58 protein-coding genes (1 of these 58 running past the window's edge) are annotated in these 56,492 nt (G+C 57.1%); 47 read left to right on the top strand and 11 right to left on the bottom strand.

Translation table 11 applies throughout. The features are described from left to right. On the bottom strand, positions 1 to 231 hold the 5' portion of the coding sequence (locus ED236_RS03930; protein ID WP_123236672.1) for an FxsA family protein. Its footprint begins 192 nt before the window's first position; only the first 231 of its 423 coding nucleotides appear in the window; its start codon is at positions 229 to 231; the stop codon falls past the left edge of the window. Here ED236_RS03930 and cutA point away from each other — a divergent pair. The 8 genes from cutA (at position 230) to ED236_RS03890 (ending at position 7,094) form a co-directional block, all read left to right on the top strand. Continuing rightward, positions 230 to 601, top strand: coding sequence for a divalent-cation tolerance protein CutA (gene cutA / locus ED236_RS03925; RefSeq protein WP_240032030.1), 372 nt, complete (start codon positions 230 to 232; stop codon positions 599 to 601). The two genes, ED236_RS03930 and cutA, sit on opposite strands and share 2 nt — an antisense overlap. A gap of 44 nt (positions 602 to 645) precedes the next feature. After that, the gene (gene dsbD, locus ED236_RS03920; RefSeq protein ID WP_123237095.1) at positions 646 to 2,445 is read left to right on the top strand and encodes a protein-disulfide reductase DsbD; all 1,800 of its coding nucleotides are present in this window, start codon (positions 646 to 648) and stop codon (positions 2,443 to 2,445) included. Then, positions 2,445 to 2,978 (top strand): TlpA family protein disulfide reductase, encoded by a 534-nt coding sequence (locus ED236_RS03915; RefSeq protein ID WP_123236671.1) that lies wholly within the window; start codon positions 2,445 to 2,447, stop codon positions 2,976 to 2,978. The genes dsbD and ED236_RS03915 overlap by 1 nt, the downstream gene beginning before the upstream one ends. Before the next feature lie 127 nt (positions 2,979 to 3,105). After that, positions 3,106 to 3,564 carry a type II 3-dehydroquinate dehydratase gene (aroQ, locus tag ED236_RS03910; RefSeq protein WP_123236670.1) on the top strand — a complete coding sequence of 153 codons (459 nt, stop codon included), beginning with the start codon at positions 3,106 to 3,108 and terminating at the stop codon, positions 3,562 to 3,564. A gap of 51 nt (positions 3,565 to 3,615) precedes the next feature. Next, positions 3,616 to 4,083, top strand: a complete 468-nt coding sequence (gene accB, locus ED236_RS03905) for an acetyl-CoA carboxylase biotin carboxyl carrier protein (protein WP_123236669.1) — start codon at positions 3,616 to 3,618, stop codon at positions 4,081 to 4,083. A gap of 8 nt (positions 4,084 to 4,091) precedes the next feature. Further along, positions 4,092 to 5,441 (top strand): acetyl-CoA carboxylase biotin carboxylase subunit, encoded by a 1,350-nt coding sequence (gene accC / locus ED236_RS03900; RefSeq protein WP_123236668.1) that lies wholly within the window; start codon positions 4,092 to 4,094, stop codon positions 5,439 to 5,441. Positions 5,442 to 5,451: 10 nt separating this feature from the next. Then, a complete protein-coding gene (gene prmA, locus ED236_RS03895) occupies positions 5,452 to 6,339 on the top strand; it encodes a 50S ribosomal protein L11 methyltransferase (RefSeq protein WP_123236667.1) in 888 nt (295 codons plus the stop codon). Next, complete coding sequence (locus ED236_RS03890; protein WP_123236666.1) at positions 6,336 to 7,094, top strand: zinc-ribbon and DUF3426 domain-containing protein; 759 nt, start codon at positions 6,336 to 6,338, stop codon at positions 7,092 to 7,094. Before prmA ends, ED236_RS03890 begins: the two co-directional genes overlap by 4 nt. Before the next feature lie 413 nt (positions 7,095 to 7,507). On the opposite strand, the gene gyrB is transcribed toward ED236_RS03890, so the two are convergent. From gyrB to dnaA, 3 genes are all read right to left on the bottom strand, one after another. Then, on the bottom strand, positions 7,508 to 9,904 hold the full coding sequence (gyrB, locus tag ED236_RS03885; RefSeq protein WP_123236665.1) for a DNA topoisomerase (ATP-hydrolyzing) subunit B: 2,397 nt from the start codon (positions 9,902 to 9,904) through the stop codon (positions 7,508 to 7,510). Positions 9,905 to 9,960: 56 nt separating this feature from the next. Next, positions 9,961 to 11,064, bottom strand: coding sequence for a DNA polymerase III subunit beta (dnaN, locus tag ED236_RS03880; RefSeq protein WP_123236664.1), 1,104 nt, complete (start codon positions 11,062 to 11,064; stop codon positions 9,961 to 9,963). Between the two features lie 220 nt (positions 11,065 to 11,284). Further along, a complete protein-coding gene (gene dnaA / locus ED236_RS03875) occupies positions 11,285 to 12,664 on the bottom strand; it encodes a chromosomal replication initiator protein DnaA (RefSeq protein ID WP_123236663.1) in 1,380 nt (459 codons plus the stop codon). 357 nt (positions 12,665 to 13,021) lie between these two features. Here dnaA and rpmH point away from each other — a divergent pair, with 357 nt between their 5' ends. The 24 genes from rpmH (at position 13,022) to ettA (ending at position 36,174) form a co-directional block, all read left to right on the top strand. Continuing rightward, positions 13,022 to 13,156 (top strand): 50S ribosomal protein L34, encoded by a 135-nt coding sequence (gene rpmH / locus ED236_RS03870; RefSeq protein ID WP_045751845.1) that lies wholly within the window; start codon positions 13,022 to 13,024, stop codon positions 13,154 to 13,156. A gap of 29 nt (positions 13,157 to 13,185) precedes the next feature. After that, complete coding sequence (rnpA, locus tag ED236_RS03865) at positions 13,186 to 13,551, top strand: ribonuclease P protein component (RefSeq protein ID WP_123236662.1); 366 nt, start codon at positions 13,186 to 13,188, stop codon at positions 13,549 to 13,551. Between the two features lie 8 nt (positions 13,552 to 13,559). Then, positions 13,560 to 13,769, top strand: a complete 210-nt coding sequence (gene yidD, locus ED236_RS03860) for a membrane protein insertion efficiency factor YidD (protein ID WP_123236661.1) — start codon at positions 13,560 to 13,562, stop codon at positions 13,767 to 13,769. 50 nt (positions 13,770 to 13,819) lie between these two features. Beyond that, on the top strand, positions 13,820 to 15,463 hold the full coding sequence (gene yidC / locus ED236_RS03855) for a membrane protein insertase YidC (protein WP_123236660.1): 1,644 nt from the start codon (positions 13,820 to 13,822) through the stop codon (positions 15,461 to 15,463). Further along, a complete protein-coding gene (gene mnmE, locus ED236_RS03850) occupies positions 15,450 to 16,799 on the top strand; it encodes a tRNA uridine-5-carboxymethylaminomethyl(34) synthesis GTPase MnmE (RefSeq protein WP_123236659.1) in 1,350 nt (449 codons plus the stop codon). The genes yidC and mnmE overlap by 14 nt, the downstream gene beginning before the upstream one ends. A gap of 89 nt (positions 16,800 to 16,888) precedes the next feature. Next, the gene (mnmG, locus tag ED236_RS03845) at positions 16,889 to 18,790 is read left to right on the top strand and encodes a tRNA uridine-5-carboxymethylaminomethyl(34) synthesis enzyme MnmG (RefSeq protein ID WP_123236658.1); all 1,902 of its coding nucleotides are present in this window, start codon (positions 16,889 to 16,891) and stop codon (positions 18,788 to 18,790) included. Further along, positions 18,787 to 19,443 carry a 16S rRNA (guanine(527)-N(7))-methyltransferase RsmG gene (rsmG, locus tag ED236_RS03840; protein WP_123236657.1) on the top strand — a complete coding sequence of 219 codons (657 nt, stop codon included), beginning with the start codon at positions 18,787 to 18,789 and terminating at the stop codon, positions 19,441 to 19,443. Before mnmG ends, rsmG begins: the two co-directional genes overlap by 4 nt. A gap of 10 nt (positions 19,444 to 19,453) precedes the next feature. Beyond that, the gene (locus ED236_RS03835; RefSeq protein ID WP_123236656.1) at positions 19,454 to 20,263 is read left to right on the top strand and encodes a ParA family protein; all 810 of its coding nucleotides are present in this window, start codon (positions 19,454 to 19,456) and stop codon (positions 20,261 to 20,263) included. Next, the gene (locus ED236_RS03830; protein ID WP_123236655.1) at positions 20,263 to 21,117 is read left to right on the top strand and encodes a ParB/RepB/Spo0J family partition protein; all 855 of its coding nucleotides are present in this window, start codon (positions 20,263 to 20,265) and stop codon (positions 21,115 to 21,117) included. The genes ED236_RS03835 and ED236_RS03830 overlap by 1 nt, the downstream gene beginning before the upstream one ends. 17 nt (positions 21,118 to 21,134) lie before the next feature. Beyond that, positions 21,135 to 21,575 carry an ATP synthase subunit I gene (locus tag ED236_RS03825; RefSeq protein ID WP_338053147.1) on the top strand — a complete coding sequence of 147 codons (441 nt, stop codon included), beginning with the start codon at positions 21,135 to 21,137 and terminating at the stop codon, positions 21,573 to 21,575. 28 nt (positions 21,576 to 21,603) lie between these two features. After that, entirely contained in the window at positions 21,604 to 22,467 is an 864-nt protein-coding gene (atpB, locus tag ED236_RS03820; protein WP_123236653.1) for a F0F1 ATP synthase subunit A, read from the top strand. Between the two features lie 47 nt (positions 22,468 to 22,514). Next, positions 22,515 to 22,754, top strand: a complete 240-nt coding sequence (gene atpE / locus ED236_RS03815) for a F0F1 ATP synthase subunit C (RefSeq protein WP_123236652.1) — start codon at positions 22,515 to 22,517, stop codon at positions 22,752 to 22,754. Between the two features lie 36 nt (positions 22,755 to 22,790). Then, positions 22,791 to 23,261: a F0F1 ATP synthase subunit B gene (locus tag ED236_RS03810; RefSeq protein ID WP_123236651.1), complete on the top strand. Its 471-nt coding sequence runs from the start codon at positions 22,791 to 22,793 to the stop codon at positions 23,259 to 23,261. 12 nt (positions 23,262 to 23,273) lie between these two features. Next, positions 23,274 to 23,810 (top strand): F0F1 ATP synthase subunit delta, encoded by a 537-nt coding sequence (locus tag ED236_RS03805; protein WP_123236650.1) that lies wholly within the window; start codon positions 23,274 to 23,276, stop codon positions 23,808 to 23,810. Between the two features lie 25 nt (positions 23,811 to 23,835). After that, a complete protein-coding gene (atpA, locus tag ED236_RS03800; RefSeq protein ID WP_123236649.1) occupies positions 23,836 to 25,377 on the top strand; it encodes a F0F1 ATP synthase subunit alpha in 1,542 nt (513 codons plus the stop codon). Between the two features lie 25 nt (positions 25,378 to 25,402). After that, positions 25,403 to 26,266, top strand: a complete 864-nt coding sequence (gene atpG / locus ED236_RS03795) for a F0F1 ATP synthase subunit gamma (protein ID WP_123236648.1) — start codon at positions 25,403 to 25,405, stop codon at positions 26,264 to 26,266. A gap of 28 nt (positions 26,267 to 26,294) precedes the next feature. Continuing rightward, positions 26,295 to 27,713, top strand: a complete 1,419-nt coding sequence (atpD, locus tag ED236_RS03790; protein ID WP_123236647.1) for a F0F1 ATP synthase subunit beta — start codon at positions 26,295 to 26,297, stop codon at positions 27,711 to 27,713. Between the two features lie 43 nt (positions 27,714 to 27,756). Then, complete coding sequence (locus tag ED236_RS03785; protein ID WP_123236646.1) at positions 27,757 to 28,182, top strand: F0F1 ATP synthase subunit epsilon; 426 nt, start codon at positions 27,757 to 27,759, stop codon at positions 28,180 to 28,182. Positions 28,183 to 28,340: 158 nt separating this feature from the next. Then, complete coding sequence (gene glmU / locus ED236_RS03780; RefSeq protein ID WP_123236645.1) at positions 28,341 to 29,708, top strand: bifunctional UDP-N-acetylglucosamine diphosphorylase/glucosamine-1-phosphate N-acetyltransferase GlmU; 1,368 nt, start codon at positions 28,341 to 28,343, stop codon at positions 29,706 to 29,708. A 20-nt stretch (positions 29,709 to 29,728) separates the two neighbouring features. After that, positions 29,729 to 31,567, top strand: a complete 1,839-nt coding sequence (glmS, locus tag ED236_RS03775) for a glutamine--fructose-6-phosphate transaminase (isomerizing) (RefSeq protein WP_123236644.1) — start codon at positions 29,729 to 29,731, stop codon at positions 31,565 to 31,567. Positions 31,568 to 31,627: 60 nt separating this feature from the next. Further along, positions 31,628 to 31,996, top strand: a complete 369-nt coding sequence (locus ED236_RS03770; RefSeq protein WP_123236643.1) for a DoxX family protein — start codon at positions 31,628 to 31,630, stop codon at positions 31,994 to 31,996. A 65-nt stretch (positions 31,997 to 32,061) separates the two neighbouring features. Next, positions 32,062 to 33,621 carry a sulfatase-like hydrolase/transferase gene (locus ED236_RS03765; RefSeq protein WP_240032028.1) on the top strand — a complete coding sequence of 520 codons (1,560 nt, stop codon included), beginning with the start codon at positions 32,062 to 32,064 and terminating at the stop codon, positions 33,619 to 33,621. Between the two features lie 68 nt (positions 33,622 to 33,689). Next, entirely contained in the window at positions 33,690 to 34,271 is a 582-nt protein-coding gene (locus ED236_RS03760) for a hypothetical protein (RefSeq protein ID WP_123236641.1), read from the top strand. Positions 34,272 to 34,509: 238 nt separating this feature from the next. Further along, positions 34,510 to 36,174: an energy-dependent translational throttle protein EttA gene (gene ettA / locus ED236_RS03755; protein ID WP_123236640.1), complete on the top strand. Its 1,665-nt coding sequence runs from the start codon at positions 34,510 to 34,512 to the stop codon at positions 36,172 to 36,174. Between the two features lie 80 nt (positions 36,175 to 36,254). Here ettA and hemW read toward each other — a convergent pair whose 3' ends face one another. Genes hemW through rph form a run of 4 tightly spaced genes read right to left on the bottom strand, consistent with a single transcriptional unit; the run spans position 36,255 to position 39,035 of the window. Beyond that, on the bottom strand, positions 36,255 to 37,469 hold the full coding sequence (gene hemW / locus ED236_RS03750; RefSeq protein ID WP_123236639.1) for a radical SAM family heme chaperone HemW: 1,215 nt from the start codon (positions 37,467 to 37,469) through the stop codon (positions 36,255 to 36,257). Between the two features lie 39 nt (positions 37,470 to 37,508). Then, positions 37,509 to 37,724 carry a hypothetical protein gene (locus ED236_RS03745; RefSeq protein WP_123236638.1) on the bottom strand — a complete coding sequence of 72 codons (216 nt, stop codon included), beginning with the start codon at positions 37,722 to 37,724 and terminating at the stop codon, positions 37,509 to 37,511. Beyond that, a complete protein-coding gene (gene rdgB / locus ED236_RS03740) occupies positions 37,721 to 38,326 on the bottom strand; it encodes an RdgB/HAM1 family non-canonical purine NTP pyrophosphatase (protein ID WP_123236637.1) in 606 nt (201 codons plus the stop codon). The genes ED236_RS03745 and rdgB overlap by 4 nt, the downstream gene beginning before the upstream one ends. After that, positions 38,319 to 39,035 (bottom strand): ribonuclease PH, encoded by a 717-nt coding sequence (gene rph / locus ED236_RS03735; RefSeq protein ID WP_123236636.1) that lies wholly within the window; start codon positions 39,033 to 39,035, stop codon positions 38,319 to 38,321. The genes rdgB and rph overlap by 8 nt, the downstream gene beginning before the upstream one ends. A gap of 157 nt (positions 39,036 to 39,192) precedes the next feature. Between rph and ED236_RS03730 the strand changes: the two genes are divergently transcribed. From ED236_RS03730 to erpA, 14 genes are all read left to right on the top strand, one after another. Beyond that, entirely contained in the window at positions 39,193 to 40,059 is an 867-nt protein-coding gene (locus ED236_RS03730) for a YicC/YloC family endoribonuclease (RefSeq protein ID WP_123236635.1), read from the top strand. 26 nt (positions 40,060 to 40,085) lie between these two features. Then, complete coding sequence (gene gmk, locus ED236_RS03725) at positions 40,086 to 40,694, top strand: guanylate kinase (RefSeq protein ID WP_123236634.1); 609 nt, start codon at positions 40,086 to 40,088, stop codon at positions 40,692 to 40,694. A gap of 32 nt (positions 40,695 to 40,726) precedes the next feature. Next, positions 40,727 to 40,939, top strand: a complete 213-nt coding sequence (gene rpoZ / locus ED236_RS03720) for a DNA-directed RNA polymerase subunit omega (RefSeq protein WP_123236633.1) — start codon at positions 40,727 to 40,729, stop codon at positions 40,937 to 40,939. 15 nt (positions 40,940 to 40,954) lie between these two features. Continuing rightward, positions 40,955 to 43,171: a RelA/SpoT family protein gene (locus tag ED236_RS03715; protein ID WP_123236632.1), complete on the top strand. Its 2,217-nt coding sequence runs from the start codon at positions 40,955 to 40,957 to the stop codon at positions 43,169 to 43,171. 21 nt (positions 43,172 to 43,192) lie between these two features. Further along, positions 43,193 to 43,576 carry a RidA family protein gene (locus tag ED236_RS03710; protein WP_123236631.1) on the top strand — a complete coding sequence of 128 codons (384 nt, stop codon included), beginning with the start codon at positions 43,193 to 43,195 and terminating at the stop codon, positions 43,574 to 43,576. 5 nt (positions 43,577 to 43,581) lie between these two features. Further along, positions 43,582 to 45,615, top strand: coding sequence for an ATP-dependent DNA helicase RecG (gene recG / locus ED236_RS03705; RefSeq protein WP_123236630.1), 2,034 nt, complete (start codon positions 43,582 to 43,584; stop codon positions 45,613 to 45,615). Between the two features lie 22 nt (positions 45,616 to 45,637). Then, the gene (locus ED236_RS03700) at positions 45,638 to 46,183 is read left to right on the top strand and encodes a chorismate--pyruvate lyase family protein (RefSeq protein WP_240032026.1); all 546 of its coding nucleotides are present in this window, start codon (positions 45,638 to 45,640) and stop codon (positions 46,181 to 46,183) included. Continuing rightward, complete coding sequence (ubiA, locus tag ED236_RS03695) at positions 46,183 to 47,043, top strand: 4-hydroxybenzoate octaprenyltransferase (RefSeq protein ID WP_123236628.1); 861 nt, start codon at positions 46,183 to 46,185, stop codon at positions 47,041 to 47,043. The genes ED236_RS03700 and ubiA overlap by 1 nt, the downstream gene beginning before the upstream one ends. Positions 47,044 to 47,162: 119 nt before the next feature. Then, positions 47,163 to 47,603, top strand: coding sequence for a 50S ribosomal protein L13 (gene rplM / locus ED236_RS03690; protein WP_123236627.1), 441 nt, complete (start codon positions 47,163 to 47,165; stop codon positions 47,601 to 47,603). 10 nt (positions 47,604 to 47,613) lie between these two features. Beyond that, on the top strand, positions 47,614 to 48,006 hold the full coding sequence (gene rpsI, locus ED236_RS03685; protein WP_123236626.1) for a 30S ribosomal protein S9: 393 nt from the start codon (positions 47,614 to 47,616) through the stop codon (positions 48,004 to 48,006). A 92-nt stretch (positions 48,007 to 48,098) separates the two neighbouring features. Beyond that, on the top strand, positions 48,099 to 49,133 hold the full coding sequence (argC, locus tag ED236_RS03680; RefSeq protein ID WP_123237094.1) for an N-acetyl-gamma-glutamyl-phosphate reductase: 1,035 nt from the start codon (positions 48,099 to 48,101) through the stop codon (positions 49,131 to 49,133). Between the two features lie 12 nt (positions 49,134 to 49,145). Further along, complete coding sequence (locus ED236_RS03675) at positions 49,146 to 49,826, top strand: DUF6776 family protein (RefSeq protein ID WP_148042244.1); 681 nt, start codon at positions 49,146 to 49,148, stop codon at positions 49,824 to 49,826. Positions 49,827 to 49,884: 58 nt separating this feature from the next. Beyond that, the gene (locus tag ED236_RS03670) at positions 49,885 to 50,283 is read left to right on the top strand and encodes a bactofilin family protein (protein WP_123236624.1); all 399 of its coding nucleotides are present in this window, start codon (positions 49,885 to 49,887) and stop codon (positions 50,281 to 50,283) included. A 67-nt stretch (positions 50,284 to 50,350) separates the two neighbouring features. Next, entirely contained in the window at positions 50,351 to 50,701 is a 351-nt protein-coding gene (erpA, locus tag ED236_RS03665; protein WP_123236623.1) for an iron-sulfur cluster insertion protein ErpA, read from the top strand. 136 nt (positions 50,702 to 50,837) lie between these two features. Here the strand turns inward: erpA and gltA are convergent, their stop codons facing one another. Genes gltA through ED236_RS03650 form a run of 3 tightly spaced genes read right to left on the bottom strand, consistent with a single transcriptional unit; the run spans position 50,838 to position 54,618 of the window. After that, entirely contained in the window at positions 50,838 to 52,133 is a 1,296-nt protein-coding gene (gene gltA / locus ED236_RS03660; RefSeq protein ID WP_123236622.1) for a citrate synthase, read from the bottom strand. 33 nt (positions 52,134 to 52,166) lie between these two features. Then, the gene (locus tag ED236_RS03655; protein ID WP_275669199.1) at positions 52,167 to 53,300 is read right to left on the bottom strand and encodes an anhydro-N-acetylmuramic acid kinase; all 1,134 of its coding nucleotides are present in this window, start codon (positions 53,298 to 53,300) and stop codon (positions 52,167 to 52,169) included. Next, entirely contained in the window at positions 53,284 to 54,618 is a 1,335-nt protein-coding gene (locus ED236_RS03650; RefSeq protein WP_123236621.1) for a M23 family metallopeptidase, read from the bottom strand. The genes ED236_RS03655 and ED236_RS03650 overlap by 17 nt, the downstream gene beginning before the upstream one ends. A 121-nt stretch (positions 54,619 to 54,739) precedes the next feature. On the opposite strand from ED236_RS03650, the gene tyrS reads away from it, so the two are divergent. Then, complete coding sequence (tyrS, locus tag ED236_RS03645) at positions 54,740 to 55,936, top strand: tyrosine--tRNA ligase (protein ID WP_123236620.1); 1,197 nt, start codon at positions 54,740 to 54,742, stop codon at positions 55,934 to 55,936. The last annotated feature ends 556 nt before the right edge of the window (positions 55,937 to 56,492 follow it).

Below are 56,492 nucleotides of genomic sequence, written 5' to 3'. Positions count from 1 at the left end.
CTTGGCGCTGCCAAGAACCGCAGCGAGCGGATTGCCTGTCATCGGCATGCCCTGGGTGAAACCGCGTTGCAGATTGGCTTTTTCATCGCGCAGTAAGCGCCAGCCAAGTACACCGACTAACAACAAATAGATCAGAAATGTCCAGCCATATTCATCGGCCAGCGTGATCAGCAGCCATATCTCGAGTACCGGGAATACGAGTAGAATCGCCAGCAGGGAAACCAGACGCATGCAACCTCCATTTTCTTCAGATGAAATGCCAGATATGGCGCCAGATGTGATGCCAAGTCTGATGATAGCGCTCACTACGCTACCCTCGCGCGATGCGGCAGCAGCACTGGCGCGCCACCTAGTCGATGCGCGTCTTGCCGCGTGTGTGAACATATTGCCGGCCTGCCACTCCATTTACCGCTGGCAGGGCAAGGTGGAAGCCGCGGACGAGGTCTTGCTGATCATCAAAACCAGCAAAACCCGGCAATTGGCGCTGGAACAGCTGATATGCAATATGCACCCGTACGAACTTCCAGAACTGCTCTATGTCCCTATAGCTGGTGGTTTGAACGCCTATATTCAATGGATACAGCAGGAAACTTTATCTTGAACAGTGCTAGCTTGAACCGCGGGTGTAAGCAAGGTTGCTTGCTGATGGTGATTTTTTTCACCACACTCTTCACGCCGCTGGCCATGCCCACTGCATCAGCAGGCGCCAGTCTGTTTGTGAGTGCTGCGGACGAAGATGAGTTCCTGCCCCCCGATCAGGCCTTCAAACTCAGCCTCAAAGCCGTGGACAGCCAGACCCTGCAAGCCAGCTTCAGCGTTGCGCCCGGCCATTATCTTTATCGGGAACGCATCAAGTTCGAGGTGGCGGCACCGGCCAGCATCAGCAGCGTCGCACTACCGCCGGGTGAATCAAAACAGGACCCGACCTTTGGGCAGACCGAAGTCTATCATCATGACCTGATCGCGACCGTGCGCCTCGGCAACGTCAGCCAATGGCCGCTGCAGGTCACCGCCACCTATCAAGGTTGCAGTGAAAAGGGCTTGTGTTACGCTCCCATCACTAAAGTGATCGAAGTGGCTGCAAGCGGCAGCGCGGTTTCCGCAACGTCCAGTGGCGCTAACAACCTTGCTGGCACACCCGCAGGCAGTGATAGCCAGATCGCCAACTTGCTGCGCGGTGGTGAGTTCTGGCTGATCGTGGCGGGGTTCTTCGGTTTCGGCCTGCTGCTTTCGTTCACCCCTTGCGTGCTGCCCATGATCCCCATCCTGTCCGGTATCATCGTTGGCAGTCAACAGCCACTGAAGCGCCTGACAGGCTTCAAGCTTTCGCTGGCCTATGTGCTGGGCATGGCCTTGAGCTACACGCTGGTCGGGATCGCGGCGGGCCTGTCCGGGCAGCTACTCAGCAACTTCCTGCAGAACATCTGGTTCATCGGCGCCAGTGCACTCATTTTCGTGTTGCTGGCCCTGGCCATGTTCGGCTTTTACGAGCTGCAACTACCGCAGGCTTTGCAACAGCGCATGTTGCAAACCAGCAACCGCCTGCCTGGTGGCCGCCTGCTCGGCGTGTTCGCCATGGGGGTGCTGTCTGCCTTGATCGTGGGTCCCTGTGTAGCGGCACCACTGGCCGGCGCCTTGCTGTATATCAGCCAGACTCAGGATGTGTGGCTGGGGGGCGCAGCACTGTTCGCGATGTCCCTGGGTATGGGTGTGCCCTTGCTGCTGATCGGCACCTCGGCTGGGGTGCTGCTGCCCAAGGCGGGTGCCTGGATGCAGGCAGTACGCCATTTCTTCGGTGTGCTGTTGCTGGCGGTCGCTTTGTGGCTGATCGGTCCCTTTCTGCCCATGCCTTTGCAACTGGGTTTATGGGCTGCACTGCTGATCGTGGTCGCCATCTACCTGCGTGCGCTGGAAAGCCTGCCTGCAAGCGGCAGTCCCTGGCAAGCGTTGTGGAAAGGCATAGGCGTGCTGCTGCTGTTACTGGGTGCTGCCATGCTGGTCGGTGCACTGACCGGGGGGCGCTCTCCCTTGCAGCCTTTGTCCGGCCTCAGCCTGGCCGGCAAGAACAGCAGCCAAGCCGCACATGCCAGCCTGCCGTTCCAGCGTATCCGCACTGTGCAGGAACTGCAGCAGCGCCTCGCCGATACCCAGCAACCGGTGATGCTGGATTTCTATGCCGACTGGTGTGTGGCCTGCAAGGAGCTGGAACTGTATACCTTCAGTGACAGCCGCGTGCAGCAAGCCTTGCAGGGCGTGCTGCTGCTGCAAGTGGATATGACCGCCAACAACGCGGATGATCAGGCCTTGCTCAAACACTATGGGCTGTTCGGTCCACCCGCCATACTGTTTTTCGACCGCGATGGGCGGGCGTTGCCTGCACTCACCACCATAGGCTTCGAAACTGCTGACCGCTTCCTGAACATCGTCCAACAGTTGCCACGCTGATGTTACGTACCCGCAATATCGTCCTGCTCATCCTGGTGCTGATCGCTGTCAATGTAGGTTTGCGCATCTACAACCAGACCGGCTCGCTTGTTCCAGCACTGGATGCTAAGACCTCCACTCAAGCGCTGTTCGCCGCCAGTTTTCACGATAGCGCAGGCGATCTACAGAGCCTGGCGCAGTACCGTGGCAAGCTGCTGGTGGTCAACTTCTGGGCCAGCTGGTGCCCACCCTGCCTGGAAGAGATGCCGGAACTCTCGAGCTTACAAACACAGTACCTGGACCGTAATCTGGTCGTGCTGGGTATCTCCACCGACGATGTGGACAAGATGCGCAACTTCGCCGCCCACAACCAGGTGAGCTACCCCTTGCTTGCAGGGGATTTCGGCGCCATGCAATTGGCCGAAAGCCTGGGTAATAGCAAGGGTGCCTTGCCTTATACGGTGATCATCAAGCCAGACGGCAGCATCCATGGTCACTACTTTGGTCGTGTGTCGCATGCGCTGCTGGAACAGGCGTTGTTACCTCTGATGTAGCTTTCCTGTTGACGGCATGGCGAAGACAATTTCGCTAAATTCCGCCAATTCACTGGACAATAACCCCCCAATTACGGCAAACTTGCAGCCATGAATTTCTGCAAATCGTCGCAGCTCGGGCTTGTTTATGGTCACTGATTCCAGAAAATCCATTCTGGTTTTGCATGGCCCCAACCTCAATTTGCTGGGTTTACGCGAACCCGCGCATTATGGCCGTGACACGCTGGACAGCATCAATGCCAAATTGACCGCGCAAGCGGCACAGGCCGGCATCACGCTGGAAGCGTTCCAGAGCAACAGCGAAGCGGAACTGGTCGGCAAAGTGCAACAACTTGCCGGCAAACGTGTTGATTTCATCATTATCAATCCCGCTGCTTACACGCACACCTCGATCGCATTACGAGATGCGCTGGCGGCGGTCGCTATTCCATTCATCGAAGTACACCTTTCCAACATTCATGCACGTGAGCAATTTCGTCATCATTCCTATTTCAGCGATCTTGCTGTCGGGGTGATCTGTGGATTGGGGGCACGTGGCTACTTGTTGGCGCTGGATTACGCAATCAACACAAACGTTGAGACGTGATCCGATATCCATTCCCATCATTCAAATAAAAAGAGTTAATCGAGGTTCACCATGGATTTACGCAAACTGAAGAAGCTCATCGATCTGGTCGAAGAGTCCGGGATCTCCGAGCTGGAACTCACCGAGGGCGAGGAAAAGGTACGTATCAGCCGCCATATGCCCTTCAATCCTCATGCCATGCAATACGCACCTCAGTACGTGCAGGCGGCTCCCGCTACACCCAGCGCGGCACCTGCCGCATCCACCGGACCTGCAGAGGCTACTGCTGCCCCCGCTGCGATCGAAGGTCATGTGGTCAAATCGCCTATGGTCGGTACTTTCTACCGCTCACCTTCGCCTGATTCCAAATCGTTTGTGGACATCGGCAGTAGCGTCGCTGTTGGCGACACCATCTGCATCATCGAAGCGATGAAGTTGCTGAATGAGATCGAAGCAGACCATGCTGGCGTCATCAAGGCCATTCTTGTAGAAAATGGCCAGCCCGTCGAATACGGCGAGCCGCTGTTCATCATCGGCTAGGGGTCATCATGTTTGAAAAAGTCCTGATTGCGAATCGCGGCGAGATCGCGCTGCGTGTGCAACGTGCCTGCCGTGAATTGGGTATCAAGACCGTCGCGGTGCATTCCGAGGCGGATCGTGAAGCCAAGTACGTCAAGCTGGCCGACGAGTCTGTCTGTATCGGCCCGGCGCCTTCCAGCCAGAGTTATCTGAACGTACCGGCCGTGATCAGCGCGGCAGAGGTCACCGATGCTCAAGCCATCCATCCTGGTTATGGCTTTCTTTCCGAGAATGCCGATTTCGCCGAGCGCGTAGAGCAAAGCGGCTTCGTATTCATCGGCCCGCGTGCCGAGACCATACGCCTGATGGGTGACAAGGTCAGCGCGAAGGACGCCATGAAAAAAGCCGGTGTGCCATGTGTACCTGGTTCGGATGGTGCGCTGCCGGATGATCCGGCAGAGATCATCCGCATCGCGCGTGATATCGGTTACCCGGTCATCATCAAGGCAGCAGGTGGTGGTGGCGGGCGTGGTATGCGCGTGGTACACACTGAAGCCGCTTTGATCGCTTCGGTCAATATGACCAAGGGTGAAGCCCAGGCTGCATTCGGTAACCCTGTGGTTTATATGGAGAAATTCCTGGAACAACCACGCCATATCGAAATCCAGGTGCTGTCCGATCAACATGGTAACGCCGTCTATCTGGGTGAGCGCGACTGCTCCATGCAGCGCCGCCATCAGAAAGTACTGGAAGAGGCTCCGGCGCCCGGCTTGAATGCACGCTTGCGCGACAAGGTTGGTGCACGTTGTGCCGATGCCTGTCGCCGTATCAATTACCGTGGGGCAGGTACGTTCGAGTTCCTGTTCGAAAACGGCGAGTTCTATTTCATCGAGATGAACACGCGCGTACAAGTCGAACACCCGGTGACTGAAATGATCACCGGTATCGACATCGTGCAACAGCAGATCCTCATCGCTGCGGGCGAGAAGCTGGCGTTCCGCCAGAAGGATATCGAACTGCGCGGTCATGCCATCGAATGCCGCATCAATGCAGAAGATCCGTATACCTTTGTGCCATCGCCCGGCCGTATCACCACCTTCCACATGCCAGGCGGGCCTGGTATCCGCGTTGATACCCATGCTTATCAGAACTACCTGGTACCTCCGCACTATGACTCCATGATAGGCAAACTGATCGCCTACGGTGACACGCGCGAGCAAGCCATCGCGCGCATGCGCATCGCCTTGTCGGAGATGGTCATTGAAGGCATCAAGACCAATGTGGACCTGCATCGCGACCTGATGGTTGACGCTGCATTCCATCAAGGCAGCACCAGCATCCACTATCTGGAGCACAAGCTCGGCATCAGCTCCAAATGATGGGCCTGCGATGAGCTGGCTGCTACTCAAGATCGAGGCCCCTGCCGAACAAGCAGAGGCCTTGAGTGATGCCTTGATGGAGCTGGACGCCTTGTCGAGCAGCATAGAGGATGCCAATGCCGAAACACCCGATGAGCAGCCTATCTTCGGAGAACCAGGTGACCCGCCTCCCGGAATCTGGCAACACAGCATCGTCACTGCGCTATTGACCGAAGACACCGATATCCGCCTGCTGGTCAGTAAGCTTGAACAGCAATGCGGCCTGTCTGACCTGCGTTACAGTACCGAAATGCTGGCAGAACAGGACTGGGTACGCGCTACCCAATCCCAGTTTGAACCCATCCGTATCCGTGACGATTTATGGATCGTGCCGACCTGGCACGATGCGCCCAACCCGCATGCGCTCAACATCGTGCTGGACCCCGGGCTGGCGTTCGGTACCGGTAGCCATCCCACCACACATCTATGTCTGGCATGGCTGGCAGATCAGCTGCAAGCTGGCAGCAGTGTGCTTGATTATGGCTGCGGTTCCGGCATTCTGGCCATCGCTGCGCGCAAACTGGGAGCCGGGCAGGTGCATGGCGTGGACATCGATCCGCAAGCCATTTTGTCCAGTCAACAGAATGCAGTTCAAAATGGCGTAGTCGCTGACTTTTATCTGCCGGATGACCAGACCCCACCCCAAGTGGATGTGGTTTTGGCCAACATCTTGTCCAGTGCACTGACTTTACTGGCGCCAGCCTTGGCAGGCTACTGCAAGCCTGGTGGCAAGATCGCTCTTTCCGGCATCTTGCGCGAGCAGGAAGCCGCCATCACTGCCATCTATGAGCCCTGGTTCGATATGCAAGCAGCGCATTATATGGACGCCTGGGTGCTGTTACACGGCATCAGAAAATGAGTTGGATCACCTCCTGTCCGGCTTGCATGCAATGGTTTCACGTGGAACCTTCGCAGTTGCAAGTCAGGCAGGGCAGGGTGCGCTGCGGGCATTGCCATCAGGTTTTCGATGCCAGCCTGCGCCTCTATCCTCAACCAGAACCTGCGTTTGACAGCATGCAAGCGGTATCGGATGTCAGCTCTGATGTCAATTTAAGCGCTGATCTTAATTTAAGCGCAGCAGCTTCTCAAAGATCGCCGACCCTGACATCCTTGCACGCTCATCTGCCACCGTATTTTTATTGCTTCTGTGCGTTGCTGTTGTTGTGCTTGTTTTTTGGCCAACTGGCTTACTTCCTGCGCGCGCCTATTGCAGCGCATTGGCCAGAGAGCAAACCACTGCTGGTGAGCATGTGCTCTATGATCGGCTGTAACGTACCTCACGTCAGTGATATACGTCAGCTTGCCATCCTAGACTCTGAATTGCAGCAGGACAGCCAGCGTGACGGAGTCGTGTATCTGCATGCCACCATCGCGAATCGGGCCAATCACGTACAACCATATCCCATGCTGGAACTCACGCTGACTGATGAGCAAGACCGGGTACTGAGCAAGACCAGCTTCACGCCAACCCAATACCTGTCATCAGCCAGTATGGAAACTTCCGTGATGATTGAAAAGGGCATGTCCGCAGCTAGCCAGTTCAGAATCGAATTGCCCTTGCTCATCAATGCGCAACTCGCCTCTGGATACCGCGCTTTGCTTTTCTATCCCTGATCGCTTCAATATTTCAGATACAAGCCCAGAATCAAAACTGCTATTTTGATCCCTGAGCTCGGCAATATCGACTTCCACGCTGCGCCTGTAAGAGGAGTTCTCGCCCAAACCCTACCCTTACCATCAACAAGGGAAAATCGTTTGTTACAGAGCTACTACGTGCGTAATACGTGCTTACATGTGCTGTGCATCTGAGCAACTCCCTTGCTCATGCTGTTTTTTGGCATTGATGCAGATTCAGCCGTGCGCGCCAAAAAACAAAGGCATGTTGCTGCTTGCAGTTGTGAAGTGTATCGATAATCAAAAAGGCCCTTTCGGGCCTTTTTGATTATCGATGCAACGCTGATGTTTAAGTTCTGATATCGCTCAAAACCATATATCAACATCTGGATCAAGCTCCAGATATTGAGCGCCTAGATATCCAGGTTATTGACGCCTAGCGCATTGTTTTCGATGAATGCACGGCGTGGCTCGACCTGATCCCCCATCAATGTTGTGAAGATCTCATCTGCCGCAATGGCATCGTCAATCTGCACCTTGAGCAAACGGCGCACTTTGGGGTCCATGGTGGTTTCCCAAAGCTGGGAAGGGTTCATCTCGCCCAGACCTTTGTAACGCTGGATACCCAGATTATGTTTGGCTTCTTCAAGCAGCCAGTCTAACGCCTGCTTGAAGGTAGTGACTGCTTGCTGCTTCTCGCCTCGCTTGACCTGGGCGCCCTGACTAAGCAGGTCCTGTAGCATCACCGAAACCCGGCTGATCTGGCGGTAATCACCGCTGGCCAGGAAGTCTGCATCGATGACGCAGGATTCCAGATTACCGTGCACGTATTTGTTCACTTCCAAACGGTAAGTACTAGCTTCCTGATCGAACGCGACCAGCACCTCTGAACCTGTCGCTCCCAGGATAGGACGCAGACGTGTTGCTGCCGTTTCGGCACTGGCCTGGTCGGCCAGACTGATCTCGCCCAGATCCTGTATGGCGCGTAGCACGCTCTCGTCATACAAAGAGGAGATGCGGCGTATCACCGCTTCGGTCAGTACCATTTGTTTAGCGATCTCTGCCAGTGGTTGACCCGTGATGATGTTGCCGCCTTCGCCGGTCAGCAGCTCGGCGCCATTCAGTGCGGATTGCAGCAGGTATTCATCCAGCTCGTGCTGATCTTTCAGATAACGTTCATCACGGCCCTGTTTGACTTTGTACAAGGGTGGTTGGGCAATGTAGATATGGCCACGCTCCACCAACTCGGTCATCTGGCGGTAGAAGAAAGTGAGCAGGAGGGTACGAATGTGAGCACCATCCACGTCCGCATCGGTCATGATGATGATGCGGTGATAACGGAGTTTCTCGGCCTTGAAATCGTCTTTGCCTATACCTGTGCCCAATGCGGTGATCAGTGTGGCGATCTCCTGAGAGGACAGCAGTTTGTCAAAACGGGCTTTTTCCACGTTGAGGATCTTGCCTTTGAGCGGCAGGATGGCCTGATTCTTACGATCGCGCCCCTGTTTGGCAGAACCCCCTGCTGAGTCGCCCTCGACCAGGTAGATCTCGCACAGGGCAGGGTCTTTCTCCTGACAGTCAGCCAGCTTACCTGGCAAGCCCATGGTGTCCATGGCGCCTTTACGACGCGTCATTTCGCGTGCTTTGCGCGCTGCTTCGCGTGCGCGTGCCGCGTCGACGATCTTGCCGCAAATGATCTTGGCATCGATGGGGTTTTCCTGCAGAAAATCCGCTAGCTTGGCCGATACCACTTCCTGCACTACGGGCTGCACCTCGGAAGAAACCAGCTTGTCCTTGGTCTGCGAAGAGAACTTTGGATCTGGCACCTTGACCGACAGTACACAGGTGATGCCTTCGCGCATGTCATCGCCGGTGGTCTCTACCTTGGCTTTTTTGGCAGCGTCACTCTGGTCGATATACTGGTTGAGCGTACGTGTCATGGCAGTACGCAAGCCGGTCAGGTGGGTGCCCCCATCGCGCTGCGGAATGTTATTGGTGAAGCATTGCACCGTTTCGCCGTAGGAATCGTTCCACTGCATGGCCACTTCTATGGTGATGCCGTCCTTCTCGCCCATGGCATAGAAGGTTTTTGGGTGCATGACCGATTTATTCCGGTTCATGTATTCGACAAATCCCTTCACACCACCGGAGTAAGCGAAATTCTCGGATTTACCATTACGCTGGTCCACCAGCTCGATCTTGACGCCATTATTGAGGAAGGACAGTTCGCGGATACGCTTGGCCAGTATCTCGAAATGATATTCCACCAAAACAAAGGTTTCGATGGAAGCCAGAAAGTGCACTTCGGTACCACGCTTTTCGGTGGTACCTGTCACGGCCAAAGGTGCTACCGGCACACCACGGCGGAATTCCATCTGGTGGGCTTTGCCGCCACGGTAGATCTTCAATCGCAACCAGTCAGAGAGGGCGTTCACCACGGACACGCCCACACCATGCAAACCACCTGATACCTTGTAGGAGTTCTGATCGAACTTGCCGCCTGCATGCAACTCGGTCATCACGATCTCGGCGGCAGAGCGTTTGGGTTCGTGCTTGTCATCTTCCTTGATACCGGTAGGGATACCTCGCCCGTTATCGGAAACACTGATGGAATTATCAGGGTGGATGATGACTTTGATGTCATCACAATGCCCAGCCAAGGCTTCATCGATCGCATTGTCCAGCACTTCAAACACCATGTGATGCAGACCACTGCCATCCGAAGTGTCGCCTATGTACATGCCCGGACGCTTGCGTACTGCGTCCAGACCCTCAAGGATGGTAATACTGGAAGAATCGTAATCAGTCATAGGGAATTCTGCTTGGTTTCACGTGAAACATGAATGAATGACAAGTGCATCGCAACTTAGATGCGCATCGGCATGACCACATATTTGTAGTGATCATCACCAGGAATAGTTACCAGACAACTGCTATTGGCATCGGCAAAAGAGAATACCACACGTTCGCCATCCATGTTGTTGAGCACATCAATCATGTAGGTGACATTGAAGCCGATATCCAGTGCCTGCCCTGCATAACTGATCTCCAGTTCTTCTTCCGCCTCTTCCTGCTCGCTGTTGGTGCTGATCATGCGCAGTTCGTTGGCAGTCATCACCATGCGGATACCACGGAATTTCTCGTTGGAAAGGATGGATGCACGTTGCATAGCCAGCAGCAAACGCATGCGCTCCACTTCAAAACTGTTTTGATGGCCGGTTGGGATGACACGGTTGTAATCTGGGAATTTACCGTCAATTACCTTTGAAATCAGGTGGATATCGCCAAATGTGAAGGTCACCTGATTACCACCCAGCTCCATGCTGACTTCTTCATCGCTATCGTCCAGCAGTTTGATCAGCTCGATCACTGTTTTGCGTGGCAAGATCAATTCATGCTTCTGATACGTTTCTTCAAGCAGGGTAGAGGTATAGCTTAATCGGTGTCCATCAGTACCCACCAGATTCAACTGATGACCGTTCACCTCCAGCAGCAAGCCGTTCAGGTAATAACGGATGTCCTGCTGTGCCATGGCGAATTCGACCTGCTTCAGCAATTGCTTCAATTGGCGCTGTGCAATACGCACCAGAGTCTTGTCTGCAGATGTTGCGCTGGACATTACCGGGTAATCACTTGCAGGCAAGGTTTGCAGGTTGAAACGGCTTTTGCCAGATTTCACCAGCATCTTGCTGTCTTGCAGTTGCAAGTTGATATTCGCGTCATCACTCAGTGCACGGCAGATATCCAGCAATTTCTTTGCCGATACCGTGGTGGAAAGGTTGTGTGCGCCCGGACTATGGATATTCACCGTGATCTGCAACTCCAGATCGGTAGCGGTCAGCATCACTTGATCCTGCTTAGCTTGCAACAATAAGTTGGAAAGGATGGGCAGGGTATGTCTGCGTTCAACGATACTGGTCACTGAAGACAGTGGTTTTAGTAGTAAATCACGCTGAATTTGCATATTCATTATGTGTAACCTAATTTAAGTATTTATTTTAAGTCTGATAATAATGATGACTCAAAGCTGTTGATAAGCCAAAAATCCTATATAGATCAGTTTTTTAAATCTAAAAACACGGCATGGACAACTAGCCTTCAGCCTGTGGATGAATTGTTCATGATTTTAGCATTTTCGTAATCCGCAGCTAAACCCGTTGTTTCACCCAGACCTTATCCACAACATAAGCTTAATCGCGGATGACTTGAACCAGAAACGCAATGTCCCTGGCCAGAATATGATCGTTCTGGCGTAGTTGTTCAATCTCATCGCATGCATGCATCACTGTCGTGTGATGTCGACCACCAAACGCTTCACCGATCTCAGGAAAACTATGATTGGTGAGTTCGCGAGCCAGTGCCATGGCGATCTGCCTGGGGCGTGCAAAATTACGTGACCGCTTCTTGCTATACATCTCCGCCACCTTGATTTTGTAATAATCAGCGACGGTCTTCTGGATGTTCTCTATGGTGACCTGACGACCACGTACGGCGATCAGATCCTTGAGCGCTTCTTTGGCGAGATTCACATCGGCATCACGGCCAGTGAAGTTAGACATGGCGATGATGCGGTTCAGTGCGCCTTCCAGTTCACGCACGCTGGAGCGTACCTGCTTGGCGATAAAGAACGCGACATCCTCATGCAGCAGGAAGCGGGCGGCTTCTGCTTTTTTCAACAGGATGGCGACACGCATTTCCAGTTCAGGCGGCTCTACCGCAACGGTCAAGCCCCAACTGAAGCGCGTGCGCAAGCGTTCATCCACATCCGCGATCTCCTTGGGGTAGGTGTCGCAAGTGATGATGATCTGTTTTTTGGCTTCGATCAGCGAATTGAACGCATAGAAGAACTCTTCCTGCGTGCGGTTCTTTTTGGCAAAGAACTGGATATCGTCGATCAGCAGCAGGTCCAGCGAATGGTATTGCTGTTTGAATTCATCGAAGGATTTGTTTTCGTACGCTTTTACCACATCCGATACATAACGTTCTGCATGTAGATAGCGGATCTTGGCATCCGGGCGCTGCAATTTCAGATGATTGCCGATGGCTTGCAGCAAATGCGTCTTGCCCAAGCCCACGCCACCGTAGATGAACAGCGGGTTGTAAGCGGTGCCCGGGTTCTCGGCCACCTGCAAGGCAGCGGCGCGCGCCAACTGATTGGCACGACCGGTCACGAAATTATCGAAATTGAAAGAGGGGTTGAGTCCGCTGCCTGCCGGGGCATGCTTTCTTGCCTGAGCCAGGCTTTTAGCCGCATTGCTGATCGCGGCTGGCTTGGTGGCCGACTGGCTGACTGGCTGGCTTTCCTGCACCACATCCTTGGCAGCTGCAGGCACGTGGTCCATTAACACTAATTCAACCCGGCCCGAGGAATTCAAAAGTTCTTCAGCCAGGCTCTCTATGCGTTGCAGGAAGCGGTCACGCACCCATTGCTGAACAAAACGGTTAGGTGCCAGTACGCGCAGCCCGTGTTCACCGGTCTCCACGCGCAATGGCTTGATCCAGGTATTGAATTGTTGGGCCGAGAGCTCCTGCTGAAAACGACTAAGACAAATAGACCAAAAATTTTCCATCGGTCGCCCGGGTCCTCCAAAATGGTGGTGATTCGCCCGATATCAGTCGGCTTGCAACTGAACGGGCCTGATCGAAGCGAGCACTATGCCTGATGCATTAGGTTTGTTGTGGCGATAGCTTGTGGACTATGCCTGGCAAATCTCGCGATACTTGCGTTGTCATGCGGATTGCCGCATTGTACGGAGGCTGTGGACAACATGGTGAGCCAGCCATATCTGGAATTTATTTTAGCCCCTTTGATTCAACTTATCCACAGGCGACGTAGGTAATTGACTAATAAATAAACATTGACAAGGCAAGGCCGTATCGGGTTAAATCACGCCCTTGCTCAAATACGCTGTATCTGGAGATTGACTATGAAACGTACTTACCAACCATCCAAGGTTCGTCGTGCACGCACCCATGGTTTTCTGGTGCGCATGAAAACGCGTGGTGGCCGCGCAGTGATTGCTGCACGTCGCGCCAAGGGCCGTGCGCGTCTGGCTGTATAAGCCTGCTCGACCTGCTTAACCCTGCCAGAGTGAAAACGTCAGGTTTTCCTCGTCAGGCGAGAATCACAAAAACGGATGATTTTTCATCCGTTTTTAGTTTGCGCAAACGCCTTACTGGTCATTTTCTCGCCATACATTACGCGCATGCTGTAGGCGGTGAGGCCAGAATCGGTCTGGTGGTCGGGAAAAAGACTGCGCGCCGTGCCATCAGCCGCAACTACATGAAGCGTGTATTGCGCGAACTGTTCAGAAAAACCCGTTGCGCGTTGCCAGCTTTTGAATTGGTCGTGCGTGCGCAGAAACCGTTCAGTGACACGGACTATGCCGTAGTGGAGCAGGAGTTCGCTGCATTGCTGGCAAGATTGCCACGGCCTAAACCACAGGCCGACGCGTAGAGGCTTTGATGGCAAAAATATTGATAGCGTTGATCAGGTTATATCAGATAGCGCTCAGTCCTTATTTCGGCACACAGTGCCGATTCAGTCCGACCTGTTCTCATTACGGCATCGCAGCGATTCGAAAACATGGCGCGCTACGTGGATTTGCCTATACCATACGGCGTCTGGCACGTTGTCATCCCTGGCACCCGGGTGGAATCGATCCAGTGCCCTAAGTACAGCCTTACTTCCACTTTCCCTGCAACCACATTGCAAGATTGACCCTATGGATACCAAGCGACTCATTTTATTCGTGATTTTCTCGTTCTCACTGCTGATGCTGTGGGATTCCTGGCAAAAACAGAATGCGCCTGCAGTAGCTCAGACACAAACAGGAGCGATTGCCCAGGCAGGCGATAGCAGCGTTCCGTCCGCACCAGCTGCCGCAGCGAATCAGGAAGTTCCGGCTGAAAGTGGTTTCCAGTTAGCCAGTGGACAACGTATCCAGGTCAGCACCGACCTGTTCAAGGCCGAGATCGATACCCAGGGCGGTGACCTGCGTCGCCTGGAGTTGAGCCAGCATCTGGCCGACAGCAAGGAAAATCAGCCTTTCGTGCTCATGAATGACCGTAACGCGCCAGCCATCTATGTGGCCCAGACCGGTTTGCTGGGCAGCAATCTGCCTACACACAAAGCCGAGTTCACCAGCAGCCAAAGCAGTTATCAGCTGGCAGATGGCACGGACCAGCTGGAAGTGCGACTGAGCTGGGTGGGTGAGGGTGTGGAAGTGGACAAGATCTACCGCTTCAAGCGCGGTAGTTATGTGATCGAGGTAGGTTACGAAGTGCGCAACAACAGCGCAAATGCCTTACAGCCTTCGGTCTATTATCAGATCGTGCATGACAGCGAATCCAACAAGGCCTCGGCCATGATGCCCACCTTCACAGGTGGCGCCTATTTCACCGATGCCGAGAAGTTCAAAAAAGTCCCCTTCGGTGATATGGCCAAACAGGACCTGTCCAAATCCAGCAAAGACGGCTGGATCGGTTTGGTCCAACATTACTTTGTCAGTGCCTGGATCCCGCCAGCGCAGCAAAGCCGCGAGTACTACACCAAGAAACTCAGCGACAAGATCTTCTCTCTGGGTAGTATCAGTCCTCTGGGCACGGTGGCGCCAGGCGCCAGTTTGACTCAGACGGCGCAGCTTTACGCGGGCCCACAGACCCAGTCCACGCTGGAAACGGTAGCACCTGGCCTCGAATACACCGTGGATTATGGCTGGCTGACCGTGATCGCTGCGCCGCTGTTCTGGGTGTTGTCCGCGATCCAGGGCGTGGTGCATAACTGGGGGGTGGCCATCATCCTGCTGACCGTGCTGATCAAACTCGCGTTCTATCCATTGTCGGCGACCAGTTACCGCTCCATGGCGCACATGCGCGAGATAGCGCCGCGACTGCAAAGTCTGAAAGAGAAGTTCGGCGACGACAAGCAGAAGATGCAGCAGGCCATGATGGAGCTGTACAAGACCGAGAAGATCAACCCTATGGGTGGCTGCCTGCCTATTCTGGTGCAGATCCCGGTATTCATCGCGCTGTACTGGGTGTTGCTGGGCAGTGTGGAGATGCGTCATGCACCGTTCATGCTGTGGATCACTGATTTGTCTGCGATCGATCCCTATTACGTGCTGCCTATCCTGATGGGCGCCACCATGATCATCCAGACCAGGCTGAACCCGGCTCCGACCGACCCGATCCAGGCCAAGGTCATGATGATCATGCCTATCGTGTTCAGCGTGTTCTTCTTCTTCTTCCCGGCTGGCCTGGTGCTGTACTGGCTGGTCAACAACGTGCTCTCCATTGCCCAGCAATGGCAGATCAACCGCGCCACCGAGCGCGCAGCGGCCAAGAAAAAAGGAAATGGCGGCCGCTGAGCCAGCTGACACCATTGCCGCCATCGCCACCGCAGCCGGGGCGGGCGGTATTGGTGTAGTGCGCGTCTCTGGTCCGGCCAGTGCGTTGATCGCGGACGCCGTGCTCGGCGACTGTCCGGCCGCGCGTCACGCCGCCTACCTTGGCTTCAAGGATGCCGATGGCAGTCTCATCGATCGTGGCATCGCGATCTATTATCCTGGCCCCAATTCCTACACCGGTGAAGATGTACTGGAGCTGCAAGCCCATGGTGGGCCTGCACTCATGCAGATTTTACTGGCGCGTTGCCTGAGCCTAGGCGCACGCCAGGCCGAGCCGGGCGAATTCACGCGTCGCGCTTATCTCAATGACAAACTCGATCTTGCCCAGGCAGAAGCCGTCGCCGATGTGATCAATGCGGCTACAGCGGAAGCGGCGCGCAGTGCGGTGCGTTCCTTGTCTGGCGAATTCTCGCAACGTGTGCAGGTGCTGCTGAACAGCCTGATCCGCCTGCGGCTCTATGTCGAGGCTTGCCTCGACTTCCCCGAAGAAGATATCGATTTCATCACCCAGGGTGGCGTGCGTGCCAAGCTGGAAGAGGTGAGCGTGGCCTTGCAGCGGCTACATGCCAGTGCGCGTCAGGGCAACCTGCTGCGCGAAGGCATACGTGTGGTGCTGGTGGGCCAGCCCAATGTGGGGAAATCCAGCCTGATGAACCGTCTGGCGGGGGAGGAGGTCGCCATCGTGACGCCCATCGCCGGCACCACGCGCGACACCATAAGCAGCCTGATCCAGATCGAAGGTGTGCCTTTGCATGTCATCGACACCGCTGGTCTGCGCGACACAGCAGACGAAGTCGAGCAAATGGGCATCGAACGTACCTGGCGTGCGCTGGAGACCGCCAATGCCGCTATCCTGCTGGTGGATGCCCAGCACGGCATCACCGGAGTGGAAGCCGCCATTCTGGCGCGCTTGCCCGCTGACCTGCCGCGCGTGTGGCTGCACAACAAGATAGACCTCAGCGCAGAACAGCCGCGCAGCGAGCTGCGTGATCAGGAAACCCATCTGTTCGTTTCCGCCAAACACGGCGACGGTATCGAGCTGTTGCGCCAGCACCTGTTGCAGTTGGCTGGCTGGCAGCCAAGTGGGGAAGGCGTGTTCATGGCCCGCGCCAGACATTTGCAAGCTTTGTCTGTAGTGGACACTCACTTGCAGTACGCCTTGGACCAGCTTCAGTACCCTGAATTATTGGCCGAAGAGTTGCGGCTAGCGCAGGACGCACTCAGCAGCATCACGGGCGAATTCACCCCGGATGATCTGCTGGGCGAAATATTCAGCCGTTTCTGCATAGGAAAATAGCCGTCCGTTCCACGTGAAACACTGGCAGGCATGACGAACCACCTGCAATCAAGTAACATAGGGCGCATTCAAGGCTGGATATTAGCAACATGCAATACACTGAAAAATTTGATGTTATTGTGGTTGGCGGTGGGCACGCCGGCACCGAAGCGGCGCTGGCCAGCGCACGCATGGGGCGTCGCACGCTACTTCTTACGCATAACATCGAAACGTTGGGACAGATGTCCTGCAATCCGTCGATAGGCGGCATAGGCAAAGGCCATCTGGTCAGGGAAGTCGATGCGCTGGGTGGTGCCATGGCAGCGGCCACGGACGAAGCCGGTATCCAGTTCCGCATTCTGAATTCCAGCAAAGGCCCGGCAGTGCGCGCCACCCGTGCCCAGGCTGACCGCGTTCTATATAAAGCTGCCATCCGTTACCGGCTGGAAAACCAGCCTAATCTGTGGCTGTTTCAGCAGGCCGTGGATGACATCATTCTGCAGGGTGAGCGCGTTGCGGGCGTGGTGACGCAGCTGGGTCTGCGTTTTGAAGCGCAAGCTGTGGTGCTGACGGCCGGCACTTTCCTTGGCGGGCTGGTGCATGTGGGCCTGGCCAATTATCAGGCTGGCCGCGCCGGCGACCCGCCGTCCATCTCGCTGGCGGCACGCTTGCGCGAGATCGGCCTGCCAGCCGGGCGCCTCAAGACCGGCACTCCGCCGCGCATCGATGGCCGCACGATTGATTATTCTGTGATGACCGAACAGCCGGGTGATGATCCGCTGCCAGTATTTTCCTTCATGGGCCGCGTGGAACAGCATCCGGCGCAGTTGCCATGCTGGATCACGCATACCAACGAAAAGACCCACGACATCATCCGTAGCGGCCTGGACCGTTCGCCCATGTATACCGGCGTGATCGAAGGCGTGGGCCCGCGCTACTGCCCATCGGTGGAAGACAAGATCCACCGTTTTGCCGACAAGGAATCGCATCAGATCTTTCTGGAACCGGAAGGCCTGACCACCCACGAGATCTACCCCAACGGCATCTCGACCAGTCTGCCATTCGATATCCAGTATCAGCTGGTACGTTCCATCCGTGGTCTGGAGAATGCGCACATCCTGCGTCCCGGCTATGCCATCGAATACGATTACTACGACCCGCGCGGCCTGAAAAACACGCTGGAAACCAAAGCGGTTCAAGGGTTGTTCTTTGCTGGTCAGATCAATGGCACCACCGGCTACGAAGAAGCCGCCGCCCAAGGGCTGTTAGCGGGCGCTAACGCCGCCTTGTATGCCCGTGGTGTAGAGGGCTGGTGCCCGGGGCGTGAACAAGCCTATCTGGGTGTGCTGGTCGATGACCTGATCACGCGTGGTGTCAGCGAGCCCTACCGCATGTTCACCAGCCGTGCTGAATACCGCTTGCTGCTGCGCGAGGACAATGCCGATATGCGTCTGACCGAAGCGGGTCGTCGTATCGGGCTGGTGGATGATGTGCGCTGGGACGCGTTTTCACGCAAGCGTGACGCGGTGGCGGCCGAGCAGGAGCGGCTCAAGCGCAGCTTTGTGCATCCGCAACATTTGCCACAGGAAGATGCGCTGCGCGTGCTGGGTAAGCCGATCGAGCGTGAGTACGCACTGTTCGAGTTACTGCGCCGCCCCGATGTCAGCTACCACGACCTGCTCAGCCTGCCTGGTGCAGGAGATGGGGTGGAGGACCCGGCGGTGTGGCAACAAGTGGAGATCGCCGCCAAGTACCAGGGGTATATCGACAGGCAACAGGAAGAGATCGACAAGCAGCGCGGCAGCGAAGTGACCGTGCTTCCCGAGGATCTTGATTACCGTGAGGTGCATGGTCTTTCCATTGAGGCGCAACAGAAGCTGAATGCCCAGCGTCCACAAACCATAGGTCAGGCCAGCCGCATCTCCGGCATCACACCGGCCACCATCTCGCTGTTGCTGGTGCATTTGAAGCGCAGCAACAAGAACCGCAAAAGCAGCGAGCGCGTGGCATGAGTCTCAAGCTGAAACTGGAGCAGGGGCTGCAACAGGCTGGCATCGTTTTGAGCGCCGAACTGGTCGAGCGTTTGCTGGCTTACCTGGCCTTGCTGCAAAAGTGGAACAAGGTACACAACCTGACGGCGGTGCGCGACCCCGACGAGATGGTCACGCTGCATCTGCTGGATAGTCTGGTGATACTGCCGCACATCCACGCTGAACGCCTGCTGGACGTGGGCAGTGGTGCGGGCTTGCCTGGCATCCCGCTGGCGCTGTGTCTGCCCGACTTGCAGGTCACGGTGCTGGATTCCAGCCACAAGAAAACCAGCTTCATGCGTCAGGTCAAGGCTGAACTGCAGATCGATAACCTGCAGGTGGTGTGCAGCCGTGTCGAGCAGTTCCAGCCTGAGCAGCCGTTCGATGTGGTGATCTCGCGCGCGTTCTCGGAGTTGCAGTTGTTCCTCACGCTGACCGCACATCTGTGTCGCCCGGAAGGCCTGTGGCTAGCCATGAAGGGGGTGTATCCGCATGACGAACTGGCGCAGATCGAGCTAAAACCTTCGACGCCCAAACCTTCAGCGATTGTACCGCTGGTCGTGCCTGGTCTGGATGCACAGCGACACCTGGTTTTTCTGCCCAATCTGACGGCGACCGCCCAAGCGGCTGCCTGACAAGGACCCCATGCGTATTCTGGCCATTACCAATCAGAAGGGTGGAGTAGGCAAGACCACCACCTGTGTCAATCTGGCGGCCAGCCTCGCCGCTACCAAACGCCGTGTGCTGCTCATCGACCTGGATCCGCAGGGGAATGCCACCACTGGCAGTGGGCTGGATAAATCTGTCCTGAAACGCACCGTGTATCACGTGCTGATCGGCCAGAATTCCCTGCAGGAAGTGACGGTCAGCTCGGGTGAAGGCAAATTCGATGTGGTGCCAGCCAACCGTGAGCTGGCGGGTGCCGAGGTGGAACTGGTCAACGAGATCGCGCGCGAGACCAGGCTCAAGGTGGCGCTGGCCGAAATGACCCAGCACTACGACTATGTGCTGATCGATTGCCCGCCGGCACTGAATCTGGTGACCGTGAATGCGCTCACCGCCGCGCATGCGGTGATGATCCCCATGCAATGCGAATACTATGCGCTGGAAGGCCTGTCCGATCTGGTCAACACCATCAAGAAAGTGCGTGCTCACCTCAACCCGGGTCTTGAGATCGAAGGTCTGCTGCGCACCTTGTTCGACAACCGCAATATGCTGGCGCAGCAGGTATCCGCCGAGTTGTCGCAGCATTTTGGGGACAAGGTGTACCGCACTGTGATCCCGCGCAATGTCAGGCTGGCCGAAGCGCCCAGCTATGGCATGCCGGTGCTGATCTATGACCGCGCGTCCAAGGGCGCACAGGCCTACCTGGCACTGGCGGGCGAGATGATCAATCGCGCTGCGCAACAAAAAGCGAAAGCTGACAAGCAATTGAACGTACAGGAAGTCGAGTAATGGTAAAACCCAAAGGCTTGGGACGCGGGCTGGATGCCTTGTTGTCTGGCGACATGCAGAGTGTGAGTGAGCAGGACACGCTACGCACGTTGAACGTGAGCGAATTGCAGCCCGGCAAGTACCAGCCGCGCACGCACATGGATCAGGCTTCGCTGGAAAGTCTGGCCGAATCCATCCGTTCGCAGGGCATCATGCAGCCCATCATCGTGCGTGCGGTCGCGGGCGGACGCCACGAGATCATTGCGGGTGAACGTCGCTGGCGTGCTTCCCAGCTGGCAGGCCTGACGGAAGTGCCGGTGCTGGTGCGCGAGATCGCCGACGAAGCTGCGCTGGCCATGGCGCTCATTGAGAACATCCAGCGCGAGAACCTCAATCCACTGGAAGAAGCCAGCGGCATCAAGCGCCTCATCGACGAATTCGCCCTGACCCACGAAGCGGCCGCGCAGGCGGTCGGACGTTCGCGCACGGCGGTGACCAATCTGCTGCGCTTGCTAAACCTCAATCCTGCCGTGCAGGAGTTGTTGATGCAGGGCAAGCTGGAAATGGGCCATGCGCGTGCACTGTTGACCCTGGAGCCCGCGCGCCAGATCATGCTGGCCGAAAAGATCGCGCTGGAGCGCCTGTCCGTGCGCGAAGCCGAGCGGCTGGCCAATCAGCCCGAAGCGAGCGCGCCGCGCCCGGTGGTAGAGCCGGACCGTGACGTGCTGCGTCTGCAGGAATCCGCCAGCGAGCAGTTGGGCGCCAACGTCACCATCCAGCATCAGGCGCGTGGCGCAGGCAAGCTGGTGGTGGACTATAAATCCCTCGATCAGCTGCAAAGCATCCTGGCGCGCATCGGCATACGCGCCGACTAGCGCCGGTTTGACAGGGATTGCATTCATTGATAGTATCCAAGTCCTTGTTGTCTGGTGCAAAAACATTTGCTGCAGAGAGAAGTTATGGCCGTCGTGTCATCTGCCTGCAACTTATGTTGATCACGATCTGCGCAGTGCTGGCGATATACGGTGAACGTATCGATATCGCCAAGTCTCTGGTCTGGGGTGGTGTTTGCGCGTTGAGTAATGTGCTGTTGTTGGTATGGCGCATGCACCAACGCAAAAACTTGCAAAGTGCGGGCAAGCAGTTGGGCATGATGTACCGTTCCGTAGTGGAGCGGTTTTTTGTTGTCATATGTTTGTTGGTGATCGGCATGCTGAAGATGCAGCTGTCACCACTCCATGTCATGCTTGGCTTTGTCGTTGCCCAGTCGGCGCTGATATTGGTTTCCCTGATGAGTGTGTTCGGTCAGGGGAAAGCACGCAATAACGCGTGAAGATGTTTTTATTGATGGTTAAAGAAAAATGGCAAGCGAATCCATAACCTCTTCTGAATATATCAAGCACCACCTGCAGAATCTCACCTGTACCTTGCAAGAGGGCCATTTTCATTGCGCCCACTCTGCTGCAGAAGCCAAAGAGATGGGTTTCTGGGCTCTGAATGTCGATACTCTGGTCATGTCCTTCCTGACCGGTGTCATCTTCCTGTTCTTCTTCTACCGTGCCGCCCGCAAGGCGAGCACCGGTGTTCCTTCCGGTCTGGTCAATTTCGTCGAGTGGGTCATTGAATTCATCGACAACAGCGTGCGCGGCTCGTTCACAGGCCGTAACCCGCTGGTGGCCCCGCTGGCGCTGACCATTTTTGCCTGGATCTGGCTCATCAATCTGATGGATCTGGTGCCCATCGATTTCGTTGGTCAGCTGATCGCTTTGTATGACCCGCACATGTACTGGAAGCTGGTGCCTAGCACTGATCCAAACGCCACCTTCGGTCTGTCCCTGAGTGTCTTTGTTTTGGTGGTTTACTACAGCATCAAGATGAAGGGCCCGGGCGGTTTCTTCGCCGAGCTGGCCTACCAGCCGTTCGGCAAGTTCGCAGCCCCGATCAACCTGTTTCTGGAAGGTGTTTCCCTGCTGTCCAAGCCGGTCTCGCTGTCGCTGCGACTGTTCGGCAATATGTACGCTGGTGAAATGATCTTCATCCTGATCGCTCTGATGGGCGGTGCTTGGGCAACGGCCAGTGTGGGCAGCGTGACGCTGTTCGGTTCGCAGATTCTGCTTTCCCTGGGCTGGGCGATCTTCCATATTCTGATTATTACCCTGCAAGCCTTTATTTTCATGACGCTCACCATTGTCTATCTGGACATGGCGCATCAGGAACATCATTAATTTTTCAAGCAACTTTATAACTTTCCACTAATAGGAGATTGATTCAAATGGAATTGTCAACCGCATTGCTGTACGTCGCTGGTGCCCTGATGATGGGTCTGGGTGCAATTGGTGCCGCTATCGGCATTGGTATCCTGGGTGGCCGCTTCCTCGAAGGTGCTGCACGTCAGCCAGAGTTGCTGCCTATGCTGCGTACCCAGTTCTTCATCGTCATGGGTCTGGTTGACGCGATCCCGATGATCGCTGTCGGTATCACCATGTACATCCTGTTCGCTGTAGCAGGCTAAGGGCATCCTGAAAATTAATCACGGAAAGGTCTTTGCATGAATATCAATGCAACCCTTATTGCCCAAGCGATCATGTTCGCTTTGTTCGTCTGGTTCTGCATGAAGTTCGTGTGGCCACCGATCATGGATGCGCTGGCTGCGCGGCAAAAGCAAATCGCCGACGGACTGGCTGCCGCCGATCGTGGCAAACATGAACTGGAACTCGCTGCCAAAAAGGCGAACCAGGAACTGAATGCTGCCAAGGAAAAGGCTTCTGACATCATTGCGCAAGCTGACAAGCGCGCCAGTGAGATCGTGGAAGAGGCAAAAGGCAACGCCAAGGTTGAAGGCGACCGCATCATCACGGGTGCCAAGGCTGAAATCGAGCAGGAAGTGAATCGTGCCAAGGAAGGTCTGCGTCAGCAGGTCTCCGCACTGGCGGTTGCTGGCGCAGAGAAGATCCTGCGTAAAGAGATCGACGCCAAGGCACACGCTGACATGCTGAAAACCATTGCCAACGAGCTGTGAGAGTAAGCGACCATGGCTGAAGCAATCACGATAGTCAGACCTTACGCTGTGGCGGCTTACCGCCTGGCAAAGGAACACAACGCGCTGTCGCGCTGGTCAGAAATGCTGACCTTCGCGGCTGCCGTTGCCAACGACGCGCAAATGCGTGCGCTGATCGAAGATCCGAAAACCTCGAGCGCTGAGCTCGAGCGTGTCTTTCTGGCGGTCTGTGCCGACCGTCTGGACGAGCCGGGCAAGAATCTGATCAGGCTGCTGGTGGAATATGACCGCCTCGACCTGTTGCCGGAAGTGGCTGCCGCGTACGAAGCGCTCAAAGCGCAAGACGAAGGCGTGCTGGATGCCGTCATCACCGCCGCGGTAAAGCCCAGTGCTGCCGAGATCAAGGCGGTGGTTGCACAGCTGGAGCGCAAATTTGGCAAAAAGGTAGAAGCGAGTGTCAAGTTGGCACCTGAAATCATCGGCGGTCTCAAGATCGAGCTGGGTGATACGGTGATTGATGCTTCCGTTCAGGGTCAATTACAAGAATTGGCTTATACGCTTAAAGGTTAGACCTTAAAGGTCAGGAGACAGAGTAATGCAGTTATCCACATCAGAAATCAGTGAGCTGATTAAAACCAGATTAGAGAATTTCTCGCCCAGCGCCGAAGTGCGCACCCAGGGTACGGTCATCTCGGTCACCGACGGCATCGTGCGTATCCACGGTCTGTCCAACGTGATGGCCGGTGAAATGATCGAATTCCCCGGCAATACCTTTGGCCTGGCGCTGAACCTGGAGCGTGACTCGGTCGGTGCTGTGGTGCTGGGTAGTTATGAACACATTACCGAAGGTGACACCTGCAAGTGCACCGGCAAGATCCTGGAAGTGCCAGTCGGTCCGGAACTGATCGGTCGCGTTGTGAACGCGCTGGGTCAGCCTATCGACGGCAAGGGCCCGGTCAACGCCAAGATGACGGACAAGATCGAAAAGATCGCCCCTGGCGTTATCGCACGTAAATCCGTTTCCCAGCCTGTACAAACCGGCCTGAAGTCGGTGGACTCCATGGTCCCAGTCGGCCGTGGTCAGCGCGAATTGATTATTGGTGACCGTCAGACCGGCAAGACCGCCGTAGCTGTCGATGCCATCATCAACCAGAAGGGTCAGAACATGACCTGTATCTATGTCGCGATCGGCCAGAAGGCGTCGACCATCGCCAACGTGGTACGTAAACTGGAAGAGAACGGCGCGCTGGAGTACACCATCATCGTGGCCGCGACCGCTTCCGACTCCGCTGCACTGCAATTCATTGCACCGTATGCTGGTTGCACCATGGGCGAATACTTCCGTGACCGTGGTCAGGATGCCCTGATCGTTTACGATGACTTGACCAAGCAAGCGATCGCTTACCGTCAGATCTCCCTGCTGCTGCGTCGCCCACCTGGCCGCGAAGCATACCCAGGCGACGTGTTCTACATCCACTCCCGTCTGCTGGAGCGTGCTGCTCGCGTCAATGAAGATTACGTCGAGAAGTTCACCAACGGTGAAGTGAAAGGCAAGACCGGTTCCCTGACCGCGCTGCCTATCATTGAAACTGCAGCCGGCGACGTTTCCGCCTTCGTTCCAACCAACGTGATCTCGATCACCGACGGTCAGATCTTCCTGGAAACCGACCTGTTCAACGCGGGTATCCGTCCTGCGATCAACGCCGGTATATCCGTATCCCGCGTCGGTGGTGCAGCACAGACCAAGGTCATCAAGAAGCTGGGTGGTGGTGTGCGTCTGGCACTGGCTCAGTACCGTGAACTGGCTGCGTTCGCGCAGTTCGCTTCCGATCTGGACGAAGCCACCCGCAAGCAACTGGAACGTGGCCGTATGTACACCGAGCTGATGAAGCAGGCACAGTACGCACCACTGAGCGTGTCCACCATGGCAGTGACCTTGCTGGCTGCCAACAAGGGCCATCTGGACGACGTGCCGGTCAACAAGGCGCTGGCGTTTGAATCCGCACTGCATTCCTTCATGAACTCCAAGTACAAGCCATTGATGGACAAGATCGAGTCCACAAAGGACCTGGCAGGGGACGACGAGAAGGCAGTTGAAGCAGCGATCCGCGACTTCAAGGCAACCAACGCTTACTAACTAACCCGACTAGGGCGAACCAGATATGGCCGGTAGTAAAGAGATTAGAACCAAGATCAAGAGCGTAGAGAATACGCGCAAGATCACCAAGGCGATGGAGATGGTCGCCGCATCGAAAATGCGCAAAGCGCAGGATCGTATGCGTGCAGCCCGTCCCTATGCCGAGAAGATCCGCAATGTCGCGGCACACTTGTCCAAGGCGAACCCCGAGTACAAGCATCCTTTCGTGATCACTCGCGAGAAGGTGGCCAATGTCGGCATCATCGTGGTCAGTTCAGACAAAGGCCTGTGCGGTGGTTTGAACACCAATGTGCTGCGTCTGTCGCTGAACCAGATGAAGGCCTGGGAAGCTGAAGGCAAGGGCGTTTCCGTGTGTGCGCTCGGTAACAAGGGCTTCGGTTTCATGGGCCGTGTCGGTGCCAAGGTCAAGTCACACGTGATCGGCCTGGGCGACCGTCCGCACATGGACAAGCTGATCGGCCCGGTCAAGGTGATGCTGGATGCCTACATCGCTGGCGAGATCGACCAGCTGCATGTGGTGTATACCCGTTTCATCAACACCATGAAGCAGGAGCCTGTCATCGAGCAGTTGCTGCCACTGTCGGGTGAAGAGATGGGCAGTGCGCAAGGCCACTGGGACTACATCTACGAGCCGGAAGCCAAGGGCGTGATCGATCAGCTCATGATCCGTTACGTGGAATCGCTGGTGTTGCACGCTGTTGCCGAGAACATGTCGTCCGAGCAGAGCGCACGTATGGTGGCGATGAAATCCGCTTCCGACAACGCCAAGAACGTCATCGGCGAGCTCAAGCTGGTCTACAACAAGGCACGCCAGGCAGCGATCACCAAGGAAATCTCTGAAATTGTGGGCGGCGCCGCCGCGGTATAACGAATAAGTATTGATTGAGGAAACCAAGATGAGTCAAGGTAAAGTGGTTCAATGTATCGGCGCGGTGGTTGACGTAGAATTCCCACGTGACCAGATGCCTAAAGTGTATGACGCGCTGATTCTCGATGAAGAGAATTCCACTGCAGAACCAGGCCTGACCCTGGAAGTGCAACAACAACTGGGTGATGGCATCGTACGTACCATCGCCATGGGCTCCAGCGACGGTCTGTCGCGCGGCATGAAGTTCAAGGCCACGGGCGAACAGATCACCGTGCCAGTTGGTAACGGTACACTGGGCCGCATCATGGATGTGCTGGGTCGCCCGATCGACGAAGCCGGTCCGATCGAAGGTAATGAGCGTCGTTCCATACACCAGGCTGCGCCTACGTTCGAAGAGCTGTCGCCTTCCGTTGACCTGCTGGAAACCGGCATCAAGGTGATCGACCTGGTTTGCCCGTTCGCCAAGGGTGGTAAGGTTGGCCTGTTCGGTGGTGCCGGTGTAGGCAAGACCGTGAACATGCTGGAACTGATCAACAACATCGCCAAACAGCACGCTGGTCTGTCCGTATTTGCCGGTGTAGGTGAGCGTACCCGTGAAGGTAACGACTTCTACCACGAAATGGCAGAAGCTGGCGTCATCAAGCTGGACAACATGAGCGAGTCCAAGGTGGCGATGGTGTTCGGTCAGATGAACGAACCACCGGGCAACCGTCTGCGCGTGGCACTGTCCGGCCTGACCATGGCCGAGAAGTTCCGTGACGAAGGCCGTGACATTCTGTTCTTCGTTGACAACATCTACCGTTACACCCTGGCTGGTACCGAAGTATCCGCACTGCTGGGCCGTATGCCTTCCGCCGTGGGTTACCAACCTACGCTGGCCGACGAAATGGGCCGCCTGCAGGAGCGCATCACCTCCACCAAGGTAGGTTCGATCACCTCCATCCAGGCCGTTTACGTGCCTGCGGATGACTTGACCGACCCATCCCCAGCCACCACGTTCCAGCATTTGGACTCCACCGTGGTACTGTCGCGTGACATCGCGTCCCTGGGTATCTACCCGGCGGTTGACCCGCTGGATTCCTCCTCACGCCAGCTGGATCCGCTGATTGTGGGCGAAGAACACTACACCGTGGCCCGCTCCGTACAGTCCACGCTGCAACGCTACAAGGAACTGCGCGACATTATCGCCATTCTGGGCATGGACGAACTGTCTCCAGAAGACAAGCTGGCTGTGAACCGCGCACGTAAGATCCAGCGCTTCCTGTCGCAGCCATTCCACGTCGCTGAAGTGTTCACCGGCTCCCCAGGCAAGTACGTCACGCTGAAGGACACCATCAAGGGCTTCAAGGCCATTGTGAACGGTGAATACGATCACCTGCCAGAGCAGGCCTTCTACATGGTAGGCGCGATCGAAGAAGCCGTAGAAAAAGCGAAGACCCTGAACTAATCACTCAGGCTTCCAAACACCAAGCATTGAAGCAAGGATCAACATGGCAATGACGATACATCTGGACGTAGTAAGTGCTGAAGAGTCCATTTTCTCCGGGCTGGCAGAATTTGTTGCCGCCCCGGCGATCATGGGTGAAGTCGGTATCTACCCACGTCACGCGCCCATGATCACCACCATCAAGCCTGGCCCCTTGCGTGTCAAGGTGCCGAACGAGAGTGAAGAGGTTCTGATCTTTGTCTCGGGTGGTATCCTGGAAGTGCAGCCTGGCGTGATCACCGTGCTGGCCGACACCGCCATCCGCGGTGCCGATCTGGACGAGGCCAAGGCACTGGAAGCCAAGCGTGCGGCAGAAGAAGCGCTCAAGAACAACGCTTCCGAGATCGACTACGCAACGGCGCAAGCCGAGCTGGCCGAGGCCATCGCGCAGCTGCAGGCCATCCAGCGTCTGCGCAAGCCTGGTCACTAAGCAAGGCGAATTTAAGCAAGGCGTATTGAAGTAGCAGCAACTGACCTTAGTGTCGGTGCATGACAAAAAGGGCAGCTCAGGCTGCCTTTTTTGTTTTATCTCAACGCACAACTGGATAGAATCGTAGTGACTGTTCCCCGTATGAATCTTTCAGGCCCATGAACAAACTCAATATCGTCATCCTTGCCGCAGGCAAGGGCACACGCATGCATTCGGACAAGCCCAAGGTGCTGCATGCCATCGCAGGCAAGCCTTTGCTGGGCCATGTGATCCAGTGCGCAAATCAACTTGCTCCAGAAAAGATCGTGGTGGTCTATGGCTTTGGCGGTCAGGCCGTACCACAGGCGTTTTCCGGGCAGGCTTTGCACTGGGCGGAGCAGGCACAGCAACTGGGCACCGGCCATGCGGTCATGCAGGCGGTCGCGCATCTGGAAGATGACGGTGTCAGTCTGATCCTGCTCGGTGATGTACCGTTGATCGAGGCTGCGACCTGCCAGCGCGTGCTGCAGCAAGCCGCTAGCAGTCTGGTACTGCTCACGGTGGAAAAGCCGGATCCCACAGGTTATGGCCGCATCGTGCGCGATCATGCAGGCGCCGTTGTCGCCATCGTGGAACACAAGGACGCCAGCGCCGCCCAGCGCGAGATACGCGAAGTGAACAGCGGCATCATGGCGCTGCCCAATCGCTGGCTCAAGCAGTGGCTGTCCTCGCTCAGCAACCAGAACAGTCAGGGCGAGTATTACCTGACCGATATCGTGGCCATGGCGGTGAGTGACGGCGTGCCTGTGCATGCCGAGATCACCGAGGACGAATGGCAGGTGGCTGGCGTCAATTCCAAGCTGGATCTCGCAGCAGTGGAGCGCGTCTATCAGCTGCGCGCCGCACACAAACTACTGCAGGCGGGGGTGACGCTGGCCGATCCTGCGCGCATAGACCTACGTGGCACGCTGGAGACAGGCCGCGATGTGGAGATCGATGTAGGCTGTGTGTTCGAAGGGCAAGTGAAACTAGGCGATGGCGTGAAAGTGGGCGCTTACAGCATGCTGCGTGACACGGCCATAGGCGCAGGCACCCAGATCGCCCCCTACACCCACATGGATCAGGCCAAGGTGGCAGAAGATTGCCGCATCGGGCCTTACGCGCGTTTGCGTCCAGGCACCGAGTTGAGCCGTGATGCCCATGTGGGCAATTTCGTGGAGCTCAAGAACGCGCAGGTGGACGAGGGCAGCAAGATCAATCACCTCAGTTATGTGGGTGATGCCAGCATAGGCAAACAGGTCAATATCGGGGCCGGGACCATCACCTGCAATTACGACGGTGCCAACAAATTCCGCACCGTGATCGAAGACAACGTATTCGTCGGCTCGGATACCCAGCTGGTCGCACCGGTCACCGTCAAGACGGGCGCCACCATCGCCGCTGGTTCCACCATCACACAGGAAGCCCCGGCCGGACAGCTGACCATGTCGCGTGTGCGCCAATTCACCATCAGCGGCTGGCAACGGCCACAAAAAATCAAGAAATAACCAAGAAATAAGGACACACCATGTGCGGGATCGTCGGCGCCGTAGCGCAACGTAATGTAGTGCCAATGCTGGTCGAGGGCCTCAGCCGCCTGGAATATCGCGGCTATGATTCTGCCGGCATCGCCGTGCTGGATGGCGACATCAAGCGTGTGCGTGCCGTGGGCCGTGTCTCCGAGATGCAGCGCAAAGCAGAAGCCACCGAACTGAGTGGCCATGTGGGCATAGGCCACACGCGCTGGGCTACCCATGGCGGCGTGACCGAATCCAACGCGCATCCGCACGTGTCGCCGAGTCAGAACGCGGGCGAACTGGCCGTGGTGCATAACGGCATCATCGAGAACCATGACGAGCAGCGCACCCGCCTGCAACAACTGGGTTATGTATTCGAGTCGCAGACCGACACCGAAGTCATCGCGCATCTGGTGCATCACCATTACAAGCAGGGTCTGACCCTGCTGAACGCGGTCAAGCAGGCGGCCACCGAGCTCACCGGCGCCTACGCCATCAGCGTGATCGCACTGAACCAACCCACCATGATCTGTGCCCGGCAGGGCTGCCCGCTGCTGATCGGCCTGGGCGAGGGTGAGAACTTCATCGCTTCCGATGTTTCGGCCGTGCTGTCGGTGACGCGTAATGTGATCTATCTGGAAGATGGCGATGTCGCCGAGATCCGTCAGGACGGCGTGCAGATCTTTGATGCCCAGAACCAGGTGGTGGAGCGCAAGGTGCACCGCAGTGACGTCTCGCTGGCGTCCATGGAGCTGGGGCCTTATGCCCACTTCATGCAGAAGGAGATCCACGAACAGCCACGCGCGCTGACCGACACCGTGGAAGCGCTCATCGATGACGGCGCGTTCAGCACCCAGCTATTCGGTCAGGACGCGGAGGAGGTGTTGTCCCAAGTGGACAGCGTGCTGATCCTGGCGGCCGGCACCAGCTATTACGCGGGCCTGACCGCCAAATACTGGCTGGAAAGCATCGCCAAATTGCCCACCAATGTGGAGATCGCCAGCGAGTACCGTTACCGTCAGTCCGTGCCCAACCCGCGCCAATTGATCGTGACCATCTCCCAGTCCGGCGAGACGCTGGACACCATGGAAGCGTTGAAGCACGCCAAATCGCTGGGTCAGCACCTGACGCTGGCCATCTGCAACGTGCAGGAGAGTGCCATCCCGCGCGCTTCCCGCCTGGTGTTCTACACGCGCGCCGGTGCCGAGATCGGTGTAGCCTCCACCAAAGCCTTCACCACGCAGTTGATGGGCCTGTTCATGCTGGCGGCCACCATCGCCAAGCTGCGCGGGCAACTCGGTAGCGAGCAGGAACAGGAATACCTGGATTCGGTCCGCTTGCTGCCGGGCAGTGTGCAATATGCGCTCAACCTGGAACCGCAGATCCGCGAATGGGCCAACGCCTTCGCGCCACGCTATCATGCGCTGTTCCTGGGTCGCGGCATCCATTACCCCATCGCGCTGGAAGGCGCGCTCAAGCTCAAGGAGATCTCCTACATCCACGCCGAGGCATACCCGGCTGGCGAGCTCAAGCATGGCCCGCTGGCGCTGGTGGACCAGTACATGCCGGTGGTGGTCATCGCCCCCAATGACAGCCTGCTGGAAAAGGTCAAATCCAATATGCAGGAAGTGCGCGCGCGCGGAGGCGAGCTGTTCGTGTTCGCCGATGCCGACAGCAACTTCACCGGCAGTGATGGTGTGCATGTGATCCGCACGCCGCGTCATGTGGGCGTGCTTTCGCCCATCCTGCATACCATCCCGGTGCAGATGCTGGCCTACCATGTGGCCTTGCTGAAGGGCACGGATGTGGATAAGCCCAGAAACTTGGCAAAATCGGTCACGGTGGAGTAGTCTAGCCACGATTCGCACCACAAACCAAACAAACACCATAACAAACAAGGAGGCAACACCATGCAGCACGTTTCCCATCTGGCAGGTCGCATCTTACTGGCCCTGATCTTTGTGGTCGCTGGTCTAGGCAAACTGGCTAATCCGGAAGGTACCGCGGGCTACATGGCCTCCGTAGGGGTGCCGGAGATCCTGCTGTGGCCTACCATCGCGCTGGAAGTACTGGGCGGCTTTGCCATCGTCATCGGCTTGCAGACGCGTCTGGTGGCCTACCTCTTGGCCGGGTTCAGCATCGCTACCGCCGTGCTGTTCCATGCCAACTTCGCTGACCAGATGCAGCAGATCCTGTTCCTGAAGAACCTGGCCATCGCCGGTGGTTTGTTGCTGCTGGCCAGCAGTGGCGCAACCGCCTTGTCCGTCGACAAGCGCTAAGCACGACTCAGGCTATACCCGCTACGGGCGCTGCCAACTGGTAGCGCCCGTTTTGCATGCCGCGCATGCGGGTAAGCCTCAGCCTTGTGGTCACTTTCATGACGCCAGCCTCGCATTCCAGCCACCATCATCGCCACCTGACGCGCCTGCTGCTGCGTTTTCTGGTGTATCTGCTTGCCCTGTTCCTGGTGTGCATGGGGCTGTGGGTGAATGACAACTTTGGCGAGCCTTCGCTGGAGCAGGTGCTGTACCACCTGCAATTCGGCATGGAAGGCCTGGTGGACACCGATGCGCAGCTGATACACAGCTTCATCCAGCAGGCGTTGCTGTTGCCGCTGTTGCTGGCTTTGCTGGTGGTCGGCTTCGAGTTTGTGAGCGGCTACTATCTCAGCCGCACCCTGCATCACCCGGCCGGTTGGGCTCACAGCCAGGCGCGCCGCGCGCTCAAGGTCAGTTACTGGGTCATCAGCCACCGCGCGCCGGTGTATGTGCTGATGAGTGCGCTCGCTTACTTCTGCGTACAATTCTCCATGCTGGCCTATCTGCACAGCCAGTTCGGGCGCGATTACTTCTCTGAACATTATCTGGACCCGCGCAAGGTCACCATCACGGCGCGCCAGCCGCTCAACCTGGTGCTGATCTATGTGGAAAGCCTGGAGAACAGCTACCGCGACCCGGCTTTGTTCGGCAGCAACCTGCTGGCCAGCCTGGATGCTCTCAACGGCCTCCGTTTTGAACGGTTCCGTCAAGCGCCGGGCACCGGCTGGACCATTGCCGGCATCACCGCCACGCAATGCGCCGTGCCGCTCAAGAGCGTGAGCCTGTATAACGGCAACGATCAGGGCCATAACATCAAAAGCTTTCTGCCCAACGCCGTCTGTCTGGGCGACATCCTGCACGACTTTGGTTATCGCAATGTGTATATGGGCGGCGACGCGCTGTCGTTTTCCGGCAAGGGACGCTTCTTTCTGGACCACCATTACAGCGAGGTGTATGGCCGCGAAGAGCTGAAGCAGGGCCGCAGCAAGGCGGACATGAACTTCTGGGGCCTGTACGACGACGATCTGTTCGTCTATGCACGCGCCAGGCTGCAGGCACTGCAGCGCGAAGGCAAACCGTTCAACCTGACGCTCACCACCATCGACACGCACGGCCCGGACGGTCACTTCTCAAGGCACTGCCAGCAACGCGGCGTGACGGATTTTCCTGGCATCGTGCGCTGCACGGCAGACCAGGTCGCCAGCTTCGTGCAGTTCATGCAACGCAAGGGCTACCTTGCCAATACCCGCGTGGTCATCCTGGGCGACCACCTCGCCATGTCCAACCCGGTGTACAAACAACTCGACAGCCTGCAGCAACGCACCATCTACAACCAGTTCATCGGGCTGCCCAGCGCGCAGAAGCTGCGTGAACAAGTCCTGCATTTCGACATGCTGCCCAGCATCCTGGAATTCATCGGCTTCAACGTCGAAGGCGGCAGGCTGGGCTTGGGCTACAGCGCGATCAAAGCGCCTAAAGATGTGGACATGCCCCTGCCTGAAGCCACGATCTTCGAAGAGATGGATAAAGACCTGCTCAATGAATCGGACACCTATTTGCAGCTGTGGAAGCCGTCAGTGCATTAGTACTATGGTATTCAGTAAACTCAGTTTCATTATTATGATTAATCAACTTCAAAACTTTGGATCTAAATATGGAACTTTATGTATTGAAAGCATCGGTGTCAGGTATTGATTATCCTGCATATATAACTGCGATAGGCACTTTGATTTCTGTAGTTACTGCTATATGGATAACGAGATGGGAGAGCAGCAAAGCTGCTTCACGGCTTAGGAAACAAGAGGCTGAAAAACTTCAAAGAATTATTCATTTAGTCAAAGCATGCTCCTTGCTTTTTCGGTCAGCACAAGGCGCCCTTGCAAGTGAGGATGAATTTGATAAATACAAAAAAGACAGCTCGATTACTAGACACCAAGTAGCTAGGAATTGGGTAACAAAAATTGAGATTTCGGATACACCTAGTGATGCAATTGCTAATTTGTGTTTTGACTTGATTGATTACATTGATAAAACAATCATTATTCGGCAAGAAATGGATACACATAATTCCTTTGATAGCATTGCTAGTAAAAGGAAGGAGTGGCTCACCACAACTGATGAGTCTTTGAGAAAATGCAAGCATATAATTGATATTCTGGAAAAAGACAAAGAAAAGCTTATAGGCAATCCCGATAAAATTAACGGTAAGCGATTTTTCTTCTGGCGCAGAAAGTGATCAAGAACCAAAAGCGCTATTAGGTCTTTTAAAAGAACAAAGTCGGTGGCTAAAAATAGTTGCCTGTTCACTTAAACAGAGGACAACAACATGCTACGACACCATATCCTCTAAGCCAGTATCCGCTATCCCGTAAACATCTTTATCCTACGAATTAAAATAGCCCTGGCCGTGTTCTCCAACTAATCCAGCGCATGCTTTACACTTCCACCTTCAGATAAATCAAGCGATTCGCATCATGGCCCAATATGTAATGTCCATGCTCCGTGTGAGCAAAGTGGTTCCTCCCAAGAAACAGATCATCAAGGATATTTCGCTGTCCTTCTTCCCGGGCGCCAAGATCGGCCTGCTCGGCCTGAACGGTTCCGGTAAATCCACGGTGCTGCGCATCATGGCCGGGGCTGACAAGGAGTTCGAGGGCGAGGTGCAGTGGCAGCCCAACCTGTCCATCGGTTATCTGCCGCAGGAGCCGGTGCTGGATGCCGACAAGACGGTGCGTGAAGAAGTGGAATCCGCGCTGGGTGAGGTGATGGAGGCCAAGCAGAAGCTGGAAGCGGTCTATGCCGCCTATGCGGAACCGGATGCGGATTTCGACAAGCTGGCAGAAGAACAGGCCAGGTACGAGAACATCATCGCCGCCAGTGGCTCCGATGTGGAGCACCAGCTGGAGATCGCCGCCGATGCGCTGCGCCTGCCCGCCTGGGACGCCAGGATAGGCCCTTTGTCCGGCGGTGAAAAGCGCCGCGTGGCGCTGTGCAAGTTGTTACTTTCGCGCCCGGACATGCTGCTGCTGGACGAGCCCACCAATCACCTGGATGCCGAGTCGGTGGAATGGCTGGAGCAGTTCCTGGTGCGCTTCCCCGGCACCGTGGTCGCGGTCACCCATGACCGTTATTTCCTCGACAATGCCGCCGAGTGGATCCTGGAACTGGACCGTGGGCACGGCATCCCGTGGAAGGGCAATTATTCCAGCTGGCTGGATCAGAAGCAGGAACGCCTCAAGCAGGAAGAGTCGCAGGAATCTGCGCGCCGCAAGGCATTGAACACCGAGCTGGAATGGGTGCGGCAGAACCCCAAGGCGCGTCAGGCCAAGAGCAAGGCGCGTATCGCCCGCTATGAAGAGCTGGCCAGCGCCGAATACCAGAAGCGTAACGAAACGCAGGAGATCTTCATCCCGGCCGGTGAGCGTCTGGGCAATGAGGTCATTGAATTCAAGAATGTCAGCAAGGCGTTCAAGGACCGTCTGCTGATGGATAACCTCAGTTTCAGCATCCCGCCCGGTGCCATCGTCGGCATCATCGGCCCGAACGGGGCCGGTAAATCCACGCTCTTCCGCATGCTCACCGGCCAGGAAACGCCGGATTCAGGCGAGGTCCACATAGGCCAGACCGTGAAGCTGGCCTATGTGGACCAGAGCCGCGATGCGCTGAGTGATGCCAAGACCGTGTTCGACGAGATCTCCGGCGGCTCCGATATCTTGACCGTGGGGCGTTACGAGACGCCATCGCGTGCCTACATCGGGCGCTTTAATTTCAAGGGCGGTGACCAGCAGAAGATCGTGGGCCAGCTTTCCGGTGGTGAGCGTGGCCGTTTGCATCTGGCCAAGACGCTGATCTCGGGCGGCAATGTGTTGCTGCTGGATGAACCGTCCAATGACTTGGACGTGGAAACCCTGCGCGCACTGGAAGATGCCTTGCTGGAGTTCGCCGGCAGCGTGCTGGTCATCTCGCATGACCGCTGGTTCCTTGACCGCATTGCCACGCATATCCTGGCCGCAGAGGGCGATTCGCAATGGACCTTCTTCAACGGTAACTATCAGGAATATGAAGCCGACAAGAAGAAGCGTCTGGGTGAAGAGGGCGCCAAGCCCAAGCGTTTGCGCTACAAACCCATCAGCCGCTGAGTCGGGGCAGTGTGATAAGAAACGGGCACTGCGGTGCCCGTTTTTATTGGTGCGAGTAGAGCAGGCTTGGTTGAGCAGGCTTACAGGAACAGTTGCAGTAATTCGTTCAGATAGCGTTGGCCCAGCAGCGTGGGCTGGATGGCCTCCGGCGTCACGGTCAGCAGTTCACGGCGTCGGGCGAGGTTGATGGCATCTTGCACCGCACTGAGTGGCAGGCCGGTGCGCTGCTGGAACAGGCGCGTATCGAAGCCTTCGGTAAGGCGCAGCGTGTTCATCATGAACTCGAAGCCCAGTTCGTCGCTGGGGATGGTCCAGGTCTGATCGACGGCCTGTCCCTGCGGGGCCAGCTCCAGATAGCGTTTGGGGTGTTTGTGGCGCGTTTCGCGCGTGATCTTGTCGTGATAACTGAGCTTGCTATGCGCACCAGCACCGATGCCCAGATAATCGCCAAAGGTCCAGTAATTGAGGTTGTGGCGGCAGCGCTTGCCGGCCTGTGCGAAACCCGAAGTTTCATAGTGGCCGTAGCCATGCTGCGCCAGCAGCGCTTCGATGGCTTCCTGCACGCCAGCGGTGGTGTCGTCATCGGGCAGGCCGGGCGGTGGCGTGCGGTGGAACGGGGTGTTGGGTTCCAGCGTGAGGTGATAGCAGGACAGATGTGCCGGGCCCAGTGCGCAGGCGGTGGTCACGTCTTCCAGTGCCTGCGCCAGGGTCTGGCCGGGCAGGCCGTACATCAGGTCCAGGTTGACACTATCGAAGGTAGCAAGCGCTAACTTCGCGGCAGAGATGGCCTGCTCGCGATCATGGATGCGGCCGAGCGCTTTCAGGTGTTGTTCGTTGAAGCTCTGTATGCCCAGCGATACCCGATTGACGCCCGCCTCGCGGTAGCCTTTGAAATGCGCCGTGTCCACGGTGCCTGGGTTGGCTTCCAGCGTGACTTCAGCGTCGTATTCCAGCGGGGTGAGCATGCGCACATTGGCCAGGATGCGGTCGATGGCGGCCGCCGAGAACAGGCTGGGAGTGCCGCCGCCGAAGAACACGCTGCGTATCTTGCGGCCCCAGACGCGCGGCACGGATTGTTCCAGGTCGGCGATCAGGGCATCCACATAAGCGTCTTCCGGGATGTCGCTACGCGCTTCATGCGAATTGAAATCGCAGTACGGGCACTTGCGTACGCACCAGGGAATGTGGATATACAGCGCCAATGGTGGCGGGGTGCTCAAGCCTGAGGGCTGTACACTGGCGGCCAGGCCCCCTGGTGAGGAGGCCATGCTGTCGACCGGGATGATAGGGATCATGCGATTACATCGTTCTACATCAGGGGTTGCAACAAGGCGTCAGGCTTTGCCGTAAGGGTTGATGAGCTTGTCCACCAGCGCATGCAGGGCTTCGCGCATCTGCGCTTCGGACACTTCCATGAGCAAGCCGTCTTCCAGCGCGTCCTGGGCGATCTGTTTTAGCTCGTCAAAGTTCTCGGTCATCACTTTGACCTTTTCGGTGCAGGACACCACGCTGCCATCATCACGCAGCCATTTGGGCCATTCGCTATTCATGGTTCCAATCTTTCAATCAAATGCAGCATGCGGCTCAGTGCCTGGCCGCGATGGCTGATACGGTTCTTGATCTCCAGGGGCAGTTCGGCGCCGGTCTTGCCTGTCATCGCATCAAGGAAGATAGGGTCATAGCCGAAACCACCGTCGCCACGCGGCGCCTCCAGGATCTCGCCTTGCCAGACGCCTTCCGCGATCAGCGGTTGCGGGTCATCGGCGTGGCGCACCAGCACCAGCACGCAGTAGTAATGCGCGGTGCGCTGTTGCTGACCGTGCAAGGCCTGCACAAGTTGCTGGTTGTTGGCCTGGTCCTGACTCAGGCCGGGCAGCGGCGCGGCGTAGCGCGCAGAATGTACGCCAGGCGCGCCCTGCAAGGCATCCACACAGATGCCGGAATCATCGGCCAGCGCAGGCAATCCGCTGTGACGGCTGGCATGGCGTGCCTTGGTCAGCGCATTCTCGATGAAGGTCATATACGGCTCGTCAGCGGGCGTTACGCCCAGCGTGGTCTGCGGGATGACCTCAATGGCGAGCGGGGCCAGCAGTTGCTGGAATTCGCGCAACTTGCCGGCGTTGCCGGTCGCGATGACCAGTTGCTTAAGCACCGAGCGCTTCCTGTTGTTTGGCGATCAGTTCGCAGATGCCCAGCGCGGCCAGGTCCAGCATGTGGTCCATCTGCTCGCGTTCGAAGGGGACACCTTCTGCCGTGCCCTGGATCTCCACGAAGCCGCCACTGCCGGTCATCACCACGTTCATGTCGGTGTCGCACTCCGAATCTTCCAGATAATCCAGATCCAGCACCGCCTCACCCTGATAGACGCCAACGGAAATGGCGGCCACGGCATCTTTGAGGGGCGATTCGCTGAGCAGGCCGTTCTCCATCAGCAGCGTTACGGCGTCCTGCAGTGCCACGAACGCGCCGGTGATGCTGGCGGTGCGTGTGCCGCCATCCGCCTGGATCACATCGCAATCGATGTGAATGGTGCGCTCGCCCAGCTTTTCCAGATCGATGATGGCGCGCAGGCTGCGGCCGATCAGGCGCTGGATCTCCTGAGTGCGGCCGGACTGTTTGCCTTTGGCCGCTTCACGGTCCATGCGGCTGCCCGTGGAGCGCGGCAGCATGCCATACTCGGCGGTGACCCAGCCTTGTCCCTTGCCACGCAGGAAGGGCGGCACCTTCTCGTCCACACTGGCGGTGCATAACACATGGGTGTCGCCAAACTTCACCAGCACCGAACCTTCGGCATGCTTGGTGTAATGGCGGATGATCTCAACCTCGCGTAATTGGTCGGGTTGACGTTGACTGGGGCGCATAACGATTCCTGCTGGGCAAAACACTATTATAAGGCAGCAGCCTGCAGGCGGCGGATTTGATACCATCGCGCTTTAGGTTGGCCTGCATGCTTTAGGTGGGCATGCTTGCTTTAGGCTGCCTGCCACGCACCGCCTTTTCAAGAGTTTAGGACAAACCATGATCTACAGCATGACCGGCTTTGCTGCCATCGAACGTGAAACCGCCGCTGGTGTGGTGCTGCTGGAGTTGCGCTCGGTGAATCATCGTTATCTGGAGCTGCAGCTCAAGCTGGACGACCATCTGCGCAGTTTCGAACCCATGCTGCGCGAGCAGATCAATGCGGGCCTGGGGCGCGGCAAGGTGGAATGCCGGCTGGCGCTGGTGCAGCGCGGCGGCCAGAAAGCCGATACCACGCTCGATGGCCAGGCTTTGCAGCAGCTATGGCAGCTGTCGCAGGCGGTGCAACAGCAGTTCCCGCACAGTGCACCATTGAGCGTGGCCGACATTCTGCGCTGGCCCGGCGTGCTGGCCACGCAAACGCTGGATCAGGACGAACTGAACGCCGAAGTGGGGGCGGCCTTGCAGCAAGCCTTGCTGGCACTGCGCGAGGCGCGTGGCCGCGAAGGCGCCAAACTCAAAGCCATCATTCTGGAGCGCCTGGCCGGCATGGAAGCCTTGGTGCAACAGTCTCAAGCGCTGCTGCCAGCGCAGTTGCAGGCCTATCAGCAACGTCTGGCGGCCAAGCTGCAGGAAGCGCTCAACAATGTGGATGAAGAGCGTCTGCGTCAGGAGCTGGTGCTATATGCGCAGCGTGTGGACGTGGATGAAGAGCTGGGCCGCCTGACCGCCCACATCAGCGAGGTGAAGCGTATCCTGGCGGCCGGTGGCGCGGCGGGCAAGCAACTGGACTTCCTGATGCAGGAGCTGAACCGTGAAGCCAATACGCTGGGTTCCAAATCCGTTTCCAGCGAGGTGTCGCAGATCGCCATGGGCTTGAAAGTGTTGATTGAGCAAATGCGCGAACAGATTCAAAATATCGAATAAAGCTAACCACACCTTAAAGACATTCCATGACTGCCAACCTTTTCATCATCAGTGCGGCTTCTGGCGCTGGCAAAACCAGCCTGGTGCACGCGCTGTTGCAGCAGGACCCCGCTGTCCGGCTGTCGGTGTCGCACACCACGCGTGCACCACGCCCAGGCGAACAGGAGGGCGTGCATTACCACTTTGTCAATGTCACGACCTTCCAGCGCATGCAGGAGGAGGGCGATTTCATCGAAAGCGCGCATGTGCATGGCAACCGCTATGGCACCTCCCGATCAGCGGTCGAGGCCCAGCTGGCGGCGGGTTTCGATGTGATCCTGGAGATCGACTGGCAAGGTGCGGCCCAGGTCAGGAAGCTGTTGCCACAAGCGGTCAGCATCTTCGTCCTGCCACCTTCGCTTGAAGAGCTGGCCCGCCGCCTCAATGACAGAGGCCAGGACAGCGCCGACGTGATCGCCATCCGCCTCGCTGCCGCCCGCGAGGAGATGCGGCATGTGACCGAATTTGACTATGTTACAATCAACGACAGTTTCGCCGTGGCGCTGGAGGATATCCAGGCCATCGTGCGCGCCCAACGTCTGAGGTCGCAAGCGCAGTTGAAACAGCATGCTGCGTTGATCGGCACTCTGGTCTGAATTCATGATGAAGCACCTCTGGAGAAATTTCTATGGCACGTATTACTGTTGATGATTGTCTGGACAAGATCCCTAACCGCTTTCAGCTGACCCTGGTGGCCGCCTACCGTGCACGCCAGCTGGCTAATGGCTCCGAATCCATGGTCAACAACCATGGCCAGAAGGACAAGCCTACCGTGATGGCACTGCGCGAGATCGCCGCCGGCAAGGTCGGGCTGGAAGTATTGAACCGTGGCCATGCCTAACGTGTCCGTTCGTCTATGCCAACATCTGCAGCCAAACATGCACTAGACGCACTACCGATGACCCCCTTGCTGCCTGCAGACAGCGAGGATTCTCCGCTCACCCAGCGACTCAAGCTCTACCTCAAACCCAAAGACATCGCCCAGATCTGGGCGGCCTATCGCTACAGCGCGGCGGCTCATGAAGGCCAGATCCGCAAGAGCGGCGAGCCCTACATCACCCATCCGGTGTCGGTGGCCTGCATTCTGGCCGAGCTGCATCTGGATACGCCCACGCTGATCGCTGCATTGCTGCACGATGTGGTGGAAGACACCGGCGTCACCAAGCAGGACATCAGCGAGCAGTTCGGCAAGCAGGTGGCCGAGCTGGTGGATGGCTTGTCCAAGCTCGACAAGATCGAATTCCAGAGCGCCACGCAGGCGCAGGCGGAGAACTTCCGCAAGATGCTGCTGGCCATGTCGCAGGATGTGCGCGTGATTCTGGTCAAGCTGGGCGACCGCCTGCATAACATGCAGACGCTGGACGTGATGGGGGTGGAGAAGCGCAAGCGCATCGCGCGCGAGACGCTGGATATCTATGCGCCCATCGCCAACCGGCTGGGCCTGAATGCCATCTACCAGGAGCTTGAAGACCTCAGCTTCAAATACCTGTACCCGATGCGCTACAACGTCATCGCCAAGGCCATCAAGGCGGCGCGTGGCAACCGCAAGGAAGTCATCGTCAAGATCCTGGATGCCATCAAGCAGCGCTTGCAGGACATGCACATCGAGGCTGAAGTCACCGGCCGTGAAAAACACCTGTACGGTATCTACAAAAAGATGACCGGCAAGATGGTGACCTTTTCGCAGATCTACGATATCTACGGCTTCCGCGTCATCGTCAAGGACATGCCCACCTGCTATCTGGCACTGGGCGCCTTGCACGGGCTGTACAAGCCCATCCCGGGCAAGTTCAAAGACTACATCGCCATCCCCAAGGCCAATGGCTACCAGTCGCTGCACACCACGCTGTTCGGCCCGTTCGGCACACCGATCGAGGTGCAGATGCGCAGCCGCGAGATGCACAACATCGCCGAGGCTGGTGTGGCGGCGCACTGGTTGTATAAAACGACCGATGCGCATCTGACCGCGCTGCAGCAGCAGACTCACCAATGGCTGCAACGCCTGATCGATATCCAGAACGAGAGCGCCGATTCGCTGGAGTTCCTGGAGCACTTCAAGGTGGACCTGTTCCCGGACGAGGTCTATGTGTTCACGCCCAAGGGCAAGATCATGGCGCTGCCCAAGGGTGCGACGGCGGTGGATTTTGCCTATGCGGTGCACACCGACATCGGCAACAGCTGCGTGGCGGTCAAGATCAATCAGGAACTGGCGCCGCTCAGAACCGAGCTGCACAACGGTGACCACGTCGAGATCATCACCGCCAATAACGCCAAGCCCAATCCGGCCTGGCTGAACTATGTGATGTCCGGCAAGGCGCGTGCGCATATCCGTCATTACCTCAAATCCATGCAGTCCACCGAGTCCGCGCATCTGGGCGAACGCATGCTGAATCAGGCCTTGCGTGCGCTGCATGCCGACCCGGCCAGCATCGATGACGCACGCTGGCAGAAGCTGGCACGCGACTACGCGGTCAAGGGCAAAGAAGAGATCCTTACCGACATCGGCCTGGGCAAGCGCCTCAACGTCATGGTGGCGCACCAGTTGATGGCGCTGGGTGAAGACCCGGCCGAGCGGCAGGGCAAGCATCCCAATAAACCCCTGGGCACCATCACCATCCGTGGTTCCGAAGGCATGGCCGTGCAGTTCGCCCAGTGCTGCCGCCCCATCCCCGGCGACCCCATCCTGGGCTTCCTTAACAAGGACAAGGGTCTGGTGATCCATACCCATGACTGTCCGGGCATGCGCAAGATGCGTGTAGACCCGGACAAATGGCTGGATGTGGAGTGGGATCCGGACAGCAAGCGCCTGTTCAAGGTCAACCTCAAGCTGACCGTGGCCAATCAGCGTGGCATGCTGGCCAAGATCGCTGCCGGTATCGCCGATGCGGGTTCCAACATCGACAATGTCAGCATGGAAGATCCCGACGACAGCGCCTATAGCAATATGTATTTCACGGTGCAGGTGGAGAATCGCGTGCACCTGGCCGACCTGATCCGCCGTCTGCGCAAGATCCAGGACGTGGTGCGCATCAACCGCGTCAAGGGCATAGGCTTCGAGCAACGCGTACAGTAATCATTTCAAGGGCAGTTCCTCATGCAGAAACAGATCATTCAAACCGCTGGTGCGCCTCAGGCCATCGGCACCTATTCCCAGGCGGTCAAGGTCGGGGCTACGGTGTATCTCTCCGGCCAGATCGGCCTAGACCCGGTGAGCATGCAGCTGGTCGAGGGCATAGAAGCGCAGATCCACCGTGTGTTCCAGAACCTGCAGGCCGTGGCGGAAGCGGCGGGCGGTTCGCTGGCAGATGTGGTCAAACTCAATGTGTTCCTGACCGACTTGGGCCATTTCGCGCTGGTGAACAGCATCATGGCGGAATATTTCAGTCAGCCTTATCCGGCACGTGCAGCGGTCGGCGTGGCCTCTCTACCCAGAGGCGCGCTGGTGGAAGCCGATGGCGTGCTCGTACTGGAATCCTGACCGTTCTGAGCCGCGCCGCCGACTTCTCTTCCCTGCCTAAACCGGCGCAGGCCAATCTGCGCAAGCTGGGCATTATCGATGCCCAGGGCTTGCTGCTGCACCTGCCTCTGCGTTATGTCGATGAAACCCATATCACGCTGGTGCGCGATGTGCGTCAGGGGGATCAGGTGCAGATCGAAGGCGAGATCGTGCACAGCGAAGTGCAGTACCGTCCGCGCAAGGTGTTGATCGCCCGTCTGCAAGACGATAGCGGCCAGCTGACCTTGCGCTTTTTGCATTTCTACCCCAGCCAGATCGCCCAGCTCAAGGTCGGACGCCGCCTGCGCGTGTTCGGTGAAGTGCGCGGCGGCTTTTTCGGTTGGGAGATGGTGCACCCTCAGGTGCGTGCCGTGCGTGAGGGCACGCCGGTGACCGAGACCTTGACGCCAGTGTATCCCACCACCGCCGGTCTGTCGCAGGCCAGTCTGCGTAAATACATAGACTGGGCGCTGGACAACGCGGCGCTGGAGGAGACCTTGCCCGCTGCGGTCTACACGGACTTGCCCGGTTATGCGGAAAGCCTGCGTGCTCTGCACAGGCCGCCGCCGGATGCGGACCTGTATGCCTTGCAGGAGCGCAGCACGCCAGCCTGGCAGCGTCTGGCCTATGAAGAGTTGCTGGCACAGCAGCTGTCCATGCGGCGCCACTATGCCAAGAGGCGCAGCCTGGGTGCGCCTGCACTGGCGCCATCGAAGTTGCTGATACCCGCTTTGCTGGCCAGCTTGCCGTTCGCGCTGACCGGCGCGCAGGGCAGGGCGCTCACCGAGATCAGCCGCGACCTGGCCCAGCGCTATCCCATGCAGCGTTTGCTGCAAGGCGATGTAGGCAGCGGCAAGACCATCGTCGCGGCGCTGGCGGCGCTTCAAGCTGTCGAGCAGGGTTGGCAGGCCGCGATCATGGCGCCCACCGAGATCCTTGCCGAACAGCACCTGCACAAGATGCAGAGCTGGCTGCAGCCGCTGGGGCTGGAGGTGGCGTGGCTATCCGGCAGTCAGAACAAGAAAGCACGTACGCAGGCGCTGGAAGCTATCGCCAGTGGGGCAGCCAAGCTGGTGGTCGGTACCCACGCGCTGTTTCAGGAGCAGGTGCAGTTTGCCCGGCTGGGCCTGGCCATCGTCGACGAACAGCACCGCTTTGGTGTGCAACAGCGCTTATTGTTGCGTCAAAAAGGTCAGCCTGAGCCGCATCAGCTGATGATGAGCGCCACCCCCATTCCGCGCACCTTGTCCATGAGCTATTACGCGGACCTGGACGTGTCGGTGATCGACGAGCTGCCGCCCGGACGCACGCCCATCGTGACGCGGCTGGTCGCGGATGCACGGCGTGACGAGGTGTTGCAGCGTGTGCGTGACGCCTGCCTGCAGGGCAGCCAGGCGTACTGGGTGTGCCCATTGATCGAGGAAAGTGAAGTCTTGCAGCTGAAAACAGCGGAGGAGACCTATGCCTTGTTGCAGGCTTCGTTCCCTGAGCTGCATGTCGGACTGGTGCATGGCCGCATGAAGCCGGCTGAAAAACAGGCGGTGATGGCGGCATTCAGTCGAAACGAGCTGCAACTGCTGGTGGCCACTACCGTGATCGAAGTGGGGGTGGATGTGCCGAACGCCAGCCTGATGGTGATCGAGCATGCCGAACGTATGGGCTTGTCGCAGCTGCATCAGTTGCGGGGTCGGGTCGGGCGCGGCGCCGCCAGGAGCAGTTGCATCCTGTTGTATCAGCAGCCATTGTCGGAAATGGCGCGGCAGCGTCTTAAAGTGATCTATGAATCCAGCGACGGTTTCGAGATCGCGCAGGCCGATCTCAATCTGCGCGGCCCCGGCGAATACATGGGCGTGCGCCAAAGCGGGGTGCCCATGCTGAAGATCGCTGATCTGACGCGCGACGAGCCCTTGCTGCACCGGGCGCGTCAGCTGGCAGAAGACCTGCTGCGCGATCATCCGTCAGCGGTGGAAGCGCATTTGCAGCGCTGGCTGGGCCATGCGGCCGAGCTCGTCAAAGTATGACCCGGCCTGCGATAATCCTGCTGTGAACAAATTAAGCTATTTGCCGGTGGGGCGTCATGGCTGGCTTAAAAAGCCCTTGGGGAGCCTGGCGTACCGCGACTGGCTGAGCAACGAGGGCTCCTTGACGCGACGGCTGCAGCTGCATTGCCGTGATTTTTCCGTGCGCGGTGTACGCCTGTCCAGCGCCAGGCCGCAGCGCGATGAAGCCGCATTGCTGCAGCTGAAGCCGCGCCAGCATGCCTTGCTGCGTGAAGTGCAGCTCAGTTGTGATGGCGTGATCTGTGTGTTCGCGCACAGTGTGATCCCGCATGCCAGTCTGCGTGGGCCTTGGCGCGGCTTGGGGCGGCTGGGTAACCGTCCGCTGGGCGGGGCCTTGTTCGCTGACCCCAGGGTCAAGCGTACCCATCTGCAATTCAAGCCATTGCATGCGCACCATCCCTTGTTTCAACGCGCCAGCGCGCATCTGGCCGCGCCGCCTTCCAGCTTGTGGGCCAGGCGTTCCGTGTTCAGGCTGGGACGCGCGCGCTTGCTGGTGACCGAAGTGTTCTTGCCGGAGCTCCTGTACTGATGCGTATCAAGTTGAATGCCTATCTGCGGCTGATGCGGCTGGACAAGCCCATCGGCATCCTGCTGTTGCTGTGGCCCACCTTATGGGCTTTGTGGATCGCGGCGCAGGGCGAGCCGGAGTTGAAGGTGCTGGGTGTTTTTGTGCTGGGCACCGTGTTGATGCGTTCGGCGGGCTGTGTCATGAACGACATCGCGGACCGCAACTTCGATGTGCATGTACAGCGTACGCGCTTGCGGCCATTGGCGGCCAAACAGGTCAGTGTGCGAGAGGCCTTGCTGTTGACCTTGCTGCTGGTGGTGCTGGCGTTTGCGCTGGTGTTACAGCTGAATGCGCTGACCGTGGCCTTATCGTTCCCGGCCTTGTTCCTGGCTGCCAGCTACCCGCTCACCAAGCGCTTTCTGGCCATCCCGCAGGCCTATCTTGGCATTGCCTTCGGCTTTGGCATTCCCATGGCCTTCGCCGCACAGACCGGTGAGGTGCCTGCCATCGCCTGGTGGATGTTGCTGGCCAATGTGTGCTGGGCCATCGCGTATGACACCGAATATGCCATGGTGGATAGGGAAGATGACCTCAAGATCGGCATCCGCTCGTCAGCGATCTGCTTCGGGCGCTACGATGTGCTGGCTATCATGGTCTGCTATGCGCTGACCTTGCTGCTGCTGGCCTATGTGGGCAGGCAAAGTGGCCTGGGCTGGCCGTATGCTGTGGGATTATTAGCGGCGGGCGCCATCGCCGTGTATCATTACCGGCTTATCCGGCTGCGTGAACGCAGCGCGTGTTTCCGCGCGTTTCTGCACAACAACTGGCTGGGTGCGGTGATTTTTGCCGGTGTAGTGCTCAGTTATGTAGCACCGTTTTAGCGGTTGATCTAAATACGATGGATAAATATGTCATTGATTCCAAGATAGCGTTTGACAAGGCGCTCGGGCATGACATAAAATCCGCCTCTTGATTTTTTCAGCGATTATTGAGTAGTCCGATGAAAACCTTTTCCGCAAAAGCGCATGAAGTAAAGCGCGATTGGTTCGTGGTAGATGCCACCGACCTGGTGCTTGGCCGTCTGGCAAGTGAGATCGCTCACCGCCTGCGTGGCAAGCATAAAACCATTTACACGCCGCACGTGGACACGGGCGACTACATTGTCGTGGTCAACGCCGACAAGATCAAAGTGACCGGCAACAAGGCGGGCGACAAGCAGTATCACCGCCACTCCGGTTACCCTGGCGGTATCTCCACCACGACCTTTGCCAAGATGCAGGAACGCTTCCCAGGCCGTGCGCTGGAAAAAGCGGTCAAGGGCATGCTGCCTAAGGGTCCGCTGGGTTACGCCATGTTCCGCAAGATGAAAGTCTACGCCGGTGCTAAGCATGACCATGCTGCACAACAGCCACAACCTCTGGTTATTCAAAGCCAGGCTTAAGGATTAAGCGATGATTGGTAAATACAACTATGGTACTGGCCGCCGCAAGAGTTCGGTTGCCCGTGTGTTCCTGAAGTCCGGTAGCGGCAATATCGTTGTAAACGACAAGCCTGTTGACGAATACTTCTCCCGCGTCACCTCCCGCATGATCCTGCGTCAACCGCTGGAACTGACCGAGAACCTGGCTAGCTTCGACATTCTGGTGAATGTGGTCGGTGGCGGTGAATCCGGCCAGGCTGGTGCGGTACGTCACGGTATCACGCGTGCCCTGATCGACTACGATGCAGCGCTGAAGAGCGCCCTGTCCAAGGCAGGCTTCGTGACCCGTGATGCACGTGAAGTAGAACGTAAGAAAGTCGGCCTGCGCAAGGCGCGTCGTCGTAAACAGTTCTCCAAGCGTTAATCTGGATGACTCAAAAAAGCCGCACACTGTGCGGCTTTTTTGTTATTTAGCTTGCATTTGTTACTATGCAAGCCCGGACCAAGGTGAAAAGTATGCAAAAGATCAAAGTGGGTATCGTCGGCGGGACAGGCTATACCGGTGTCGAGTTGTTGCGTTTGCTGGCTGTGCACCCGCAGGTGGAACTGGTGGCGATCACCTCGCGTGGTGAAGCCGGCATGCCGGTGGCTGACATGTTCCCCAGCCTGCGTGGCTATGTGAGCCTGCCGTTCGTGGACCCGGCCCAGGTGGACCTGGGCCAGTGTGACGTGGTGTTTTTTGCAACGCCCAACGGCGTGGCCATGCAGCAGACACGTGCCTTGCTGGACAAGGGCGTGCGTGTGATCGATCTGGCGGCGGATTTCCGTATCCAGGACATCGCTGTCTGGGAGAAGTGGTATGGCATGACCCACGCCTGTCCTGACCTGGTGTCAGAAGCGGTATATGGCTTGCCGGAACAGAACCGTGCGCAGATCCGTGGCGCGCGTCTGATCGCCAACCCTGGCTGTTATCCAACAGCGGTGCAGCTGGGCTTCATGCCTTTGCTGGAAGCGGGTGTGATCGATAGCGCCTACCTGATCGCCGATACCAAATCCGGTGTCAGTGGTGCAGGTCGCAAGGCCGAAGTGCATAGCCTGTTTGCTGAGGCCGGTGACAATTTCAAGGCTTATGGTGTGGCTGGCCACCGGCATTTGCCCGAGATCAGCCAGGGGCTGGCACGCATGCATGGTGACGCGGTCGGCCTGACCTTTGTACCGCATCTGACCCCACTGATCCGTGGGATCCACGCAACGCTGTACGCGCGCCTGACGGGTCAGGTGGATCTGCAGGCCTTGTTCGAAGCGCGCTATGCCGATGAGCGCTTTGTCGATGTGCTGCCCAAAGGCATGCATCCGGAGACACGTTCCGTGCGCGGTTCCAACCAGTGCCGCATCGCCGTGCATCAGCCGCAAGGTGGCGACACCGTGGTGGTGCTGTCGGTGATCGACAATCTGGTCAAGGGCGCTGCTGGCCAGGCGGTACAGAACATGAACATCATGTTCGATCTGGACGAGTCCAGCGGACTCAATGTGGTGCCTCTGCTGCCTTAGGTGGCATCAACGATGAAGTATCCGTACCGTCGATTGCGAGGTCATTCCAAGCTGGCTGTCAGCACGCTGTCGATCAAGTCACGCCGTCCCTGGTACTGGTGGCTGGCGGCTCTTGGCTTGTGCGGTGGTGTGGGCTATTTGATCGCGTACTGGCAGTTCGGCCTGGCAGACCTGAATGGCCTGAATCAACGGCTGGTACGTGCGCAGGCCCAGAATGAAGTGTTGCAAGTTGCGCTGGTGCAGCAGGAGCGTCAGTTACAGATCGAGCGTGTGGCGCAGGAAACCTTGACCAAGGAGCTGGCGCAGCTGCAGCAGGAAAGTACCACGCTCAAGGAAGATGTCGCGTTCTACAAGAACATCATGAACACGCCGGCCGAGCTGGGTAAATTGAAGCTGCAGAGTTTTAGCGTGAGCAAGTCGGCGCAGCCTGACCAATATGACTATGACATCATGCTGGTGCAGCCCGGCAAGAACAGCAAGGAAGTCAGTGGTGGTTTGCGCCTGGTGATCAGGGCAGCCGGGACCGAAGCGGTCGCTACCACAGCCATCAACCTGAATTTCAAGTATTATCAACGTGTCACCGGCAGCCTCAAGGTGCCGCATGCCTTGCATGCAGGCACTGCAGAGCTGACATTCACGGAAACTGGCGCAAAGAAACCCGGCCTCACACAACAGTTAACGCTGGCGGATTAGCGTCGTCGTTATGACGACGGCTCAGTCATTGCCAGCCTGTCATTTGAAGGAATGCATGATGTTTTCAAAAAACAAGAACAAGATGCCCAGCAAGATCGACACCTTGATCGGTGCTGGCACCAGGATAGAGGGCAATATCCACTTCAGCGGCGGTTTGCGTGTAGACGGGATTGTGAACGGCGACATCAACGAAGCGCCGGGTGCGGTCGGTGCGCTGGTGTTGAGTGAGCAGGCGCAGGTAGAGGGTGCAGTGACGGTTTCGCATCTGGTGTTGAACGGTAACGTGGTCGGCCCGGTGCGTGCGAACGAATTCATCGAATTGCAGCCTAAATCGAGAATCGTGGGTGATGTGTATTACAAATCGCTGGAGATGCATACCGGCGCTGTCATAGAAGGCAAGCTGGTACCGCTGGCAGATAGCAACGATGCGCCACAAATCAAAATGGTTGAAAATTAATGACTTGGTTGACCGCATGACGTGCGGGCGCGATAATGAATTACTAAATGAATGAAGGATTTACATCATGAACGCAATTGCTGAAATGCCTAGCCCATTGGTCTTTACCGACAATGCGGCAAAAAAAGTAAAAGAACTGATCGAGGAAGAGGGCTCACCTGACCTGAAGCTGCGTGTATTCGTCAGTGGCGGTGGCTGCTCCGGTTTCCAGTATGGCTTCACCTTTGAAGACAGCGTCAATGACGATGACACCCAGGTGCAGAAGGACAATGTGGTCCTGCTGATCGACCCGATGAGTCTGCAATACCTGACCGGTGCCGAGATCGACTATCAGGACAGCCTGCAGGGCTCGCAGTTCGTGATCCGTAATCCGAACGCAACCAGCACCTGCGGCTGCGGTTCGTCGTTCTCTGCCTGATCCATTCTCTACGCATTCAGCGTACTGATGAATAACAAAAAAGGGGCTGCTGCCCCTTTTTTGTTGTCCACCGTTACGGCTGATATTTTGATCTAGCTGCCTGTGATATGGCCGCCTGTGATGTCAATGCTGAACCTTAGCGGCCATCCATAGGCACATAATCGCGTCGCGTCGCACCCATATAAAGCTGACGTGGACGCCCGATCTTGGCCTCCGGGTCGCTATTCATCTCGTTCCATTGCGCTACCCAGCCTGCGGTGCGTGCCAGCGCGAAAATGGCCGTGAACATGGAGTTCGGGATGCCCATGGCGCGCATCACGATGCCGGAATAGAAATCCACATTCGGATACAGGCGGCGGTTCACGAAGTATTCGTCTTCCAGCGCGATCTGCTCCAGTTTCAACGCCAGCTTGAACATCGGATCATTGTGCAGCCCAAGCTCGTCCAGCACCTGGTGGCAGGTCTCACGCATGATGGAAGCGCGCGGGTCCATGTTCCGATACACACGGTGGCCAAACCCCATCAGGCGGAAGGAGTCACTCTTGTCCTTGGCGCGCTTGATGAATTCACCGATGCGGCTAACATCGCCCATCTCTTCCAGCATCTTGAGCGTGGCTTCATTGGCGCCACCGTGCGCCGGGCCCCATAACGAGGCGATGCCTGCTGCGACGCAGGCGAACGGGTTGGCACCGCTAGACCCCGCCAGGCGCACCGTGGATGTCGAGGCGTTCTGCTCATGGTCGGCATGCAGGATGAGGATACGTTCGAACGCTTTGGCGAGGATAGGGTTAGGCTCGTATTTTTCGCAGGGCGTGGCGAACATCATCTGCATGAAGTTTTCCGCATAGTTGAAGTGGTTCTGCGGATACATGAACGGCTCGCCGATGTTGTACTTGTAGCTCCAGGCCGCGATGGTCGGCACCTTGGCCAGCAGGTGATAGGCGGCAGCCAGTCGGTTGTTGGGGTCACGTACGTCGGTGACTTCCTCATAGAACGCCGACATGGAGCCGACTACACCGACCATGACCGCCATCGGGTGCGCATCACGGCGGAAGCCACGGAACACATTGGTTAGCTGGTCGTGCAACATGGTGTGTTTCATCATGGTGCTGGTGAAGTTGGAGCGCTGATCGGCATCCGGCAGTTCGCCGTGCATCAACAGATAGGCGACTTCGAGGAAGTCGCTATGTTCGGCTAGCTGCTCGATTGGATAACCACGGTAGTAGAGCAGACCTTGCTCGCCGTCGATGTAGGTGATCGCGGACGGACAGGAGGCGGTCGACAGAAACCCTGGATCGTAGGTGAACACCCCATGTTTGCCCAGATTGCGAATGTCGATGACATCCGGCCCCATATTCCCGGATAACATCGGTAATTCGATAGGCGGGTCGCCGTTATCAAAAGTGAGGGTGACTTTGGTTGCTTTGCTCATGATGTTTCTTGGTTGATGGGCTGTTTTGGCAGCCTAGTTATAATAAATCGCGCCTAACACGCGTGGGCCGCGTGCACCGGTGACCGCAGGCAGGTTGCCAGTGCTGCGGTGCATGGTCTGTCTCGCCAGCCAGGCAAAGGCCGCTGCCTCTACCCATTCCGGCGCTATGCCCAGCGCGGCGGTAGTTTCAATTCTTACAGTACCCAGCAATTGCTGCAAGCGCCGTGCCAGCGCCGTATTGTACGCGCCACCGCCACACAAGTAGACCGCGTCCACTGCACCACAATAGCCGGTGATTGCGTCAGTAATGCTGATGGCGGAGAGCTCCAGCAAGGTGCGCTGCACATCTGCGGGGTTTGATCCGGGAATAAGCTGTTGTTGCAGCCAATCCATATGGAATTGGTCGCGCCCACAACTTTTGGGCGGCGATGCACCGAAATAAGGCAAGGCTAGCAAGCTGGCCAGCAAGTCGGGAATGATCTGACCGGTTTCTGCCCACGCACCATGCTGGTCGTAGGTCAAGCCTTGCTGCTGCATGATCCAGGCATCCATCAGCATATTGCCGGGCCCGCTATCCCATCCGGTCACCTCGCCTTGCAGCGGTAGATTGCTTAAATTGGCGATGCCGCCGATATTCAGGATGACGCGATGTTCCAGCGTGCTGCCGAACATGGCGTGGTGAAAGGCCGGGACCAGCGGCGCGCCCTGACCGCCGGCGGCGATGTCGCGGCTACGGAAGTCGGCCACCACTGTGATATCGCACTGCTCAGCCAGCAGTGCCGAGTTGACCAGCTGTAAGGTGTAGCCGAGTTCTGGGCGATGGCGTATGGTTTGCCCATGACAGCCAATCGCACGAATGGCAGAGGGGGGGAGTGCTGCACTTTCCAGCAAGCCGGCCACCGTTTCTGCATAGAGTCTGGAGAGCGTGTTGCCTATCAGCAGGCTGCGTTCCAGCTCATTGTCGCTAGGTTTGTGTAACTGGAGTAACTCGCTGCGCAGGCTGGTGGAGTAAGGCAGGCTGTAGTGATGGCCTAGCCGCGGGCTGGCATTGCCGGAAGGTGGCAGTTCCAGCAAAACGGCATCCACCGCATCAAGGCTGGTGCCGGACATCAGCCCGATATACAGCTCCGCCGTGTCCAGAGCTGGGACCTTATTCGAGTACTGCAACCTGGCGGCGGCTCAAAAGCTCCAGTTGGGCAACCAGATTGCTGCTGGCGAGATTGAACTCCTGACGGTACTTTGCCGGGATCGGAACTGCTGTAGGCAGAGCGACACGTAGCGGGTCACGATGCTGGTTGTTGAGCAGCAGCTCATAGTGCAGATGTGGTCCAGTGGCCATACCGCTCATGCCTACATAACCGATGATGTCGCTCTGCGATACCTTCTTGCCACTACGCAGGCCCTGGGAGAATTTCGACAGGTGGCCATACACGGTCTTCATGCCATTATCGTGACGCAGGATCACCACATTGCCATAGCCACCTTTTACGCCTACAAAGTCCACCGTGCCGTCAGCAGCAGCTTTGACACGGGTGCCGGTCGGCGCGGCGTAATCCACGCCCTTGTGGGCGCGCATGCGTTGCAGAATGGGGTGGAAGCGGCCCAAGCTGAAACCTGAACTGATACGTGTGAATTCCAGTGGCGAGCGCAGGAAGGATTTGTGCAGGCTCTTGCCTTCAGGGGTGTAGTAATTACTATGGCCATCCGGGTGGCGGAACAGTACGGCGCGATAGCTCTTGCCATTGTTGACGAACTCGGCAGCCAGCACCTTGCCGGAGCGAACTGGCTCGCCATGGCTGTAGCCGACTTCATAGACCACGACCAGACGATCACCTTTGCGCAGGTCGCTATGAAAATCGATGTCGCCGGAGAAGATCTCGGCCAGCTGGATCGCCACTTGGTCCGGGATTTCGGCAGCATCGGTGGCGCCGAACAGCGAGCTATTGATGGTCGCGGCTTTGAACACACTGCGCATCACCACGTCCGGGCTGTCTTTTACCAGGCGGTAGCCATTGTCTGCCGCTTCAATGGTCAGCGTCTGTTCCGGGGTGACCTGATACTCCAGGCGCGAAAGGACACCTGCCGCATTGGTTTCGGAGCGGATGATGCGACCTGGACGCAGATGTGCTGCGATCAGACTGGCTTCGTTGTTGTACTTGAGGAAGGCTATGGCTTCAGTGTTCTTGATGTTCAGACGGTCGATCAGGCTGTCCAGCGTGTCGTCACGGCGCACCACCTCGGTTTGCCAGTATGAGGATTCATTGAAAGCGACGGCCTCGCTAACGGGTAACGGTACTTCTTCGGTGATGGTTTGGGTGACGATGTCTTGTGTGATGGTCTGCGGAGCGATACCAAAAGCGGCATAGATACCAAATAAAGGCAGTGCTGAAATAACGATCAGCCAGCGCAAACGCAGCTTGCGTTCTTTATGTGTCAGGTTTTGCGCTAAAATGTTTTGTTGGTATTCAGGCTCACGCTTCTGCATTGGTGCAGGCCTTAACGAGATCATTGATGCTGGATGCTAACAGAAAAATATCTGCACATGGAAGCGCAAACTACCCCATAAGGGGTAAAAAACTCAAGCGCACGAACGATTTAGAGGTGGTATGACGGATTTACATCACAATTTGGCTATCATCAAACGCGGTAGCGACGAGCTGCTGGTTGAGGCGGAGCTGATCGAAAAGCTCAAGGCGGGCAAGCCGTTGCGCGTCAAGGCAGGCTTTGATCCCACGGCGCCAGACTTGCATCTGGGGCACACTGTGCTGCTGAACAAGTTGCGCCAGTTCCAGGATCTGGGCCATCAGGTGTTGTTCCTGATCGGTGATTTCACCGGCATGATAGGCGACCCAACGGGCAAGAGCGCCACGCGTCCACCGCTGACCGCAGAGCAAGTGCAGGAGAATGCGCGCTCTTATAGTGAGCAGGTATTCAAGATACTCAAGCCGGAGCAAACCGAGGTGGTGTTCAATTCCACTTGGCTGAGCCAACTTGGCGCGGCCGGTATGCTCAAGCTGGCGGCCAGCCACACCGTCGCGCGTATGCTGGAGCGTGACGATTTCGCCAAGCGTTATAAGAGTAACCAGCCGATCGCCATCCATGAGTTCCTCTATCCTTTACTGCAGGGCTACGACTCGGTAGCGCTCAAGGCCGATATTGAGCTGGGCGGCACCGATCAAAAATTCAACCTGCTGATGGGCCGCGAGCTGCAGAAGCAGGCTGGGCAGGCGCAGCAGTGCGTGTTGACCATGCCGCTGCTGGAAGGGCTGGATGGCGTCAACAAGATGTCCAAGTCGCTGGGTAACTATATAGGGGTCGCAGAACCTGCCAATACCATCTTCAGCAAGATCATGTCGGTGTCCGATGAGCTGATGTGGCGTTATATCGAGTTGCTGTCGTTTGAATCACTCGACACCATCGCTGGCTGGAAGGCTGCCGTTGCGGCTGGCAGCAACCCGCGCGATATCAAAGTGCGCTTCGCTCAGGAGATCGTCACGCGCTTCCATAGTCATCAAGCCGCCGAGCAGGCGCTGGTCGATTTCGAGCAGCGTTCCCGTGGCGGCATTCCTGATGAGGTGCCGGAAGTCACAGTCACTACTGACGCCGATACTATAGGTATAGCGCAATTGCTCAAACTCGCTGGTCTGGTGGCCAGCACGTCCGAAGCCTTCCGTGCCATCGAGCAGGGCGGCATCAAGCTGGATAGCGAAAAAGTGGCGGACAAGGGTTTGATGCTGGCGCGTGGCGCTACTGTCGTGGCCCAGGTGGGCAAGCGAAAATTCGCCAGGATCACCATCCAGTAAGGAATCCAGTCATTCTTTAACTATTTCGTCACTGGCTATTGACCAATATTAAAAGGGCTGTAGAATGCGCGGCTCGCTTGAACGAAGCGGCGCAGTGAAAAACGAAACACAGCAAAAATTTCATTTTTCACTTGACCAAAATAATACGGTCTGTAGAATGCGCGGCTCGCTTGAACAAGGCAAAGCGCGGTGAAAAACGAAACAAAACATCGAATCATTTTTCACTTGACCGAAAGAAAACGGTCTGTATAATGCGCACCTCTCGTTGCTAAGGCAGCGAGTGAAGCGAAAGCGGCAAGGCTGCTGACGCTGTGTAGTAAGAAGTAAAACTGCTCTTTAACAAGATGAACAACTGATAGGTGTGAGTGCTTGTGGTTGACGCAGTCACCTGATGGTTTGATAGCCCCGGACGCAAGTTTGGCGCTGTTAGATTGCAGACGGATGACACTCAAGATACAAGTGCTTATACCTTGAATGAAACTTTGTAAATCGCTCTGGTCAGCAATGACTGGAGCCGACGCACCTAAGATTCATTTGAGAATTTAAGCCAAAGCGA

The organism is Pseudomethylobacillus aquaticus, assembly GCF_003730115.1.
Lineage (GTDB): Bacteria > Pseudomonadota > Gammaproteobacteria > Burkholderiales > Methylophilaceae > Pseudomethylobacillus > Pseudomethylobacillus aquaticus.
The sequence above is the reverse complement of the archived record's forward strand: the minus strand, read 5'-3'. Positions and strand labels throughout refer to the sequence as shown.

Bases quoted from the DNA above. Each gene is read 5' to 3' on its own strand.
- ED236_RS03785 (WP_123236646.1), top strand. From the start codon at position 27,757: ATGGCAATGACGATACATCTGGACGTAGTAAGTGCTGAAGAGTCCATT.
- ubiA (WP_123236628.1), top strand. From the start codon at position 46,183: ATGCGTATCAAGTTGAATGCCTATCTGCGGCTGATGCGGCTGGACAAG.
- ED236_RS03715 (WP_123236632.1), top strand. From the start codon at position 40,955: ATGCCAACATCTGCAGCCAAACATGCACTAGACGCACTACCGATGACC.
- ED236_RS03650 (WP_123236621.1), bottom strand. From the start codon at position 54,618: ATGCAGAAGCGTGAGCCTGAATACCAACAAAACATTTTAGCGCAAAAC.
- ED236_RS03760 (WP_123236641.1), top strand. From the start codon at position 33,690: ATGGAACTTTATGTATTGAAAGCATCGGTGTCAGGTATTGATTATCCT.
- accB (WP_123236669.1), top strand. From the start codon at position 3,616: ATGGATTTACGCAAACTGAAGAAGCTCATCGATCTGGTCGAAGAGTCC.
- tyrS (WP_123236620.1), top strand. From the start codon at position 54,740: ATGACGGATTTACATCACAATTTGGCTATCATCAAACGCGGTAGCGAC.
- ED236_RS03770 (WP_123236643.1), top strand. From the start codon at position 31,628: ATGCAGCACGTTTCCCATCTGGCAGGTCGCATCTTACTGGCCCTGATC.
- aroQ (WP_123236670.1), top strand. From the start codon at position 3,106: ATGGTCACTGATTCCAGAAAATCCATTCTGGTTTTGCATGGCCCCAAC.
- ED236_RS03835 (WP_123236656.1), top strand. From the start codon at position 19,454: ATGCGTATTCTGGCCATTACCAATCAGAAGGGTGGAGTAGGCAAGACC.
- dsbD (WP_123237095.1), top strand. From the start codon at position 646: ATGGTGATTTTTTTCACCACACTCTTCACGCCGCTGGCCATGCCCACT.
- glmS (WP_123236644.1), top strand. From the start codon at position 29,729: ATGTGCGGGATCGTCGGCGCCGTAGCGCAACGTAATGTAGTGCCAATG.
- yidC (WP_123236660.1), top strand. From the start codon at position 13,820: ATGGATACCAAGCGACTCATTTTATTCGTGATTTTCTCGTTCTCACTG.
- ED236_RS03745 (WP_123236638.1), bottom strand. From the start codon at position 37,724: ATGAATAGCGAATGGCCCAAATGGCTGCGTGATGATGGCAGCGTGGTG.
- ED236_RS03890 (WP_123236666.1), top strand. From the start codon at position 6,336: ATGAGTTGGATCACCTCCTGTCCGGCTTGCATGCAATGGTTTCACGTG.
- hemW (WP_123236639.1), bottom strand. From the start codon at position 37,469: ATGATCCCTATCATCCCGGTCGACAGCATGGCCTCCTCACCAGGGGGC.
- atpD (WP_123236647.1), top strand. From the start codon at position 26,295: ATGAGTCAAGGTAAAGTGGTTCAATGTATCGGCGCGGTGGTTGACGTA.
- yidD (WP_123236661.1), top strand. From the start codon at position 13,560: ATGGCAAAAATATTGATAGCGTTGATCAGGTTATATCAGATAGCGCTC.
- rpsI (WP_123236626.1), top strand. From the start codon at position 47,614: ATGATTGGTAAATACAACTATGGTACTGGCCGCCGCAAGAGTTCGGTT.
- gmk (WP_123236634.1), top strand. From the start codon at position 40,086: ATGACTGCCAACCTTTTCATCATCAGTGCGGCTTCTGGCGCTGGCAAA.
- glmU (WP_123236645.1), top strand. From the start codon at position 28,341: ATGAACAAACTCAATATCGTCATCCTTGCCGCAGGCAAGGGCACACGC.
- ED236_RS03710 (WP_123236631.1), top strand. From the start codon at position 43,193: ATGCAGAAACAGATCATTCAAACCGCTGGTGCGCCTCAGGCCATCGGC.
- rplM (WP_123236627.1), top strand. From the start codon at position 47,163: ATGAAAACCTTTTCCGCAAAAGCGCATGAAGTAAAGCGCGATTGGTTC.
- dnaA (WP_123236663.1), bottom strand. From the start codon at position 12,664: ATGGAAAATTTTTGGTCTATTTGTCTTAGTCGTTTTCAGCAGGAGCTC.
- erpA (WP_123236623.1), top strand. From the start codon at position 50,351: ATGAACGCAATTGCTGAAATGCCTAGCCCATTGGTCTTTACCGACAAT.
- accC (WP_123236668.1), top strand. From the start codon at position 4,092: ATGTTTGAAAAAGTCCTGATTGCGAATCGCGGCGAGATCGCGCTGCGT.
- prmA (WP_123236667.1), top strand. From the start codon at position 5,452: ATGAGCTGGCTGCTACTCAAGATCGAGGCCCCTGCCGAACAAGCAGAG.
- atpG (WP_123236648.1), top strand. From the start codon at position 25,403: ATGGCCGGTAGTAAAGAGATTAGAACCAAGATCAAGAGCGTAGAGAAT.
- mnmE (WP_123236659.1), top strand. From the start codon at position 15,450: ATGGCGGCCGCTGAGCCAGCTGACACCATTGCCGCCATCGCCACCGCA.
- ED236_RS03765 (WP_240032028.1), top strand. From the start codon at position 32,062: ATGCGGGTAAGCCTCAGCCTTGTGGTCACTTTCATGACGCCAGCCTCG.
- ED236_RS03730 (WP_123236635.1), top strand. From the start codon at position 39,193: ATGATCTACAGCATGACCGGCTTTGCTGCCATCGAACGTGAAACCGCC.
- rpoZ (WP_123236633.1), top strand. From the start codon at position 40,727: ATGGCACGTATTACTGTTGATGATTGTCTGGACAAGATCCCTAACCGC.
- dnaN (WP_123236664.1), bottom strand. From the start codon at position 11,064: ATGAATATGCAAATTCAGCGTGATTTACTACTAAAACCACTGTCTTCA.
- ED236_RS03805 (WP_123236650.1), top strand. From the start codon at position 23,274: ATGGCTGAAGCAATCACGATAGTCAGACCTTACGCTGTGGCGGCTTAC.
- ED236_RS03915 (WP_123236671.1), top strand. From the start codon at position 2,445: ATGTTACGTACCCGCAATATCGTCCTGCTCATCCTGGTGCTGATCGCT.
- gyrB (WP_123236665.1), bottom strand. From the start codon at position 9,904: ATGACTGATTACGATTCTTCCAGTATTACCATCCTTGAGGGTCTGGAC.
- mnmG (WP_123236658.1), top strand. From the start codon at position 16,889: ATGCAATACACTGAAAAATTTGATGTTATTGTGGTTGGCGGTGGGCAC.
- atpE (WP_123236652.1), top strand. From the start codon at position 22,515: ATGGAATTGTCAACCGCATTGCTGTACGTCGCTGGTGCCCTGATGATG.
- ED236_RS03675 (WP_148042244.1), top strand. From the start codon at position 49,146: ATGAAGTATCCGTACCGTCGATTGCGAGGTCATTCCAAGCTGGCTGTC.
- ED236_RS03670 (WP_123236624.1), top strand. From the start codon at position 49,885: ATGTTTTCAAAAAACAAGAACAAGATGCCCAGCAAGATCGACACCTTG.
- ED236_RS03810 (WP_123236651.1), top strand. From the start codon at position 22,791: ATGAATATCAATGCAACCCTTATTGCCCAAGCGATCATGTTCGCTTTG.
- argC (WP_123237094.1), top strand. From the start codon at position 48,099: ATGCAAAAGATCAAAGTGGGTATCGTCGGCGGGACAGGCTATACCGGT.
- atpA (WP_123236649.1), top strand. From the start codon at position 23,836: ATGCAGTTATCCACATCAGAAATCAGTGAGCTGATTAAAACCAGATTA.
- ettA (WP_123236640.1), top strand. From the start codon at position 34,510: ATGGCCCAATATGTAATGTCCATGCTCCGTGTGAGCAAAGTGGTTCCT.
- rpmH (WP_045751845.1), top strand. From the start codon at position 13,022: ATGAAACGTACTTACCAACCATCCAAGGTTCGTCGTGCACGCACCCAT.
- cutA (WP_240032030.1), top strand. From the start codon at position 230: ATGCAACCTCCATTTTCTTCAGATGAAATGCCAGATATGGCGCCAGAT.
- rsmG (WP_123236657.1), top strand. From the start codon at position 18,787: ATGAGTCTCAAGCTGAAACTGGAGCAGGGGCTGCAACAGGCTGGCATC.
- ED236_RS03830 (WP_123236655.1), top strand. From the start codon at position 20,263: ATGGTAAAACCCAAAGGCTTGGGACGCGGGCTGGATGCCTTGTTGTCT.
- rph (WP_123236636.1), bottom strand. From the start codon at position 39,035: ATGCGCCCCAGTCAACGTCAACCCGACCAATTACGCGAGGTTGAGATC.
- gltA (WP_123236622.1), bottom strand. From the start codon at position 52,133: ATGAGCAAAGCAACCAAAGTCACCCTCACTTTTGATAACGGCGACCCG.
- atpB (WP_123236653.1), top strand. From the start codon at position 21,604: ATGGCAAGCGAATCCATAACCTCTTCTGAATATATCAAGCACCACCTG.